Origin of the sequence: Bacillus horti (assembly GCF_030813115.1) — a bacterium.
Lineage (GTDB): Bacteria > Bacillota > Bacilli > Caldalkalibacillales > JCM-10596 > Bacillus_CH > Bacillus_CH horti.
This window is the reverse complement of record NZ_JAUSTY010000024.1, coordinates 1-57,671: the sequence shown is the minus strand read 5'-3', so window position 1 is coordinate 57,671 and position 57,671 is coordinate 1. Positions and strand designations below refer to the sequence as shown.

51 protein-coding genes (1 of these 51 running past the window's edge) are annotated in these 57,671 nt (G+C 39.0%); 12 read left to right on the top strand and 39 right to left on the bottom strand.

Annotation, left to right across the window (positions count from 1 at the left end):
• On the bottom strand, positions 1 to 786 hold the 5' portion of the coding sequence (locus tag J2S11_RS20065) for a sodium/glutamate symporter (protein ID WP_307397664.1). Its footprint begins 618 nt before the window's first position; only the first 786 of its 1,404 coding nucleotides appear in the window; its start codon is at positions 784 to 786; its stop codon lies beyond the left edge, outside the window.
• A gap of 200 nt (positions 787 to 986) precedes the next feature.
• Here J2S11_RS20065 and J2S11_RS20060 point away from each other — a divergent pair, with 200 nt between their 5' ends.
• Positions 987 to 2,540, top strand: a complete 1,554-nt coding sequence (locus tag J2S11_RS20060; protein ID WP_307397662.1) for an alanine/glycine:cation symporter family protein — start codon at positions 987 to 989, stop codon at positions 2,538 to 2,540.
• Positions 2,541 to 2,720: 180 nt separating this feature from the next.
• Positions 2,721 to 6,032, top strand: a complete 3,312-nt coding sequence (locus J2S11_RS20055) for a DEAD/DEAH box helicase (protein ID WP_307397660.1) — start codon at positions 2,721 to 2,723, stop codon at positions 6,030 to 6,032.
• Between the two features lie 116 nt (positions 6,033 to 6,148).
• Here the strand turns inward: J2S11_RS20055 and J2S11_RS20050 are convergent, their stop codons facing one another.
• From J2S11_RS20050 to J2S11_RS20035, 4 genes are read right to left on the bottom strand one after another with little or no spacing between them, the layout of a single operon-like run.
• Positions 6,149 to 7,078, bottom strand: a complete 930-nt coding sequence (locus J2S11_RS20050; protein WP_307397659.1) for an RluA family pseudouridine synthase — start codon at positions 7,076 to 7,078, stop codon at positions 6,149 to 6,151.
• Position 7,079: 1 nt separating this feature from the next.
• Positions 7,080 to 7,910, bottom strand: coding sequence for an NAD kinase (locus tag J2S11_RS20045; protein WP_307397657.1), 831 nt, complete (start codon positions 7,908 to 7,910; stop codon positions 7,080 to 7,082).
• Positions 7,911 to 7,931: 21 nt separating this feature from the next.
• On the bottom strand, positions 7,932 to 8,588 hold the full coding sequence (gene yjbM, locus J2S11_RS20040; RefSeq protein ID WP_307397655.1) for a GTP diphosphokinase: 657 nt from the start codon (positions 8,586 to 8,588) through the stop codon (positions 7,932 to 7,934).
• 14 nt (positions 8,589 to 8,602) lie between these two features.
• The gene (locus J2S11_RS20035; RefSeq protein WP_307397653.1) at positions 8,603 to 9,034 is read right to left on the bottom strand and encodes a UPF0738 family protein; all 432 of its coding nucleotides are present in this window, start codon (positions 9,032 to 9,034) and stop codon (positions 8,603 to 8,605) included.
• Positions 9,035 to 9,106: 72 nt separating this feature from the next.
• On the opposite strand from J2S11_RS20035, the gene J2S11_RS20030 reads away from it, so the two are divergent.
• The 4 genes from J2S11_RS20030 to J2S11_RS20015 all read left to right on the top strand — a co-directional run bounded on the left by J2S11_RS20030 (position 9,107) and on the right by J2S11_RS20015 (position 14,636).
• The gene (locus tag J2S11_RS20030) at positions 9,107 to 9,490 is read left to right on the top strand and encodes a globin domain-containing protein (RefSeq protein WP_307397651.1); all 384 of its coding nucleotides are present in this window, start codon (positions 9,107 to 9,109) and stop codon (positions 9,488 to 9,490) included.
• Positions 9,491 to 9,753: 263 nt separating this feature from the next.
• Positions 9,754 to 11,346: a hypothetical protein gene (locus tag J2S11_RS20025; protein ID WP_307397649.1), complete on the top strand. Its 1,593-nt coding sequence runs from the start codon at positions 9,754 to 9,756 to the stop codon at positions 11,344 to 11,346.
• Positions 11,347 to 11,426: 80 nt separating this feature from the next.
• Positions 11,427 to 13,034, top strand: coding sequence for a hypothetical protein (locus J2S11_RS20020; RefSeq protein WP_307397647.1), 1,608 nt, complete (start codon positions 11,427 to 11,429; stop codon positions 13,032 to 13,034).
• Positions 13,035 to 13,064: 30 nt separating this feature from the next.
• A complete protein-coding gene (locus tag J2S11_RS20015; RefSeq protein WP_307397645.1) occupies positions 13,065 to 14,636 on the top strand; it encodes a hypothetical protein in 1,572 nt (523 codons plus the stop codon).
• Positions 14,637 to 14,700: 64 nt separating this feature from the next.
• Here J2S11_RS20015 and J2S11_RS20010 read toward each other — a convergent pair whose 3' ends face one another.
• Positions 14,701 to 15,618: a carbohydrate kinase family protein gene (locus tag J2S11_RS20010; RefSeq protein WP_307397643.1), complete on the bottom strand. Its 918-nt coding sequence runs from the start codon at positions 15,616 to 15,618 to the stop codon at positions 14,701 to 14,703.
• Between the two features lie 128 nt (positions 15,619 to 15,746).
• On the bottom strand, positions 15,747 to 17,570 hold the full coding sequence (pepF, locus tag J2S11_RS20005) for an oligoendopeptidase F (protein WP_307397641.1): 1,824 nt from the start codon (positions 17,568 to 17,570) through the stop codon (positions 15,747 to 15,749).
• Between the two features lie 123 nt (positions 17,571 to 17,693).
• Here pepF and J2S11_RS20000 point away from each other — a divergent pair, with 123 nt between their 5' ends.
• Positions 17,694 to 18,278 carry a GNAT family N-acetyltransferase gene (locus tag J2S11_RS20000; protein WP_307397640.1) on the top strand — a complete coding sequence of 195 codons (585 nt, stop codon included), beginning with the start codon at positions 17,694 to 17,696 and terminating at the stop codon, positions 18,276 to 18,278.
• A gap of 145 nt (positions 18,279 to 18,423) precedes the next feature.
• Here the strand turns inward: J2S11_RS20000 and J2S11_RS19995 are convergent, their stop codons facing one another.
• Positions 18,424 to 22,164 (bottom strand): dynamin family protein, encoded by a 3,741-nt coding sequence (locus tag J2S11_RS19995; protein WP_307397638.1) that lies wholly within the window; start codon positions 22,162 to 22,164, stop codon positions 18,424 to 18,426.
• Positions 22,165 to 22,692: 528 nt separating this feature from the next.
• Here J2S11_RS19995 and J2S11_RS19990 point away from each other — a divergent pair.
• Positions 22,693 to 23,202 carry a hypothetical protein gene (locus tag J2S11_RS19990; protein WP_307397636.1) on the top strand — a complete coding sequence of 170 codons (510 nt, stop codon included), beginning with the start codon at positions 22,693 to 22,695 and terminating at the stop codon, positions 23,200 to 23,202.
• Positions 23,203 to 23,301: 99 nt separating this feature from the next.
• Here the strand turns inward: J2S11_RS19990 and J2S11_RS19985 are convergent, their stop codons facing one another.
• Complete coding sequence (locus J2S11_RS19985) at positions 23,302 to 24,276, bottom strand: aromatic acid exporter family protein (RefSeq protein ID WP_307397634.1); 975 nt, start codon at positions 24,274 to 24,276, stop codon at positions 23,302 to 23,304.
• 161 nt (positions 24,277 to 24,437) lie between these two features.
• On the opposite strand from J2S11_RS19985, the gene J2S11_RS19980 reads away from it, so the two are divergent.
• The gene (locus J2S11_RS19980; protein WP_307397632.1) at positions 24,438 to 24,617 is read left to right on the top strand and encodes a hypothetical protein; all 180 of its coding nucleotides are present in this window, start codon (positions 24,438 to 24,440) and stop codon (positions 24,615 to 24,617) included.
• A gap of 137 nt (positions 24,618 to 24,754) precedes the next feature.
• On the opposite strand, the gene J2S11_RS19975 is transcribed toward J2S11_RS19980, so the two are convergent.
• The 24 genes from J2S11_RS19975 to J2S11_RS19860 all read right to left on the bottom strand — a co-directional run bounded on the left by J2S11_RS19975 (position 24,755) and on the right by J2S11_RS19860 (position 47,231).
• Positions 24,755 to 25,132 (bottom strand): adaptor protein MecA, encoded by a 378-nt coding sequence (locus J2S11_RS19975; RefSeq protein ID WP_307397630.1) that lies wholly within the window; start codon positions 25,130 to 25,132, stop codon positions 24,755 to 24,757.
• A gap of 252 nt (positions 25,133 to 25,384) precedes the next feature.
• Positions 25,385 to 26,773 carry a putative glycoside hydrolase gene (locus J2S11_RS19970; protein WP_307397628.1) on the bottom strand — a complete coding sequence of 463 codons (1,389 nt, stop codon included), beginning with the start codon at positions 26,771 to 26,773 and terminating at the stop codon, positions 25,385 to 25,387.
• Between the two features lie 75 nt (positions 26,774 to 26,848).
• Positions 26,849 to 27,361 carry a MogA/MoaB family molybdenum cofactor biosynthesis protein gene (locus J2S11_RS19965; protein WP_307397626.1) on the bottom strand — a complete coding sequence of 171 codons (513 nt, stop codon included), beginning with the start codon at positions 27,359 to 27,361 and terminating at the stop codon, positions 26,849 to 26,851.
• Between the two features lie 17 nt (positions 27,362 to 27,378).
• Entirely contained in the window at positions 27,379 to 28,206 is an 828-nt protein-coding gene (locus tag J2S11_RS19960) for an EcsC family protein (protein ID WP_307397625.1), read from the bottom strand.
• Between the two features lie 189 nt (positions 28,207 to 28,395).
• Positions 28,396 to 28,968: a phosphate propanoyltransferase gene (locus J2S11_RS19955; protein WP_307397623.1), complete on the bottom strand. Its 573-nt coding sequence runs from the start codon at positions 28,966 to 28,968 to the stop codon at positions 28,396 to 28,398.
• Positions 28,969 to 28,991: 23 nt separating this feature from the next.
• Positions 28,992 to 30,191 carry an acetate kinase gene (locus tag J2S11_RS19950; RefSeq protein ID WP_307397621.1) on the bottom strand — a complete coding sequence of 400 codons (1,200 nt, stop codon included), beginning with the start codon at positions 30,189 to 30,191 and terminating at the stop codon, positions 28,992 to 28,994.
• 5 nt (positions 30,192 to 30,196) lie between these two features.
• Positions 30,197 to 31,213: a class I SAM-dependent methyltransferase gene (locus J2S11_RS19945; RefSeq protein ID WP_307397618.1), complete on the bottom strand. Its 1,017-nt coding sequence runs from the start codon at positions 31,211 to 31,213 to the stop codon at positions 30,197 to 30,199.
• Positions 31,214 to 31,429: 216 nt separating this feature from the next.
• Positions 31,430 to 31,888, bottom strand: coding sequence for a GerW family sporulation protein (gene ytfJ, locus J2S11_RS19940; protein WP_307397617.1), 459 nt, complete (start codon positions 31,886 to 31,888; stop codon positions 31,430 to 31,432).
• Entirely contained in the window at positions 31,861 to 32,529 is a 669-nt protein-coding gene (locus tag J2S11_RS19935) for a DUF2953 domain-containing protein (RefSeq protein ID WP_307397615.1), read from the bottom strand. Before J2S11_RS19935 ends, ytfJ begins: the two co-directional genes overlap by 28 nt.
• A gap of 102 nt (positions 32,530 to 32,631) precedes the next feature.
• Positions 32,632 to 34,230: an amidohydrolase gene (locus J2S11_RS19930; RefSeq protein ID WP_307397613.1), complete on the bottom strand. Its 1,599-nt coding sequence runs from the start codon at positions 34,228 to 34,230 to the stop codon at positions 32,632 to 32,634.
• A gap of 110 nt (positions 34,231 to 34,340) precedes the next feature.
• On the bottom strand, positions 34,341 to 34,547 hold the full coding sequence (locus tag J2S11_RS19925; RefSeq protein WP_307397611.1) for an alpha/beta-type small acid-soluble spore protein: 207 nt from the start codon (positions 34,545 to 34,547) through the stop codon (positions 34,341 to 34,343).
• An 82-nt stretch (positions 34,548 to 34,629) separates the two neighbouring features.
• Positions 34,630 to 35,745, bottom strand: coding sequence for an aminopeptidase P family protein (locus J2S11_RS19920; RefSeq protein WP_307397609.1), 1,116 nt, complete (start codon positions 35,743 to 35,745; stop codon positions 34,630 to 34,632).
• 87 nt (positions 35,746 to 35,832) lie between these two features.
• A complete protein-coding gene (locus J2S11_RS19915) occupies positions 35,833 to 36,939 on the bottom strand; it encodes an MGDG synthase family glycosyltransferase (RefSeq protein WP_307397607.1) in 1,107 nt (368 codons plus the stop codon).
• Positions 36,936 to 37,523: a YkoP family protein gene (locus J2S11_RS19910; protein WP_307397605.1), complete on the bottom strand. Its 588-nt coding sequence runs from the start codon at positions 37,521 to 37,523 to the stop codon at positions 36,936 to 36,938. The genes J2S11_RS19915 and J2S11_RS19910 overlap by 4 nt, the downstream gene beginning before the upstream one ends.
• Before the next feature lie 257 nt (positions 37,524 to 37,780).
• Positions 37,781 to 39,049, bottom strand: a complete 1,269-nt coding sequence (gene thiI / locus J2S11_RS19905; protein ID WP_307397603.1) for a tRNA uracil 4-sulfurtransferase ThiI — start codon at positions 39,047 to 39,049, stop codon at positions 37,781 to 37,783.
• Between the two features lie 2 nt (positions 39,050 to 39,051).
• Positions 39,052 to 40,209: a cysteine desulfurase family protein gene (locus tag J2S11_RS19900; protein WP_307397601.1), complete on the bottom strand. Its 1,158-nt coding sequence runs from the start codon at positions 40,207 to 40,209 to the stop codon at positions 39,052 to 39,054.
• Positions 40,210 to 40,540: 331 nt separating this feature from the next.
• A complete protein-coding gene (locus J2S11_RS19895; RefSeq protein WP_307397599.1) occupies positions 40,541 to 41,095 on the bottom strand; it encodes a hypothetical protein in 555 nt (184 codons plus the stop codon).
• A gap of 352 nt (positions 41,096 to 41,447) precedes the next feature.
• Entirely contained in the window at positions 41,448 to 41,663 is a 216-nt protein-coding gene (locus J2S11_RS19890; protein ID WP_307397597.1) for a DUF1540 domain-containing protein, read from the bottom strand.
• A gap of 90 nt (positions 41,664 to 41,753) precedes the next feature.
• Entirely contained in the window at positions 41,754 to 42,770 is a 1,017-nt protein-coding gene (locus J2S11_RS19885) for a TIGR03943 family putative permease subunit (RefSeq protein ID WP_307397596.1), read from the bottom strand.
• A 32-nt stretch (positions 42,771 to 42,802) separates the two neighbouring features.
• Positions 42,803 to 43,882 carry a permease gene (locus J2S11_RS19880; protein WP_307397594.1) on the bottom strand — a complete coding sequence of 360 codons (1,080 nt, stop codon included), beginning with the start codon at positions 43,880 to 43,882 and terminating at the stop codon, positions 42,803 to 42,805.
• Positions 43,879 to 44,298, bottom strand: coding sequence for a Fur family transcriptional regulator (locus J2S11_RS19875; protein ID WP_307397592.1), 420 nt, complete (start codon positions 44,296 to 44,298; stop codon positions 43,879 to 43,881). Before J2S11_RS19875 ends, J2S11_RS19880 begins: the two co-directional genes overlap by 4 nt.
• 114 nt (positions 44,299 to 44,412) lie before the next feature.
• The gene (locus tag J2S11_RS19870) at positions 44,413 to 45,261 is read right to left on the bottom strand and encodes a metal ABC transporter permease (protein ID WP_307397590.1); all 849 of its coding nucleotides are present in this window, start codon (positions 45,259 to 45,261) and stop codon (positions 44,413 to 44,415) included.
• Positions 45,262 to 45,278: 17 nt separating this feature from the next.
• A complete protein-coding gene (locus tag J2S11_RS19865) occupies positions 45,279 to 46,049 on the bottom strand; it encodes a metal ABC transporter ATP-binding protein (RefSeq protein WP_307397588.1) in 771 nt (256 codons plus the stop codon).
• A gap of 6 nt (positions 46,050 to 46,055) precedes the next feature.
• Positions 46,056 to 47,231, bottom strand: coding sequence for a metal ABC transporter solute-binding protein, Zn/Mn family (locus J2S11_RS19860; protein ID WP_307397586.1), 1,176 nt, complete (start codon positions 47,229 to 47,231; stop codon positions 46,056 to 46,058).
• 452 nt (positions 47,232 to 47,683) lie between these two features.
• On the opposite strand from J2S11_RS19860, the gene J2S11_RS19855 reads away from it, so the two are divergent.
• Positions 47,684 to 48,475, top strand: coding sequence for an SDR family NAD(P)-dependent oxidoreductase (locus J2S11_RS19855; RefSeq protein WP_307397584.1), 792 nt, complete (start codon positions 47,684 to 47,686; stop codon positions 48,473 to 48,475).
• A gap of 48 nt (positions 48,476 to 48,523) precedes the next feature.
• Here J2S11_RS19855 and J2S11_RS19850 read toward each other — a convergent pair whose 3' ends face one another.
• The 4 genes from J2S11_RS19850 to J2S11_RS19835 form a co-directional block, all read right to left on the bottom strand.
• Positions 48,524 to 49,798 (bottom strand): YheC/YheD family protein, encoded by a 1,275-nt coding sequence (locus J2S11_RS19850; RefSeq protein ID WP_307397582.1) that lies wholly within the window; start codon positions 49,796 to 49,798, stop codon positions 48,524 to 48,526.
• Between the two features lie 97 nt (positions 49,799 to 49,895).
• Positions 49,896 to 50,807: an NAD-dependent epimerase/dehydratase family protein gene (locus tag J2S11_RS19845; RefSeq protein WP_307397581.1), complete on the bottom strand. Its 912-nt coding sequence runs from the start codon at positions 50,805 to 50,807 to the stop codon at positions 49,896 to 49,898.
• Positions 50,807 to 51,775 (bottom strand): NAD-dependent epimerase/dehydratase family protein, encoded by a 969-nt coding sequence (locus J2S11_RS19840; protein WP_307397580.1) that lies wholly within the window; start codon positions 51,773 to 51,775, stop codon positions 50,807 to 50,809. The genes J2S11_RS19845 and J2S11_RS19840 overlap by 1 nt, the downstream gene beginning before the upstream one ends.
• Positions 51,776 to 51,788: 13 nt before the next feature.
• Complete coding sequence (locus J2S11_RS19835; protein ID WP_370875577.1) at positions 51,789 to 53,072, bottom strand: nucleotide sugar dehydrogenase; 1,284 nt, start codon at positions 53,070 to 53,072, stop codon at positions 51,789 to 51,791.
• A 219-nt stretch (positions 53,073 to 53,291) separates the two neighbouring features.
• On the opposite strand from J2S11_RS19835, the gene J2S11_RS19830 reads away from it, so the two are divergent.
• A complete protein-coding gene (locus tag J2S11_RS19830) occupies positions 53,292 to 54,719 on the top strand; it encodes a glycosyltransferase family 4 protein (protein ID WP_307397575.1) in 1,428 nt (475 codons plus the stop codon).
• Here J2S11_RS19830 and J2S11_RS19825 read toward each other — a convergent pair.
• Positions 54,716 to 55,867, bottom strand: coding sequence for a glycosyltransferase family 4 protein (locus tag J2S11_RS19825; protein ID WP_307397573.1), 1,152 nt, complete (start codon positions 55,865 to 55,867; stop codon positions 54,716 to 54,718). The two genes, J2S11_RS19830 and J2S11_RS19825, sit on opposite strands and share 4 nt — an antisense overlap.
• Positions 55,868 to 56,025: 158 nt before the next feature.
• Here J2S11_RS19825 and J2S11_RS19820 point away from each other — a divergent pair, with 158 nt between their 5' ends.
• Positions 56,026 to 57,006, top strand: coding sequence for a DMT family transporter (locus tag J2S11_RS19820; protein WP_307397571.1), 981 nt, complete (start codon positions 56,026 to 56,028; stop codon positions 57,004 to 57,006).
• 69 nt (positions 57,007 to 57,075) lie between these two features.
• On the opposite strand, the gene J2S11_RS19815 is transcribed toward J2S11_RS19820, so the two are convergent.
• Positions 57,076 to 57,671 (bottom strand): WIAG-tail domain (locus J2S11_RS19815; RefSeq protein WP_307397568.1); only part of this gene is annotated, 596 nt, incomplete at its 5' end.

Here is a 57,671-nt window from a genome sequence, read left to right as displayed (position 1 = left end):
TCCACCTAAAATTGACACTCCTATCGCCCCGAAATGGATAGTGAGGGTTTCAATCGCTTCACCCCGAGTGACAATTTTACCTGCTGACTCTCTTTCGTCTTCAGGGATAATCCCTCTTAATTCTGTTTTTGTCAGCTCACTTGGACTACGTAAATGCTCCGCTTTATTCTTTCGCACTCCCCAATTAATAATAGCGATGCAAATAATAACTCCACTAATCATACTTACCGTCGCTAATCCAAGAGCCATATCAGCACCCTCGGCAAAATCTACCTGTTCAAACGTATTTGCCAGACCTGCTGCCGTTCCGTGTCCTCCTTCAAATGAAATCTCAATTAATGCTCCCGCAACAGGGGGCAAGCCAAAAAATGGCCCTAAAACTAGTAACGCTAACAGGATCCCTAACGTATACTGTCCCCACGCCATCATTTGTCCAAATGTAATCTGCGGTCCAGCGATAGACCACATTTTTTTAGGACTAGGTATTTTTTTGCCTAAAAACAAACAAGTAAAAATCACACTGATAAGCAGCTCAGGAAGCAATTCCCACGTATCTAGCATAAATTCAGGAAATAGACCTTCTGCTAAGCGGCTCCCTTCCCCTCCCATAGCTTGTATAATTCTTCCGAATACCTCTGGTCCAAGTAATAGTAGTAATAAGCCAGTAATAATAGAAGTAGGTAGGAATAAACGTTGAAAAAGAGGCGTCACAATACGTATCCACATACCAAGCAGTAAAAAGACTCCTAGGATTAATAAGCTTGCTCCCATAGCTTCAGCGGACATAAATAAAGATCTCCTCCTTTAGGACTGTTTGATAACAAACTTCCCTCCCTCAGGAGGAGATAAACTATCATTTATCCTTTAGGACCTCATACATACAGAATTCAATATATTTTTTCGAATATTTATAATATATGTTTTTCAATACTTCTGTTTGGTATATAATTATGAATATTTAACTAATTTTGAAATGGAGGGCATTTATGACAGGAATATTAGAATGGCTTGAAAGTAGTGTGGCATGGTTGTTCGAATGGCTTGATAGTAGCGTGGCATGGTTAGACGGTATTATTTGGAGTAACGCTTTAATTATTTTATGTCTAGGAGCTGGGCTTTTATTTTCTATTCTAACTCGTTTTTCTCAGGTCAGACATTTAAAGGAAATGGTAAAGCTCATGTTTGCCGGGAAGAGCTCAAAGGAAGGGATCTCTTCCTTTCAGGCTTTATCTCTAGCTCTGTCCGGGAGAGTAGGAACAGGTAATATCGCAGGGGTAGCTACGGCGATTGCTTATGGTGGACCAGGGGCTGTGTTCTGGATGTGGATTATCGCTTTTTTAGGAGCAGGATCTGCTTTTGTCGAATCTACCTTATCTCAAATATATAAGACTAAATTAGATGGGCAGTATCGTGGGGGACCAGCCTTTTACATTGAAAAAGGCTTAAATATAAAATGGTACGCCATTTTATTCGCCATTGTGACAGTTATCGCAACGGGCCTACTCCTTCCTGGTGTACAGGCAAACAGTATTGGCTCAAGCATGGAGGAAGCGTTTAATATCACACCGCTATGGACTGGACTTATCCTTATTTTCATTCTTGGAATCATTATCCTTGGTGGAATAAAACGGATTGCAAACACTGCTATGGTTGTCGTGCCTTTTATGGCCGTTGCTTATATCCTCATTGCTCTTGTTATTGTTGGCATTAATTACGCCCAGATACCGGAGGTTTTTATGCTTATCATTAACAGTGCTTTTGGAGTCGATGCAACCTTTGGGGGAATCCTAGGGTCCGCTATTGCTTGGGGAGTGAGAAGAGGAATCTATTCCAATGAGGCGGGACAAGGAACTGCTCCTCACGCCTCTGCAGCTGCTAGGGTCACACATCCAGTTAAACAAGGACTGGTTCAATCCTTTTCGGTATATATAGATACACTTTTTATCTGTTCCGCTACCGCTTTTATGATTTTAATAACAGGCATGTATAATGTGACACCCGATGGGCAAGAAGCGCTTGTAATGAACGCTGGTGCAGTGGAGGCTGGACCTGCCTACACTCAGCAAGCCGTTGAATCAGCTTTACCTGGATTCGGCGCTCCATTTGTAGCTATAGCTCTACTCTTTTTTGCATTCACTACAATCATGGCCTATTACTATATGGCTGAAACTAATTTAGCCTATATTATGTCAAAGAAACGTAAGAAATGGTTAGAGTTTGTGTTAAAGATAGGAATTTTAGCAGCGGTACTATATGGCTGTATTCGGGAAGCTGACCTAGCTTGGGCTCTTGGTGATATTGGAGTTGGCAGCATGGCTTGGTTAAACCTAATCGCCATCCTCTTGCTGATGAAACCCGCCCTTAAAGCGCTACGTGACTATGAGCAACAGAAGAGAGCAGGTTTAGATCCTATTTTTAACCCAGAAAAGCTTGGAATCAAAAATGCAACCTTTTGGACAACAGACTTTATGGAGGATGAAAAGGAAGCCATTTTGGTAGCTGAGAAGAAAGCTAGTTCAAATGATATTTCTTCATACTGAAATTTCCTTGGCGGCCTTACGGTCGCCTTTACTCATTCCAGCTCCTCCTCATTAAACCGAACAGGTGGTGGCGCTATACTGGGGATGAAAAATACTTAGCAAGGCATTCAGAAAACATTATGATAGAATTAGAATATCGACATTTACTCATTTTCTTTAGATTTACATGGAGGTAATCTTGTGTACTTAACATTAGCAGAAATAAAAGAAATGTTTACTAGTACAATCTACAAACGCGGGCTCGGCTACTACGATGAAGGCCGTGTCAGAGATATAGCTCATGATTCAGTAAGAAATATATGGACTGCGAAAGTAAAAGGATCAAAATCATATACTGTAACGATTGAAGCGGATGACTTTGGCGTATCTTCAGAGTGCAATTGCCCTGCCTATGATCAATACTATAATGATTGTAAACATATTGCCGCTGTCCTGATCCACATTTATCAAAGTACTCAGAAAAAAACTCAGTTATCTCATGCATCTCAAAATAACCAAGACCTATTTAGTTGGAAGCAAAGTAAGCAGGATCTTTGGCTGTTGAGACAGCAGGAGCTAGAAAGACAGAAGGAGGAAAGACAAGCCATCCATGCCAAGCAATTGACTAATCAATTTATTCAAGCCTTTTCTAGTTTTCCGCTACGGGGGGCTAATCAGAAGAATGAGAGCACCAGGACCCCATTAATGGTGGAATGGATCGTCCAGATCAATAAGCCATACTACACTTCAAAGCAAATTATTACTTTGGAAATGAAGGTAGGGGAAAAACGCACCTATGTTGTGAAGAAAATAAAAGAATTCCTTGATGCCATCAGATTACAAGCACAGTACGCTTTTACCAAAAGCTTCACCTATGATCCGACGGAACAGCAGTTTACGGAGGAGGACCAAGAGATTATTAATCTTTTGCTAGATGCGGTTAAATACGAGGAGGTCTACCAGGAACTCCAAGATAGGTTTAATCGAGGCTACGGTTCAACAGCTGAGCGAATTCTTTTTATTCCTCCGATGGTTACCGATACTCTACTTGCAAGGTTTAAGGACAGAACGATTCACTTTGAGATGGATGGACAAGCCTATACACATATTAACATTTATCAAACAGATCTCCCTTTTACACTTCGCTTAGAAAAGGGAAAAGCTGATAATTATCAACTAGATTTAACAGAGCTACATGCTCTTAAATACTTGGATTTATATGGGTATATTATCACAGAGAATCGCTTTTACAAGGTATCTGATGAACAGCATCTGCTCATAAAGGAACTGAAGAAAATAGTCAATCAGTCAAGCAACCCCTTGATGCCCATTGATATGATCCAAATTGAACCGTTTATCTCTCAAGTCGTACCGAGGATTGCAAAGATTGGTAAATTGGAGATTGCTGAAAACGTATCAAACAATGTCGCCAAATTTCCTCTTCAAGCAAGACTTTATATTGATCGTATTGATCATCTTCTCCACGTAACCTTGGCCTTTTATTATGGTGAAAATAAGCTGGATCCATTTGACCCCGTTCTCGGTAAAGACGGTCCGATTTTGATGAGGGACTCAGAGCAGGAACAGGCTGTCATGCATGTGATCGAAGCTACATCATTAAGATATAATGGGAAAGTTTTATACCTGGAAGGAGAAGAAAAGATTTTTGAGTTTTTATATGTTTTCCTTCCACAGCTAGAAGACAAAGTGGAAATACACTTGACGAGTGCCGTAAAACAATTGATTTTACCAAATTGGAGCACACCTACTACAAAAGTTGATATTGACTCAACGGGCAACTGGCTTGAGGTAAGCTTTGAAATGGAAGGGATTGAGCAGGAAGATATCAGACAAATATTGCTATCTATAGTTGAAAAGAAGAAATACTATCGACTTCCAAATGGCGCATTTGTAGCGTTGGGATCTGAAGAGTTTCATACCATTCAAGGCATGTTTCAAGACTTAAAGATCAAACCATCACAGCTGCATCAGGAAACCATTCAGCTTCCAGTACATAGAGGAATGCAGCTTGATGAACTGATTGATAGAGAAAAAAGAAATACAAAATATGGAAAGAAGTTTCGTCAGCTGATAAGTCGTTTGAAAAACCCTGAGGAGTTGGAATTCAACATTCCTGAAATACTTCAGGCGGAGCTTAGAGATTATCAGATCCATGGCTTCCAATGGTTTAAGGTGCTAAAACAGTATCGACTTGGAGGCATCCTGGCAGACGATATGGGGCTAGGGAAAACCTTGCAAAGTATTGCCTTTATATTATCTGAAAAAAGTGAGCACAAGGATACTAAGCCAGCTTTAATTGTTGCTCCTGCATCGCTAGTGTATAACTGGAAAAATGAATTCCAAAAGTTTGCACCATCATTAACGACGCAGGTGATGATTGGCAAGCCGCAGGAACGAGTGGAACGATTGCAAAATAATGTCGTTCCAGATGTTTGGATAACTTCGTATCCAACATTAAGACAGGATATAGATTACTATAAAGAGCAGGGATTCAGCACACTGATCATAGATGAAGCGCAAACAATAAAAAATCATACAACAAAAACAGCCAAGGTAGTCAGAGAGATTACATCAGAGACTCGCTTTGCACTTAGCGGGACACCGATAGAAAATTCAATTGATGAGCTGTGGTCCATTTTTCAAACAATCATGCCGGACTTCTTTCCTAATCAGAAGGATTTTCGTCAACTTGAGTCTGAAAAGGTATCAAGGATGATTCGCCCATTTTTATTACGCAGAGTAAAGAAGGATGTCTTAAAGGAATTGCCTGATAAAATTGAAACAGTTACCTATTCCGAGCTAACGGATCAACAAAAAAAATTGTATATAACTTATTTGGATAGAATCCGCAAGGAATCACAGGAGGCACTTCAAGGGGAAGGCTTTCAGAAAAGCCGCATGAAAATCTTGGCTGGCTTGACGAGACTCCGTCAATTGTGCTGCCATCCTTCACTGTTTATAGAAGATTTTAAGGGTGATTCAGGAAAGCTACAGCAGTTAATGGAGATTGTACAAAATGCAGTAGAAAATGGGAAACGCATGTTAGTTTTTTCACAATTCACGAGTATGCTCACAATTATTAAAGAACAATTAGCACACTCCGGTATGAAATTTTTCTATTTGGATGGTCAAACCGCACCAAAAGAGCGAGTTAAGCTGGTTGACAGCTTTAATCAAGGGGATGCTGATATTTTTCTTATTTCTCTAAAGGCAGGGAATACAGGACTCAACTTGACAGGGGCAGATACCGTGATCCTGTATGACCTGTGGTGGAATCCAGCAGTTGAGGAGCAAGCTGCAGGAAGAGCTCACCGTATGGGTCAAAAAAATGTTGTGCAGGTTATCAGATTGGTTACCCATGGTACCATTGAGGAAAAAATCTATGAGCTACAGCAAAACAAGAAAGAATTGATAGAAACAGTCCTTCAATCAGGGGACCAAGCCATCTCATCAATAACTGAACAGGAGATTAGGGAGATATTAAATATTTAGCACCTGATAAGTTCGTTTTCATTTGGATCAGTCATACTAGCATTTAGCACTTAAGCAACAGGAGCATGAACATTTTGAATCAAAAATAACTCTCAGGTTTCCGGTAGACTAGTCCATTAAGGGCTAGTCTTTTTTTGTAACAACATTTCCATATCCTGTGCCAATGGAGCTTCATAAATCACTGTACTCTTACTTGCTGGATGCAGGAAGCTTGTATAATAGGCATGTAATGCCTGCCGCTGAATCTTGTCTCTTCTTCCCCCATACAAATCATCCCCTAGCAAGGGATGACCTATAGAGCTGAAATGAACTCTGATCTGATGAGTCCGACCTGTTTCAAGCTCGATCTCAACCCAAGTGTAATCTGCAAATCTTCTAAGGACCTTGAAATGAGTTATCGCGTGCTGTCCATCCTCACGAACCTCTCGGGTAATGATAGAGTCGGGGCTTCGACCGATAGGTGTATCAATTGTGCCTTTTTCCTGCTTAATTATTCCGTGGACACATGCGTAGTACTTCCTTTTCAGGGCTCCCTTCTTTTGCTCAATTGATAGCTGCTGATGACTGTATTTATTTTGAGCAATAAGGACAATACCTGATGTATCCTTATCAATCCGATTAACAGGATGAAACGTTTGCTGTAGTCCCTTCTGCTGCCAATAATAAAGCACTCCGTTAGCTAATGTCCCACTTAGATTTGAAAAAGTAGGATGTACACACATTCCGGGAGGCTTATTAATGAGCATGATATATTCGTCCTCAAACAAAATTTCAAGGGGGATAGGCTCTGGATGTAGGTAAGCACTCCCTTGCTCAACAGGATAAATGACCTCCACTTGATCCCCTTCCTTAACAACTGCCCGGACGGTAACACTTTGCCCGTTCAGCTTCAAGTCCCCTTTGTGCTTGATCTGACTCAAGCTCTTTCTAGAAAGCTGCTGATGTTCTAATAAAAACTCTCTCAGCAATCCTTCCTGCCCCTGCTTTACAGTGAAAGTGAGCTTGTGGTTATTTTGATTATTAGATTCCTTTATATTCTTATCCATACTATCCTCTGTTCTCTGATATAAAGGACTCCTTCACCCGTTTCCAAAAAGGAAAACGCTGATAGCGAGCGAAGCATACCTTTTCTGGAGCTACACGAAACACTATTTTATCTACATTTTGCTCCAAAAATGATAGATGATCTAATGTGATTTGATAAGATCGTTCATTAATGGGCTTTAACGTACATCTATGGTGCTCAGGAAAAATTAACGGTGAGCCAATCGTACGATAAACGCGGTTATTAATAGATGCCATTTCAGCCAACTGAATTGCCGGCAGAGCAGGATGTACAATTGCTCCACCTAAACTTTTGTTATACGCAGTACTTCCTGAAGGTGTTGAAATACATAAGCCATCCCCTCGGAAGGTCTCAAAATGCTCATCATTCACTTCAATATCCATTACTAAAGAGCCCTCAGACGTTTTCACTGTACATTCATTCAACGCTAAAAAACGCTCTTCCTTCTCATCCGTGTGGTGGATAATCACCTCTAACAATGGATAATAGACTGACTGGCCAGATAAACAGGACCCATCCTTTTGCTCTCCTGCTGAAGCCCCAATCAAACGAATAAGCATATCGATTTCATGCGGCTGCCAGTCAGCATAAAAGCCCAAGTGCCCAGTATGAATCCCAACAAATGAGGTTTGCTCTAAGCGATGAACATAGCGATGAAACGCCTCAAGTAGCGTTCCATCCCCTCCTACAGTAATGACAATATCCGGATTGTGTTCATCCTGTGTTAAATTTACTTGAGCTAAACGTTGATCCATTTCATTTTTCAATTGGTTTGATAATTCATCTCCACGAGATATTACAGCAAATTTCATAAGCGCCACCTATTTTGTTTCCTATTTTTGTTTCCCGTTATTTTCTCTAGCCTTTTTGGAGAATATCTTTTGAGCTTCCTGTATCTCATCCTTGATTTTAGACATCTCCTCATCAAGCAGGAACGCTGCCTCTGCCGAGCGCTGTAATCGTTTCTGAATCGGCATAGGAATCTCTCCACCATATTTATAATTTAAGGAATGCTCAATCGTAGCCCAAAAATTCATACTTAGCGTTCTGATCTGAATTTCAACAAGCAGATTTCTAGGACCCGAAACACTTTGAATTGGGTATTCAATAACATAATGATAGCTCCGATAACCGCTATGCTTCTGACTATGTACGTAATCCTTTTCGCCTAATACACGCATATCATTACGCTGTTTGATGAGCTGGACAACCGCATATATATCATCCACAAAGGGACAGATAATTCGAATCCCTGCTATATCCTTCATTCGGGTAAAAATCTCAGAGTTATCAATATTCTTCCGTGCCGCCTTCTGCAAAATACTTGGAACAGGCTTTACTCTTCCCATCACAAATTCAATGGGTGAATGGATGCCCATACTCACATATTCCTGCTTAATCCCTTTAAACTTTATTTTCAATTCCTCTACGGCCTGCTTAAAGGGGATAAGCTCTGCATTAAATTCAGCATTAAACTGATTATCATTCATCCCTTACTCCCCCGTTATGTATGATTGTTCAGCACCTGTTCGAAATGCTCCTCTACAAGCTCAGACATGTCCTCGCCGTAGTTTGCATTGTTTCTCATGTTCAAGATAAGATCCACAGCCTCTTTGCGAAAATCCTTAAGGATAAAGGATTTATGGGCTTCTCCGCTTTCGGTCACTGACGTCACGAGAAGAAAATCCTGCTCCTTCACTAGCGCCTGATCAACCGTTTTCCACAGTTCTATAGGAAAGCGAATGTACTCCCATCCCGAAGGTGTATCTATAATATAAACAAGCTGCTTCTTGTCTGAATCCATAAGCAGTCTTTTTTCCGGCTGCCACTCTTCTACCTCTTGGAGGCTATTGTAAACATCTGGCTTGAAATAGCATAAGCACAGCATGTTATTCTTCTCTTCTAGCTTTTCTATGATAAAATGTAAGTTACTCATAATGTATCCCTCCTACCGTTATTTTAGCAAAAAAATGTGGGGATTCATATGTTTAATGAAAGGAGCTTTATGATGAATACACCCGAAAATACATTATATATAAGAATGGGAGGAGAAGCTACTCTTCAGAAGCTTGTCACCCTTTTCTATGATAAAGTAGCCAAGCATCCAGATCTTGCCCCTATTTTTCCTGATGATCTAACGCTGACCGCAGAAAAACAGTATAAATTTCTATCCCAGTTTTTTGGCGGGCCCCCATTGTATAGCCAAGAGTATGGTCATCCTATGTTACGTGCTAGACATCTTCCCTTTGAAATTACACCTACTAGGGCCAAAGCATGGCTAGCCTGCATGCATGAAACCTTAGACCAGATGGAGCTTGATAAACAGGTAAAGGACGAGATGCTTTCTAGATTCACCACTACGGCTTACCATATGATGAATACTCCTGAATAGCTAACCGCTAACCAGCTAAAATATAATGATTGCTCAAACATGCTGAACAGCTGAATAGCGTGGCTAACAATATGAACACCCAGCTTTGATAGATCATACAAGCACCTTGTAGGTGCTTTTTTTGATAGAAGGGTTCGATGAAAACTTTTATTATGATATAATGACAGGTGTTGAATTTTGTCAGAACTACTTATTTCTTCATGCTTTTATATAAAAAATGATAGAGCCATTTAATAGCTCCTATAACTTGGGAAGGTGCTTTTATGAAATCACGAAAAACCACAGTTATTATTGTGCTTAGCTTAATTGGTCTATTGTTACTATTCAATGAAATGACAGGGACTAAAGATAGCAATTCATTTTATCAGCTTCAGATTACTTCAGAGGCTTCTATTGAACATACATATGAAGAAATGCTAAATCAGGCAGATCACTTTAATAGTCTTGCCTTTCCGACTTCTATTTCCGAGCAACAAGCAACGGACTGGATAACCAGTCAAAAGAGGACAAGGGAAAAAGAACTACATTCTAGAAAAGAAGTTCCTAGCCTATTCATTCGTTTAAATGATTCGTTGCAAACAGTAAGTGAAACTGGAAGCTACCATGAGCTTGATTTTGAATTTCAAGTTCCTCTTTTTCAGCTACTTCCCGAACAGCATATTCCTAATAGTATCGTCACGTTCCAGGCTGAGGGAGTGTGGCTAACCGATATAAATGGAGAAAAAGCGCTACATTTACATGGTTCTATCCCTGATACACTTGTCAATGAGCCTGTCAAATTACTATTTCCAGATAAGGAAGTAAACTTTGCTTCAAATTTCTCTCCATTATCTATTGTTTTATCAAGCGATCTTGATACTCCAGAGTTTCAGAGACAACACAATTTTAAAAATACATATTTAGTTAAGGAGAATGAGTCTATTCATTTTTTGTTAGAGACCTTACATTTTCCTTTAAAGGATGAATACCTGTCAGTCATGCTTCCAGCAGGCTCTAACAGCTATTTATCTTTCCGTTCAGATTTTGGATCTCTGGATCTTTCTGATGCCATTTCTGTTCCCTTGGATCAGACCCTTGGTGAAGAGTATCTTCATTCTGGTCGAGCTCTCACTATGAGTCCAAGACATCAGCTTAGCTTGGATCGTATTATTCAATACGATCAGTTTATTCTTTTTGAAGCTACCCCTCAACAAAGTATAGAGCATGAAATCTTAATATCTGCTAGATTTATTTGGTCAGATGGCAAAGAGCAGTATTTAGCGAATTCACTATATCCACTAGATCCAGCAAAACTAATGTTTATAACAGAAGGCGTACACTTGTTGGACTCAGTTGAGGATCTAACAATTCATAGCTTTGATGCGCATTTAATGTATGATTTTGAAATTAAGCTCCCGATAGCACAAATAGAGGAAGGTCATTTAGCGAGCTTTCTTGGGTGGTCATTCCATACTGATGGAATTGAATCTAGTACAAGTACTGCCCCCCCTAAAATTATACTTAGGAGCGAGAAACGAGAATTTGTTGCTCTGACTTCCTCCTTTACGATTCATCACTCTCACACAGATTTCTTTCGTCTAGAGGGAAAGTCGACATACGAAGAAGGTCTCCGGATAGTATACAGTGGAGGCTATGATTACAGGAATACTCCTGAAAAGCGATACACCTTAGATTTTACATATTCACATGCAGAAAAGGATGGAAAACGAATAAACAATTTTGCGGAAGCAAACATTGATTTCACAGAGTATGAGTTCCACCTTGTTTTACCTGAATTTTACACAGAAATCTCTTCAGAGGAAATCGACTATTCCCTTAATTTAAATAAATCGGGGAGATACTTCGAGCCAAGGTAGGCAATCATTATTACTAGGTTACAAAGGGAAAGCAGTACACGTATTACATAGACATATTACAACCAATGGAGGAATCTTAGATGAGATTGTCAAAGAAAACAACACTTATATTAATAGTTATTTTGGTCATAGGCGTACTTGTTATTAGTGAATTAACAACAAATAAAGAGAGTAATTCATACTATCAGCTTACAGCTACTCCAGCTGCTACTATTGAAAGCTCTTATCAAAATATATCCTTTGGCATACCCGAACACCTTAGCTATCCCACTGCTATGTCCCCACAGCAAGTTGCAGAATGGGAGGAAGAACAATTTAACTCACAAAATGATTTACAGAAAGAGCATAAGTCTGTACCGGAGGCTTTCACTCAAATTACTAGCTCCATTAGCAGGATAAATGAAGGAGGGAGGTACTTTCCTCTAGATTTTGAGTTTCCAGTTCCCGTTTACGACCTTATACCAAACTCACGGGGATACAGCATGCAAATAGACGTTATGTTTCATACAGAAGGATTTTGGCTTACAGATATGGATAGTCATTCACCAACCCTTCATTTACACGGGATTATTCCTGAAATAGATACGGAGCTAGCCGATCAAATTTTCGGAGCTGAGAATATTGTACATATTAGTCACTCTGCACTCCTTGACCTTAGCGTTTCCTATGGTAAGAGTAGCCAAGAATATTCTATCGATACTAGCTTTAGTGAATCCTACTTAGTGAAGGATGAAGAAGCGATATATTTTCTACTTGAAGCCAGTTACTTGCCTTTAAGAGGACGCTTTACAGCGGCCCTTCTTCCAACAGATTCGGATATAGCTATAGCCCTGAAAACCTCCTACGGTTCAAATAAGCAATCTGATCCAGTAGCTATTCCATTTGAGCTTACATTAGGAGAGGAATATCGTATGAATGGACGCACTTTGAGTATAAGTCCTTGGCATCGTATTCGTTTTGAAAAAATGATCGTTTATAAAGATTTTATTCTCTTTGAGGCTACCTCACATCAGAGCATCGAGCAAGAAATCTTGAGTTTTGCCGAGTTTAATTGGTCCCTTGAAGACCAAAATTATAGAGCCGATTTAATAACTTCTCAAGGTGAAGATTTAACAAAATTATTTTTTGTTACAGAAGTGAACCAAAGTATGGTATACGAAAATCTAGAAGAATTGATAATTAACAGTTATAGTTCTCACTTGTTACATGATATAGAGGTTAGGGTACCATTAGAAAAGCTTGAAGAAGGAGAGCTTGCCAGCTACCTCCATTGGATTTTTTATGTAGATGAGTTTATTGAAGGAGAACACGGAGATCTCCCTACTATTCGTATTCGATCTGAGAAAAAGGAGCTTGATTCTTTACCTACTTCCTATACTATTGAGCATTCTCATAACGGTTATTTCCTTCTAGAAGGAAAATCAAAGGAAGTTGAGGGCTCTAAAGTGGTGTTTTATGGAGCATTTTCTGATTTCAACATTTCCGAGAGTACTCGTACACTTAATTTCCAATACGCTCACTCCATTCAAGATGATCAATGGCTCCACGATAGCGATGTAGAGAATATTGACATTTCCAACTATGAATTCGATCTTATTCTACCCAGCTTCTTTACGCAAATTTATTCATATGAAGTCAATGAAACATTTAGAGTAGAGCCTACAGGGGTTTACTATGAACCGAGATAATTGAGAATATTCATAGAGGGAGGTGCTATGGTGAGAATCTCCAAAAAAGCTACTCTGTATATACTATTGGGATGTATCGTTGGTGTGTTTCTCGTTATTGAATTAACCAAAACAAATGATAATCACTCATTATTTCAGTTTACTGTTGCTCCTGAAGCTTCTATTCACCATCCATATCAGGACTTGCTGGAAACTTGGAACCCTTATCAAAGTATGTCGTTACCCACTGCTCTCACTCAAAGTGAAGTTCAAAAATGGGAGGCTTTTCATCAAGAGGATGAAAATATTGGGGATACAAAGGCAATTCCTGAAGCTTTAATTCAGATAAACGATTCCTTAAATACAGTTGGAGAAAATCCTAGCTATTTGGCTCTTGATTTTGATTTTAAAGTTCCACTCCGAGACCTCATACCCTATTCAGAAGATAACGTTGAACAAGATACTGTAACCTTTAAAACTGAAGGGGTATGGATAGCAAACCATGGTAGAGAAAAATCCTTATATCTTACGGGGAGCGTTCCTGATTTTGATCAAAAGTTTATAAATCAGCATTTTCATTCTCAAGATACTATTAGTTATATGAACTACTCACCCTTACATATTGTCCTTACACAAGGTCCAGGAGAAAGCTTTATGACAAGCGGATCTTCCTTCCAAACGACCTATTTAATCAGAGACGGAGAAAATATCTATTTTTTTCTTGAAACGAATAATTTTAGAGTAGATGCCCAATTAACTGCACCGCTTCAAGAAGAAATGGATATCTATTTAGAATTTCGATCCACATTTGATTTATCAACATCATCACCACTAGTTGTTCCATTAAAGCGCTCATTAGGTGAGGAATTTCAATTAAGTGGCAGAACCCTCAGTTTAAGCCCTGGATATAGAGTTCGCTTTGAAAAATTGCTTCGCTATGACGACTTTATTCTTTTTGAAGCTGCTTTTCAGCAAACGACGGAGCATGAAATCGTTAGCCATGCATATTTTGATTGGTCTACTGGAGATGAGACGTATAGAGCTGAATCGATCTATTCTCCTGATAAAGGAAAAATGTTATTTGTTACAAATGACAGACTCTCATTTGAGAATACAGATAACATTACAATTAAGACATTCACATCCAATTTCCACTATGATTTCGAAGCAAAAATACCTCTAGCTAAGCTTGAGCCTGGTCCTTTAATTAGCTTTCATGGATGGACTATTGAAGCTAATTACATTGAGAATTCTACTAACAGAGTCCCTAATATTTCTGTTAGTGCCAAACAAGAGGAGGTTCAGAAACCTCCTTCGAACTTTTCCATTAAATCAAGGTTCGGTAACAGTTTTCGCTTAGTAGGGAGTCCAAGCAAAAATGAACTGAACGATATTATTTATACTGCTTCCTATGACTCTTGGGAGGGACCAGAATCTCTCTATTTTAGGTTTTCTCCGGTTATAGATGAACATGGAAACATTGAAATAGAAGAACAAGATATTCAACTCGAAGATTATGAATTTGAGTTAATTCTTCCACCATTTTGGTCTGAATTTTCTTCTGATCAGGTTGATCTCTCATTAGGAGTAAGAAAAACAGGAAATTATTACGAACCAAGATAAATAAGATCCCCAACATTCCTTTAAACTAGGGAACATTGGGGATCTTTTTCCAATATTTAGTAGCTCAATACTCTTGTAATTTCTCCTGCAAATTCTGACAGGTGCTCTCAGTAGAAGAAATGGTCGCAGCAGCCACTCTTGTACCTTGAAGCACAGCATCCTCTAAGGATTGCCCTTTACTAAGGGCGGCTACAGTCCCAGCAAAGAAGGAATCCCCTGCCCCTGTAGTATCAACGACATCCGTTGGAATGGGAGCAACAAAGCCCTGATCCTTCGTTGTAGCATCTGCATAGAAGCAGCCTTTTTCACCCAAAGTGACAACAACCTGTTTCATACCTAGAGCCAGTAAAGCCTCTGCTGCCGCTCTCACCTGTATATCAGAGCCTAGAGATATTCCCGTGATTTTAGTGGCTTCGACATCATTACAGATGAAGCACTGCACATGCTGGAATAAATCCTTCCTTTTAAGGATTACAGCTAGATTTCCTGGAAGAGCATAGATCGGGCGCTCCATTTGCAGCGCCTTTTCAACCACAGCCTCTGCAATCCTTTCGGTTAGATCAATTTCTAACGCAACAGCAGAACTGGCCGCTACAAATTCGTCAACCTTACTTAGAATAGCTTCCTCCATATTGTCATGGGAAGGCATTTGGGAAATAGAACCAGCTAGATCCCCCTGCTCATTTAATATAGCCAGCCACATCCCCATCCCTTGCTCTACCTCTTGAACAAAGGATGTCTCAATGTCTTTTGCTTTCAGCCTTTCCATTACCTCTTGACCTAAAGCACTAGAATCTACTGTAGAAGCAAAGGCTGTTTTAACCTCAAGCTGAGCCATCGTTTCCACTATGTTTCGCCCAACGCCACCATGGTAAAAATGAACATTCCCTATATTGCGTCCACGAGGGTCATAGCTAAGTTGCGGAAAGCCTTTTATATCAACAAAAATGGTACCAATAACAACGACATCATAAGAGCTCATGAATCTCTCCTGTTCTTGATTGCTTTTTCATGGTTAGTGTATGGCTACCCATATAGATCAGTGACACTCAATAGCTGGACTTCGTTCGCCTATTCTACGTGTTACTGACCATTTAAAGGGATACTTTCCTATTTAAGATGCTGCTCAGCAAGCTCCTCAAATTGGTTAAGTGTATCTTCAAATACCTCTAATGCTTGACGGATCGGTTCAGGTGAAGTCATATCTACTCCAGCCTTTTTCAAAACCTCAATTGGATAATCAGAGCTTCCACTCTTCAAGAAGGACAGAAATCTGTCAACAGCAGGCTGCCCTTCCTCAAGGATTTGTTTGCTTAACGCTGTAGCGGCTGCAAAGCCAGTCGCATACTTATACACGTAGAAATTATAATAAAAATGAGGGATTCTAGACCATTCTAGTTCAATATCCTGATCAACGACCATATCTGGTCCAAAATACTTCACATTCAAATCATAGTACAGCTTGGATAAGGTTTCTGCCGTAAGTGCCTGACCCTGCTCCACCAGATTGTGAATAAGCATTTCAAACTCAGCAAACATCGTTTGACGGAATACAGTCGCTCTAAATGAATCAAGTAGGTGGTTCAGGATATACAGCTTTTTCTTTGGATCATCGGATTGTTTTAATAAATGATCGGTTAAAAGGGCTTCATTCAGCGTAGATGCAACCTCAGCCACAAAAATAGAATAGCCTGAGTAAATAAACGGCTGCTCTGCTCTTGAGTAGTAGCTGTGGGCAGAATGACCCATCTCATGTGTTAATGTGTACACATTATCAAGATTCTCCTGATAATTTAAAAGGATGTAAGGAGGAGTTCCAAACGTTCCACTTGAATACGCTCCACTTCTTTTTCCTTCATTTTCATACACATCAATCCAGCGATTTTGATACGCTTCTTCAACCACCTCAAGATAGTTCTCACCTAACGGATGTAGGGATTCTTTCACTACCTTTTTGGCATCCTCATACGAATACTTGATATCCGTATCCTTCACTAAAGGAACGTAGACATCAAATAGGTTTAACTCGTCTAGCTTCAATAGCTTCTTTCGTAAAGAAACATAGCGATGGAAAACTGGAAGATACTCATGCATTGTATCAATTAAGTTGGTATATACAGCCACTGGAACGTTATCCTTATGCACAGCAGCCTCTAAAGCTGATGGATATTTCCTAACCTTGGCATAGAAGATATCTCCCTTTACTTTAGCATTAAGGGTTGCAGCAAGCGTATTTTTCTGTTTTCTATAGGAAGAATACATCGCTTTAAACGCTTCTTCCCTTACCTCACGCTTCTCACTCTCCATAAAAGTGATATATCGACCATGAGTTAGCTCTTTTTCTTCCCCATTTTCATCCTTTACAGACGGAAATTTCATATCTGCGTTGTTGATCATGGAAAAGATCGTTGCTGGTGCTCCAGCTAAATCGCCTACTTGAGCAATAATAGCCTCCTCGGCACTAGATAATACATGATCTCGGTTTCGAGTCATCTCTGACAAATGCTGCTTATAAAGCTTTAAATCCTCATGTGAATCTAGAAATGAGTGTAGAGTGTCCTCACTAATGCTAAGAATTTCAGGCTCTATGAAGGAAAAAGCAGATAAAGTATCTACATTCAGGCTTTTTGCGCGATCCTCAAGCCCTACATAAGTAGAATTTGTGCTGTCTTGATCCTTTTTTAGATGAGCGTATAAATAAACTTTTCTGGCCTTTTGGGCAATCTCATCTCTAAGCGTAAGGGCTTGAAAAAGAGCGTCAGCTGAAGAGCCAAGTGTTCCTTCAAGCTCTTTAAATTTAGGTAGACTCCCACGCACATACTGGAACGTATCCTCCCACTCTTGGTCAGATTTAAAAACAAGAGTGAGATCCCATGTATGAGCTTGATCTACCTCAGATCTTTTAGGTAAACGATTTTGGTTTTGAGTTGTCACAGTTTAACCCCCTCAATTCAGTTCAATTACATACATCCTTTATTTTATAAGAAACAGCAAGGGTTTGAAATAGTTTTATTTAGGTAAACTAGATAAAGTAGCAAAAAGGAGGTTTTTTGACCGATGGGCTGGTATCAGAAGTTAAATCAATACTTTCCTGAGGAGGAAATGAAGAAAAAACAGCAGCTTGAGGATTTAGTGCGCCGTAATACTAATTATAAAAAAGCAGAAACGGAGCAATACATTCTGCTTTACGGTGAATATGAAGAGTTTGTATTTGTGGATTATGTGCTTGTAGATAAAAAAGCACGTGGTTTAGGCATTGGGAGCCATATTTTTGAAGAGCTGAAAGAGAAGGAAAAAGTGATTGTGCTAGAGGTAGAGCCTGTTGTTGAAAATGATCCTGATACGGCAAGACGTGAACAGTTCTATCTAGGAAATGGCTTTAAAAAGGCAGAAGACATTATCTACTACCGAGATGTAGGTGAGACGTCTGAGGAGCTAAATCAAATGGAGGTCTATTACTGGAGCCCACAAGGCTCTGAAAGCATGGAGGATATCCGTAATTACATGATTATAGTCTACGAGGATATCCATCATTTCCAATATGATGACTACTTTGATCGACAGACTCCTGACCCCGAAGAGCTTGTCCAGATTGAACAGTCTGATGATTCTCAAGGTATGGAACAACAACCACGAGCTTAAATGATGATCACAACTCGTTGCGTGTGTTAAACCGACTGCAATAATGCAGCGAGACACCGTACGTAGAGAGCTGTATAGATGAAAAAGGAATCCTCCATTAATAAACGCTTTGCGTTATGGAGGATTCCTTTTTGTATGATTCAAATTAATGGGCCGTCAGTAAAAGCCCACGATTTTCCAAGACCTTATCATATTCGCATATGATTTGCTCAAGCTCCTCAACCTTTACTTCACCTTTTAATACAGAGAGCTTTCCTTCTACAGCCGAATCGATTTCCTTCAGAACTTTTTGTTTGTAGCTCTGTTCCTCCTGCTGCCAAAGCTCATGGTAAAAGGATATAAAAGCTGTTGTTGCCTTATCGAGATATTGTTCAGCAACAGGCTGGACTTTCTGCTCCAGCTCCTCTCGTAGCTTCGTTCTCCCTTCTCCCTCAAAAAACTGCTTTCCTGATTTAAAGTGACGTAAAAGCTCCTTTTTATCCTGCTCAGAAAAAGCAGGTAAAGCTTCTGGAATCATTGGTAAACCTGACTCCTCTACCTTAAAGGTCAAGTTAGATAAAACTATTCCATCTTGAATGACATTCTTCATTCCTTCCTCATAGGAGCGCTGAAGTAGCTTTTGGATAAAGCCCTCCATCCTCAAACTAGTTGCCTTCAGCTCATCCTTTAGCTGAAATAGAATGGAATGCATACACTCTTCAAGAGATGTAAGGAGCAGCTGTTGATTAACATTTTTCCCTGATAAAATACTTGGATGGAACGCCTCCTGCTGATGCTCTGATAGCTTAAAGAGCAGCCTTTGCTTAATATGATGGGCATGCTCCTTCATTTCCTGCTCTAGTTCATTTCTATAGCTATCATAGGATCTTTCGCCGATTTTAAGCTTCCACTCCTTACTTTGTTCAAGGAGCTTTTTCATTTCCTGCTCTTTGTCCGCTTGATTTTTGTTCAGATCACGCTTAAGCTCATGAAGCCACTTACTTCCATAGCTTACATCTCTCTGAGCCGAATCAAGCAGTAATTGAGTTAAATCCTGCTGCACAAAACCATAGAACGAACGAATGAATTCCTCCATTCCTTCATCCCTATGTCCCTGTAACACACGTAGGCTTGAAGCTGGATAAATCTTCGGAAATCGGATGCCCGAACGCAACAAATTATCCTGAACGTGCTCTACAACCGTCGTTAGTTCTTCATCTGAATCTGCCAGATCTGCTGCATTCACGATAAAAAACATTTTATCTAAATCAAACTGGTCCTTCACACGCCCAAGCTGATCAAGAAATTGCCTATCCGCTCGGCTAAACGCATGATTGTAGTAAGTGACATAGATAATTACATCGGCATGCTTAATATAATTAAACGTTACGTTTGTATGTCTTGAATAAATGGAATCTGCTCCAGGAGTATCAATAATTTCAATACCCTGTGCGGTAAAAGCATTAGCGTGATAAAGCTGGATGCTTTCCACAAAACAAGCACGCTCCTCAACCGCCACATACGCTGAATAATCCTCTTGCCCAACCGAAAACTCTGTACCTAGATGTTCTTCAGCCTCCTGCCAGCCCTTGAGTGTAGCAGTTAAAAACGTAAAATACGGCTTTAAGCTCGTTCTAAGAGAATGTGGATCAATCGTTCTAACGCTTTGCAAGCTATTTAGCATATTCTCTTTTACAGGTAGCTGTAGACGCTCAAGAGCCGTCCTAATCTCCTCTTCGATTTGCTCTTTCCGCTTCATTCGTATGACAGCTGTGCCAGAGGGATGATCCTCTGTTGGAGGAAGCACCTGATTAATAGCTGCCGTTGTTGGGTTAGGCGAAACAGGTAGCACATGCTCACCTAATAAAGCGTTAGCAAAGGAGCTTTTCCCCGCACTGAAGGCTCCGAACAAACAAACGGTAAAACGATTCTCTTTCAAACGGACTGCCTTTTCTTCCATGTCTCTAACAAGAGTACTAGCAGATGAAATGCGCTGTAAAATACCTTTTGTATCCGTTAGCAGCATGGCTGCTTGCTCAAGCAGCTTAGCTGAGTTTAAGCTAGACATGTTTTCTACAGCCGTGCCCAGTTTGATAGGAGGGGCATCAGCATCCGCGCCTAAGCTAGAATCAGCTCCAATTTCTTTCGTTTCGTTTAATCCCTCTTTTTGTTCTCCTTCTAGACTCCCAGTCTTGATATTCGGCTGAACATCTCTCTCATTAGCCTTAGATACTGCCATAGACTTTTGTGCAGCCTGTAAGACTGTTTGAAGATCAGGTTCCTTACTCTGAGTAGCCTGAAGCTTCTGTATCCTTTGAACAAGAACTGCAATTTGCTGCTGAACCTGCTCCTCCTGCTTCGATAGCTCATCCTCCAGCTTTTTCATATGATTATATTGCTCTAGCTGATCCTGATAAGGAGCATAAGCTTCGGCATGCTGCTGCATGAGATATTCCTGACCCTTTCCTATCTCCTTTTCGAGCTGAACTAGGGTTAAGCGCTTAATTTCCTGAACGACTTCCTTCGTATACGTATACACATATTCCTGTGATACCACACCCTCTTGGACCTTGGAGGAAAGGACTTGCTCTGTAAAAGGAACCTTCCAATCCATAAATTCAATAAGCAGCTTTTGGTCCTGAATCCCTAAACGCTCTGCTGCTCGCTTAAGCAGCTCCTTGACATGCCATTCAATCTGACTTTCAATTCGGTTTGATACATCAATAAATAGGTCATCTAGACGCTGTTTTCTTTCTTGCTCTGTCTTTTTTCCTGCAAATAAAACGCCGACCTTAAAATTCCTTTGCCTGCTTTCGATATATTTCTGAGCTAGCTGAGTCGTCACATAAGGTGTAATGATCGCATTATCTATGAGCTTTGCTGCTTCTTTACGTACCTCTGTTTTCCAAGCTTCAGCTGCCTCAGAGGAATTCACATAAGCATTGAACCAATTGGACTGCTGCTCCCAGTTTAGATCATGCTTCAGTTGAACAATAAGCTCTACTTTTTCCTGAGCGTCTTCTAAGGTTTGCTCCTGGATTATCTGCTCATGCTCCTTCAATACAGCCTGTATATTAGCCATAGCATGCCACATAATCAGCTCTTTTTTATTCGCCTTCATATAATCGAATAAATGGTTTACTTGTTCGAATTGATTCAGCGGGTGACTTGGATGCTTCATTGAAGCGTAGAGGATTGCATCCACTTGAATCCCCCACTCCTTTAAGCCGCCCTTTAGTTTGCTTTGAAACCCTTCAAAGGAAAGCTCCTCCTCGCGATGTTTATCCACCTGATTAATGATAAACACTAGCGTTTTCCCTTTTTCCTTCAGTGTTCGTATAAATTCAAAATTCATTTCCGATTGGACATGATTATAATCCGTAACAAAGAAAACAATGTCAGCTAAGTGTAAGGCTGCTTCGGTAGCCTCCTGATGAGCGTCATCTGTTGAATCAATACCTGGTGTATCTAGTAATTGCAGGCCTCCCTCAAGCAAAGGCTCCGAGTCAAAAATTTCTACTCGTTCAACCTCCTGCCCATTTTTACAGTAGCTCTTCCACTGCTCAATTTGGTCCACATCAATTTGTAGCTTCTCTCCGTCCGTCATGTGTATGACAGCTCGGGGCTCCCCAAAGCGAATTTGCACTAGGTTTGCACTTGTTGGAATAGGGCTTGCAGGTAAAAGCGGCTTACCTACTAGACGATTAATCATCGTTGATTTACCCGCTGAAAAATGCCCACAGAAGCCGATATTAAGAAATTGATCCCTCAATTTATCCAAGATTTCTTCCAGTTTTATTACCGTTTTCTCATCGCCAGCCGCCTTCATTTGTTCTGTTATGGTCAGTAACGTTTCCTTCAGTTTCCCAGAACTGGTTTCTTCAAAAGCTCCGTTGTTTTCTGTCATGTCTAATCACCTATCTCTTATCTCTTATCTCTTATCTCTTATCTCTTATCTCTTATCTCTTATCTCTTATCTCTTATCTCTTATCTCTTATCTCTTATCTCTTTAAGTTATTATACAGTATTGATACCTTTTTTAAAGAAAGAAAATATCTTTTAATTTATGGAACACGAATGTTCTAAAAAAACAACTACATTTACAAAAGAACCATATCTTTTGAGAAGTAATAAATGGAATAACATTAGAATATTCCAATCCTAGTATTTTCCAAATAAGAACCGTCGACGTTCCAAAATTAAGACTCACAAATTTTAGTGTATAATCTTCCTATAGACGATTATTTTGATTCAAGGAGAGTAAAATTTAATTATTTTAGTAGTGGAAAAAGAATGAATCAACTTGCATCTCAAGTAAACTTACAAATCATTTAGACCAGTTAGTTCATCTTACTTGGAAGAGGAAGTGTTTCAAAAGATCCATGATCAGCTTCATGACGTATAAAATAGATTATTAATGAAAGGAGTTTCCGAAGTGAAGAAAAAATTACTTACTATCCTACTTATCTTTAGTTTACTTGGTAATGCCTACTTCTTGGCAAAAATATATACTGACAGTCAACGAAATGATGTAATGAGCTCTAATATGTTTCAACAATATTTTCATCATTTACTATATTTCAAAAATAGTCTAGATTCCTATATCAATAACACTACTGCAATAAGCGAACTAGATGCTCAACATAAATCCTTACAAAATATTGGCCTTCAATATGCATATTTTAGTGGAAAGAGTAAGGAAAGCTTTGTACAGGAAATCCTTAAACTTACCGATCTACTTGAACAAATTATCATTCCAGGACATAAGTGGGATAAATCAGATCTTCGGCTTGTTCATAACGAACTGCATGATCTTGTTATGGAAAATAATACAATTGTGCGCGATTATATCCAAAATAATGGTCAATTTAGTACGTATCTCAATGAAGTACTTCAGTTATTAACCGAAACTAACCAGAACATCCATGACATTCTTGAATTCTAATAAAACAACATAGAGTACGCTCTCTTAGCCCTATTCTAATGGATTGGAGAAGCGCACTTCTATGTTAATCGGTTCTAACCTAGTACAGTCATTTCTATATTAACCCACCTTAAATTGATTCTTTATTTTTAAATAACGTTCAATCTGATTGAGTAAATAAAACAGATGTGCTCTTGTTTCAAATTCCTTTCTAGTTTCAGGTAGACTCATCTCTCCAATTTCCTCACGTAGCACCGCTAGCCTCTCCAAATAAATGCTAGCTGTATTCCCTCGGTGTACTCCAGCACTAAGCTCTTCTAAAAAGTCAGATAGCTTCAAGCCCTGCTCAAGCGTTTGATCTAAATTTGAGAGAATAGGCATTAAGTCCATTAAAATTTCAAATTGCTTCTCCCTCATCTTCAAATAATGATAGTCCTTATCCTCATTGCGTAGAAAATGATTTTCAATCTTCTTGAACGCCAAGGACTGTGCTTCCTTTAACAAATCAGACGTTTCCGTAATCTCTTTACCATCCCATAGATGATTCCCGTCCCTAAGAAAAAAAGCAAATTCCTCTAAAATTTTCTTGAAATTTGTTTCTATTCTCTTTTGATACTGCTTTAATTGTTTATCTACGCTTGGTATATATACATTCATCAGTAAGGCTACGCCTATTCCTATAGTGATTAAAGCTAATTCATTGAGGACAATATAGCCATCAACAGTCTGATAGGTGTATAAGTGGAAAATAATGACTGTGCTCGTTACTATCCCGTCCTTTAATTGGAGCAGGACACAGAGAGGAATAAATAGCAGCAATAAGAGTCCCACAGATAAAGGAGTATAACCGATCCCTTCAAAGAAAATAATAGATAGCACGATTCCTATAAGACACGCCGCAAACCTTGATAAGGAGCTACGCACAGAGCTACGTTTTGTGGCTTGAATACACAGGATCGTTATAATACCCGCCGAAACGTAAAATTCAAGCTGAAAATACTGAGCTAAGCTGATAGCAAGGGCAACACCTACAGCTGTTTTAATCGTACGAAAACCAATTCGGAAAGGGTTACCCCTATGACTTAGCTTTAACATGGCTATCCTCCTCTAAGAAGCATCTTTACAAAAGTATAAAAGAGCTTAAATAGAAAAGCAAAAAAATGTACCCATATTGACCTATTTTGAGATATTCTTAGCCTTTTCAAGCTAGGTAAACTAGGATAGAATAGATATATAGTATAGAAGGAGTGAGCAGCATGGAATTTGTCGTTGACTTTGTTCTAATAGGTTTACTAATTATTGCCTTCACTGCTTTTTCGGGAATCATTAGTACGACAATAGCGTCTTGGTTTGGTGGGAAAAAGAAGGATGACGCTTATGATTTTACTGTTCGTACAAAAGATAATTGGAAGCCTGTTGAAAGAAAACGTAGCTAGACAGCTACTACATAAACCTGCAAGATAAAAGATCCCGTCTCCTTATATCAAGGATGACGGGATCTTATTATGCGACTCAAAGTAAATAATTTGTTTTTTTACAGTACACAAACCATTTAAATTAAGTTTTTTCAATATTAGACAAGCTGTTTAAAAAAGTGCTTGATCGTTGCCAAGGCGTTATCTGAAATAATCATCTTGCCATATTCCTCTAAGCGATGAACCGAAATTGGTGTTCTTTCACCGTACTCTAAAACCAAGCTTTCAACCCAATCCCTATTCCGAATGAAGCGATGCTCAGGATAATAAACCACTAGGTAGTAAAGCTTATTAAATTGAACCATCTTACTGTTGAAAAAAGGCTGTGGTAGTCGATGAGATAGTTGAATGACATTTTCAATATCCTTAAATTTATAAACCGATGAATGATATACCGTTTTGTGCTGTGACAGTTTATGCTCTGGAGTAAAAGAACGATTTTCCAGTTGCGAAGAATACATGTCATGATTCATCATGCAATTTCCCCCCTTAGCAAGGTTTTTTATATAGTAACGTATGAATCTTACGGACAATGTGCCACTTAATCAACTCTTCAAATATTTAATATCGCTTATGCTACCTGTATACCCCAAAATCCACCAGCTCAATCAAGGAAACAAAAAATAATCCTAAAAATCCACTAACTCACTAGAAGAGATAAGGGATTTTTAGGATGCATGCATACTTATTTATTCAATTTATGACTTATTGTTTATTTCATTTCTCTGTCATTCGGAGCTAGAAAACCTGCGCTCATCTACTTTAGCCCTACGTTCCGTACCTTGCTCAACAAAGTCTGCCGGAACAGGACCAATAGGTAGATAATTCACATCGGGCGTGTAATTATTATTGGCATTCCACAATAGAAATTCCCAGATTCCTGCTTCATTCAGTGCTTTAATTTGGGCCTCTACCTCATCCACGCCATACTTGACGTAATTACCCTTTCCTAGCCATGAAGCTGTAAAGTCTTGAAGCCAAGGTCTTGATACTGGAGGATTGTCTAGCTCATCTAGCTTGCTATTTTCAACCTTAGCATACTCCTCCACTAAACGATAAGGCTCTAAATCTGGCTTAGCAATACCAAAGTATGAGGTCCAATGACTCGGATAGATCATGGAGGAAATGACATCCACATGGCTGCTTATTTTCAAGAAGTTTTGTCCAATTCCCGGAGCCTCTGGCAGCGTTGCCGCATATCCAAAAATATCAACAGATACATCAACAGGATAGCCAGCAAGCTCCTGCTTGGCATAAGCCACGAAATCAGTTACAGCATTTACTCTAGGCTGTACGTAATCCTCACCAATCGTCTCACCGTCTTCATCTAGGATGGGAATAGGTGAATATTCTCCCATGCTGTACGTAAGCTGCTGATCTCTTTTTTCAAAGCCTTCTGGAAATCTCACATAATCAAACTGAATCTCTTTGAAGCCTAGCTCTGCGGCTAGTTTAGCAAACTCAATATTATAGTCCCAAACCTCTTTCAAAAACGGATTAATAAAGGATTCTTGACGATTGTTCTTCCACACTGAGTTATTTTCTAAAAATGACCACTCAGGCTTTTCGTTCGCAATCACACTATCTTTAAAGACAACGATCCTTGCAATAGGATAGATATTATGTACTTCTAGCGTTTCAAGTACTTCTTTAATATCTCTAATGTATCTTTGACTAACACCGTACAATTCAGAGTCCTCTTCCGGTCTAAACGTTAAGTATCCATGATCATCTTTAATATCAATAACCATCGCATTTAAGTCCGTGCTATTAATCAAATCTATCAATCTTGTAAATCTTTCTCCGCCAGCCGAATGTCCCGTCACATAGATTCCTCGAACCGCATCCGGATAATCAAACTCGTAGGGACTAACAAATCCCTCTGGCTCCTCTTCTATAACTTCTTCCTCTACCTCCTCGTCCGCTTCTCCTACATTTCGACCATTTTCTTCTTCCGAACCTTCCTGCTCCTGAGTACCTTCCTCAGCTTCCTGTTCAGACAAAATCTGCTCATCCTTGATCCCCTGATCAGCATCAATCGTTCCACCCGCACATCCGCTTAACAATAAGAAGGCGCCTAGAAAAACACTGATCGCTGTATACCTAGTTCTCTTCATTCCAGCTGCTCCTCTTGTTCGTTTTTCTCTTACTCTTCAATTATAAGGGGTATGACCACTGGAATGAAAGGGGTTTTATTTATCTTTTTCAAGTTCTCGCACAACATGCCCTAACTCTGGCAAAATAATTCTGTTCATGGCTAAGCGAACAGCTCCAGATGATCCTGGAGTAGAAAAAACAGCCTTTCCTTGAACCGTACCAGCAATCGCTCTACTCAAGATGGCTGCCGATCCGATATCCTCCACATAGCTTAAATAGCGGAAAATCTCCCCATACCCAGGCATTTCTTTCTCTAATAGCTTCTGTAGCGTTTCAACCGTTGTATCTCTTTTGGCTATTCCTGTCCCACCGTTAAGTAAAATGACCTGCACCTCTTCATCCTCTAGTCCTGTATAGACAGCTTGACGTATAAGTGTTGGCTCATCAGGTACAATTTCGTATTGCGAAACAACATGCCCTTTCTCAGATAAAAGCTCCTTCATCAGCTTTCCGCTTTTATCCGTCTCTTCCGTTCGTGTGTCAGAGACAGTAATGACCATACACTTCACCTGTGATGGGGCTTCTTTTTTATGTTTAGAAACACTCATAGCTTCTTATCTCTCCTTTATTTAATCGGCCCAGTTTGGGCTTCTTCCTTACTAGCCTGAAAACGATATTGATAAAATCGAGAAGCAACCTGACCAATATGTGTAGTAAATTGATAATTTGCTCCTGCAGCTAGTACAGCTCCTACAATGGAATACTTCTGTTTAGTAGCCTTCTTTAAGCCGTACAATCCAATAGATTTTATCCATTGCTTCGCTAAGGTCTGTAACCACTCACGCTGAATAATGGTTCCCTGATCCTCTTGATAGAAAGGAAAATCCTCATCTAGTTGATCATAAAGCTCTGCTATAAGCCAGCTCCATGCCTCCTCCTCGTACATCTTTGGTAAAGAGGCTGCATGAAGAACCTTCAAAGCAAGGGCTTGCTCTGGTGGATATCGGAGGGAATACCCGTATGTACTTGCTATGGATTGGACCATTTTTAGATTAATTGTTAATAGTGCAGGAAAATCAAGCAATAAACCCAATGGATGGCCTAGACCGGCAATTCCTCCTTCCGCTAAAGCATATTTGCTAAAACGGCTTCTAATCTTACTCTCCATAAACTCCAATTGCTGTATGGATAATTTCTGCATATCCTCGATGGCTTCAATCTGCTCATGAAATAACCTAGCTTCAACCATAATTTTATGCTCAGTCTCTATTACTGCGGCCTTTTGCTGACAGAAATTGGCCAAAGCAAACATCACCTGATCGATAGCTTCAACTGCTATTTTTTGATATTCCGATGGGAGTAAGTCCATCCACTCTGAAAACTTCTTATCCAGTTCTTCGAGTCGTTTGCTCATATTCCCCTGCCCAATAAATTCTACAATTTGATTCTTCATTAGCACTCACGACCTCCTAATTTCAATGAATAGCCTTGACTGTTTAGTATGATCTATTTTCTTGCATTATATCATACCTCAGCTAGCCCTTAATAAGGATCAAACTAAAAAAGCCCCCATTCTGTTTCACTTCAAATCCATAGGCTTGAAGTAACGAAAAGAGACTTTTTAACTATTAGTGCTTATTCATTATTTGATCAATTCAATGAATTCTCCTGTCTTTAGCCCAGCTGCGTTACCCTCATCTGTATCCAAATGGCAATCTAAAGCATACTGTTCATGGACACGGCAAAGCACATTCTCAAAAACGACAGATCTTTCTCCCTGCGTGCGGATACTTACTTTGTCACCATCAGCAACTCCAAAGCTTTTGGCATCAGAAGGATGGAAATGAATGTGTCTGGCTGCAATAATAACGCCTTCCTCTAGCTCTACTTCTCCTTTTGGACCGACAACCTTAAGTCCTGGTGATCCAGCTGTATCACCTGAATCACGTACAGGTGGAGCCACCCCTAGCTTAAAGGAATCTGTCTTAGAAATTTCAATTTGAGTTTTCGGCCTGATAGGTCCTAGAATACGAACATTCCCTATTTCTCCTTTAGCTCCCACTATAGTCACCGTTTCCTGTGCAGCATATTGCCCTGGCTGCGATAACGGCTTAAGCTCCTGTAGCTCATAGCCCTCTCCAAATAAAGAAGCTAGATGAGCAGAGGATAGATGAATATGACGATTAGATATCCCCACTGGAATTTTATTGTTCATAATATAATCACTCCCTCATATTTTTAATGATTAGCAAGAACTCTGATAGCATCTCGAGCAATCATTACTTCTTCATTTGTCGGGATTACAATAACTTTAACTGGTGAATGTGGATAGTTAACAAAGGCTTCTTTACCTCTTACCTTATTTAAAGCAGGATCCCAATATACACCCATGAACTCTAAGCCTTTTAACACTTTTTCTCGAATCACTGAGCTGTTTTCTCCAACCCCAGCTGTAAAGATAATGGCATCTACTCCGTACATTCTGGCTGTATAGCTTCCTAAATACTTATGAATACGAGATGCAAAAATTTCTAAAGCTGTTTCAGCACGACCTATTTTTTCTTGAGCGGCATCCTCAATATCTCTTAAATCACTTGAAATTCCTGAGACACCTAGCATTCCACTTTTACGATTCAAAATATCAAAAACAACTTCATTCGCCGTTTTACCCGTCTTATCCATAATAAAAGGAATTAAGGCAGGGTCGATGTTTCCTGAACGAGTTCCCATAGCCACCCCAGCAAGAGGTGTGAAGCCCATAGACGTATCAATGGACTTCCCTCCTTCAACGGCTGCTATACTTACTCCATTTCCGATATGACAGCTGATTAAACGAAGCTGTTCAATTGGACGCTGTAAAAGCTCTGCCGCACGCTGTGTGACATATTTATGTGAGCTTCCATGGAACCCGTATTTTCTAATTCCGTACTTTTCATAGTATTCATATGGCAAGCTGTATAGGTAAGATGACTCAGGCATTGTTTGATGAAAGGCTGTATCGAAAACGGCCACTGCTGGCGTATTAGGTAACAGCTTCTGACATTCAAAAATTCCAGTTAGATTAGCAGGATTGTGCAGAGGAGCTAGATCAGTACAGGCTTCAATATCAGCAATCACTTTATCGGTAATGACCACTGCATCATGAAACTTTTCTCCACCATGCACAACACGATGTCCTACAGCTTGAATTTCGCTATAGCTTTCAATAATTTTTAGTTCAAGAAGCTTTTTCCCTAAAAGCTGTATAGCCTCTTCGTGATTGGAAAAATTCTTATCTTCTTTGAGCTTCTCCGTTTCATTAAATTGAATACTATAATGTCCTTGATCTAAACCAATCCGTTCAAACACACCTTTGGCCAAAACGTTCTCTTCAGGCATTTGGAGAACTTGAAATTTTACTGAAGAGCTCCCACAATTCATGACTAAGATTTTACTCATTTACTTCATCCACCTTTTTCTTTTTGTATCCACTCATTAATCTGTTGAAGCTTGTCAATGATTCTGTTCTGATTGGAGAAGGGTGGTAATTGAGCTAATAACGTTTGGTCGGGCCTCTTTACCTGTTCACCTTTTTTCTGTAGGATAAAAATGCTTTTTTGAATACTTCCTTTTTGAAATAAATCACTCGGTAATTGAAGCAAAGCTTGAATATGAGCCTGATTCGTAATGTACGCTCTTAGCTTGTCTGCTCCCGGTTCCGAAAAAAGTGTATTAGGAATAACAAAAAACATATATCCTCCAGCTTTAACGTGACGGATGGCCTGTTCGATAAATAGGTGATGAGTGTAAACCTCATCTTCTTTATATAACTCGTATGTTTGAGCAACTTTGTCGTTTGGGTAGATTCCTATGGGTAAGTCACACACAATCATGTCGCATTGATCTGTAAATAATGGCTTTAATCCGTCTTGATGAAAAAGCTCCGTTTCATGCTGCTGTAGGTTAGTATTCACATAAGCAAGCCTAACCATTGTAGGGTCAACCTCTGCTCCTATGCCTATTGTCGGAATCCCAAGAGCATTACATACTCCCGTTAATAAATTGGCTGCTCCAACAGCTGGATCACAAATAACTAAAGGCTTATCTTGTTCTGATGATGATCCCCTTGCAGCTGACAAAAATTTCTGTGCTAAGTAGCCTACAAACATCACAACAGAGTCAGCGGTTACTCCGGCACCAGGCAATGTATACATTTCCTTCATTCCCTTAAGTACGGCTAACTGAAACCCTCTGCGCATTTCTTCCTTCGAATAAGCTTCTTCATTGAAGCTATCATATATCTCTTGAAGCTTTGCAGCCTGCTCCGCATTCATGTCTATAAGCATTTCCTGCTGAAACAGCTGTTCAGCACTGTCAATTAGGGCATCTAAATAAGATTTATCAAACTGCTTCGACATATAGCTGCTTGATTGATCTAGCATGCTATAGATTAGTTCAATGCTTTGATTCATCTGATTCATATGGTCCCATCTCCCTCTCCAATAAGGATCTTTTCGAACTGAATTATACCAATCAATGTTTGGTATTGCAAAGTAAAAACGCACAAAGAATACGCTTACCTAAATCTTTCTACAAATCGTCTTGATTTAGACAAAATTAATTCATGTATGTACAACGCGAAACATAAAATGTTTTAAAAAAAATAAATGTGTTGAGTAAACACCCAACACATTTATTTAGATACCTAGATCATCATCGTGGGATTTACGCCCAAGCGGCTCGTTCCCTCTTTTGTCTTTCTTTAGCATTCCTTGAATCTTTTCGAACAAATGGGGAGCAGAATCTAATACTCGTTCATATAAGTGAGTTTGACCATCAATATGCACCATTTTGATTCCGGTTGAGTTAACGATTAGAAAGGCAACGGGTGTAATGGATACCCCTCCTCCACTACCTCCACCGAAAGGAAGATCTTGGTTTGAAGATCCGTTTTGGTTAAGTGTAGAAGATGAATCCCCTTCAATTACGAACTCTGAACCCCCTGCTGCAAAGCCAAAGCCAACTTTTGAAACGGGTAGGATGACACTACCGTCCGGTGTTTCAACTGGATCGCCAACGATCGTATTCACGTCGACCATTTCTTTAAGGTTTTCCATAGCTGTTTTCATTAAGCCCTGAATTGGGTGCTCTGCCATTTCACATCACGCCTTTTTCTAGAATGTAATGCAATTCGAATTCCTGCTAAAATAGCATGCCCTATCCTTAGGCGAAACATACATACGAAATTGGAGTCCATCTTTTTTTGTTGAAAAGATGAAATGACTTGTACATTAGGAAGACATTGCAGCGTTGTATACGATGCGAAAAAACCAACAAAGCTTGCTTTTATTCCCCATGCTAACCCACTTAACATCCCAGTTTCAGCTGCATCACCAGTACCAATTGTTGATTTCCACTCTAGTTGCTTAAGGCGCACGTTTTTTAGTAAATGCTTGACAATGATATGTAGACCATACACCTTTTGAATAAAATCATGTAGCTTTTGAAAAGAAGTCACAACGTCTGATAAAGTAATGGAGATTTTTTTTTCGTCTAGTTTCTTTGTTGGACTTTCTGCTTTAACATCATATTCCACTCCAGGTTTATCCTCAGAAAGCTTAATGATGGGAATCTCAGTATCGTATTCAATAAGACGAAACCATGCTCTGATGCGAACATGAAAATAATTGTCCTTCCCTTTACGTTTGGACTGAATGAAGATCTCCAGTGTTGTCCAATAAAATATAAAGCACAAGATGGCAAAGGCTAGAAGTAAAGAAACCAATACAAGCATCATGATGATCACCTCTAGCCCAAGTATCGACTAGTCTTTTATAAAACATTCACTCGAATGAAATAAAAACGCTTCATTGCTTGCTTTAGAATGCATTATTAGGCTTTAGGCTTCATAGACTACCTTTCCATGCACAACTGTTTTTATCACCTTTGTTTTTAACCATTGTGTGCTTGGAAGAGTAAACAAGTCTTGATCTAATATAGTAAAGTCAGCAAGCTTCCCAGGCGTAATGGTTCCCTTTAAATGAAGCTTCTGCTCAGCCTTAGCGCTCCCTGTAGTGAAGAGATGTAGTGCCTCTAGAGGCGTTAGCTTTTGTTCAGGGATATACCCCTCGTGAAACGATTCCTCTGGTTTTGTACGAGTAACGGCTGCGTGTAATCCAAGTAACGGATCAATTGGTTCAATTGGAGCATCAGATCCACCCGCACAAATCAACCCTGATTCTAAAAGTGTCTTCCAAGCGTAGCTCCAAGGTAAACGCTCCTCACCTAGTCTTTCCATAACCCACGGGAAATCTCCAACTACGAATCGGGGCTGAATGTCAACAATAAGAGCAAGCCTCTGCATTCTTTCAATAAGCTGAGGATTGAGAACCTGAGCATGGATAATGCGATCCAGTTGCCCTGAAAGTACAGGGTGCTTTTCAATGGCTTGGAGGGTCATATCCAAAGCCTTATCACCTATTGTATGAACAGCAATTGGTAGATGAGCTGTTCTTGCTTTTTGCACTAATTGTTCAAGCTCTTGTTGTGTATGGATGGCTACCCCATGCTTGCTTGGGTCATCCGAATAAGGCTGGCTAAGTAAAGCACTTCTTCCTCCCATTGCTCCGTCAGCAAATATTTTCATTGCTCCAATATCAAAGAAAGCTGTCCCATCCCCATACTTCTTTCCAGCTTGAAGCATTTCATCAATATGCTCAAAATAAACAAGCTGATTCACTCGAAAAAGCTGTTGATCCTGATGTAATACTTCATCATATAGCTTAACAGTTTGTAGGAATCCTCCTGAATATCGCACATCCTCTGAGTGACAGCCTACTAACCCTGTTCTCCAGCAATCCGAAATAGCTGCTTCCAAAGAAGCCTTTAATTCTTCATACATTTCCGCAGGAATATGCTGTTGAATCATTGGTCCCGCATTCTCCAAAAGTAGACCAGTCAGATGACCTGCTGCATCTCTCTCAAGCTTTCCTCCTACTGGATCAGGCGAGTGCTGATCAAGGCCTGCTGCAGCTAGAGCCATACTATTAACTAAAAACGCGTGTCCGCATATTCGAGTCAGAAAAATAGGATGCCTAGAGGTCATCTCATCTAATTCAGTTTTACTGAATATTTTCCTGTCAGCAAAATTATTTTCATTCCAGCCCCTACCGATAATCCATTCTCCTTCAGCAGTCATGGCGATCTTTTCCTCAAGCATTCGTTTCATTTCTAAAGCGTCTGTACAGCTGGAAAAATCGACTGATCGAAGCTTCATCCCATGGGCAATCAAATGCATATGGGAATCAACAAGACCAGGAATCATCATTCCTCCTTGGACATCTATTAAATCAGTTTCAAAACCAGCATACTTTGCTTTCAGCTGTTCTCCATCTCCGACCTCTAGAATTTGGCCGTTTTTCGTATACACTCCCGTTGCTCGTTCCTTCTGCTGATCCAGCGTATACACATTCGCATTAAAAAATATCTGTTCTGACATAGCTCTGACCTCTTCCCCTTTTTCTTCATTATTTCATGAGCAGAACAGATGTCAAGTAGAATGTACATAAAAAGAAACCAGCCCTAAGGCTGGTTCCTTCTATCCATTCATTATTGTTTTGAATAACCACCAAGTTGACCTTCAGCCATTTGAACTAGACGCTTAGTGATCTCTCCTCCAACAGAACCGTTAGAACGAGAAGTTGCATCTGGTCCAAGTTGAACACCAAATTCTTGAGCGATCTCATATTTCATTTGGTCTAAAGCTTGTTGTACTCCAGGTACTAATAATTGATTAGAAGAATTGTTGTTTGCCATGTTGTTCACCTCCTCCGGTACTACTATCATGTGGATTTTCGGTGAAAACCATGCATCAAATTTTTGGGCAATTCATGGAAACCTAAAGTAAAACGTCCTTGCTTTCTTTCGGGAAGGATGTAAGCGCAACTGCCCCCTCACTAGTCATATAAACGGCATCTTCTATGCGAACTCCGCCAAACTCAGGAACGTATATCCCTGGCTCAATGGTGAAAACCATTCCTTCCTGAATCTTATCTGTATTCCCTTTGCTGATAGAAGGATACTCATGAACATCTGTACCTAAGCCATGTCCTAAGCGATGAACAAAATACTCCCCAAAATCAGCTTCAGAAATGATTGTTCGTGCAATGGAATCTAGCTCCTCAAATGTCATGCCTACTTTAGCTTGTGCAATAGCAGCCTTCTCCGCTCTTAATACTGTTTCATAGATATTCAATGCTTCCTCTTGCCATGGTCCAATATGGAAGGTTCTAGTCATATCAGACGTATAGCCCGCCAGTGCAATACCAAAATCAATGAGCATAAAGCCTTGGGTTAATTTTTCGGCACCAGCCTTACCATGTGGTAAAGCAGATTTGTATCCCCCTAAAACTGAGGTTCCGAAGGACATCTGCTCTGCTCCATGCTTCTTCGCTTGAAATTCAATTTCTGCTACTACATCACTTTCCGTCATTCCTAACTTGAATTGCTGTAAAGCCTGCTTAAGAACACTATCTGTTTTGTTCGCAGCTTCCTGTAATAATTCAATCTCAGCACTTGTCTTGATCGCCTTAATAGCATTTACAAACGATGCTAAGCTTTTACAGCTAGCTTCTGGTCTGGCCTCCTGTAGCCATAGAACCCGATCAAAGGTTAAAAAATTGTCCTCAAACCAATAATTATCAATTTGTAATTTTTGAAGCCACTCATGGACCTTTGCCTTTGGATCCTGCTCGTCGGAGTAGGAAATCAGTGAGACATGCTCGTCCACCTTGCTACTAGCCGCTTGAGCGTCTAGCTTAGGAAGGATTAAGGTCCACCCTTGCTCTTTATGCCAAAATAACCCCATAAATCGCTCATGTGGATTCGTATAAAATCCAGTAAAATAATAAACATGCTTAGGATGGGTAATTAGGAGTACATCGTTCGTTAATTCTGTGTCAAATGCTTTCATGTGCTGTATTAGCTTATCTCTGTTTGATTGATTAACATTCATGTGAGCACCTCCATGACAAAGATATTCGACATGGGACTGAGTTTTCCTTTCATAATAGAGGAGAAACTGATTATTGAAGTATGAGAATTAAGGGCTGGATAGAGAAATGGTTTCGATAATGCGCAAAGCAGCATGTTCAGTGTGCTGCTCCTTCAGCCATTTTTTCCAATTTTCCCATTGCTCTTTCTGACCATACATTTGGCTGATAACATCTGGAATTTGTTCTAAATCATTCACACAGAGGGCTAACTCAAGCTCCTGAAGAAAGCGATAATTTGTCTCTTCGTGACCAGGAATCGGGTTAATTAGAAGCATAGGTGTGCCACAAGCGATGGCTTCAGCTGCTGTTAATCCTCCGGGCTTGGTGATGACTATATCAGCCTGAGAAAGCAAAATCTCCATGTTTTTAACATATTCGAATACATGTAAATGTGGATAGTAAATTTGATTTAGTCTCTTGTATAGCCTTCGATTATTACCGGTAACTACTGTAATTCTCAATGGCTGTCTTAATAATAATGGGTGAAATAAATGAATGATTCTTTCAATAGGTCCATGTCCAGTAGCTCCTCCAAGAATCAGAAGGTGAAATTTCTTCTTATCCTTCATAAGAATTACATTTTCATGGATAGAAGCAATTGGTCTATCAAATTCTGGACGAAGCGGGATACCAAAATCGAAAATTTGGTTTGAATTTACCTGATATTCCTTCACCAATGTGTTTTTTACTTTTTGATGAGCTACGAAATAATAATCAATATTTTCTTGAATGAATGACGGATGAAAGCCATAATCAGTAAAGACAACAATCAGCTTAAAGAAGAGCTTCCCTTTTTTCTTAATTTCATTCAAAGCAGGTACACAGGCTACGTGTGTACAAACAATATAATCTGGCTGCTCCTCCTCCATTAATTTGTTCAGTTTAAGGGCAAATACATACTTCTGAAAAAAAGAGCTCTTTTTATTCTTCCCATACATCCATTTCCAAAGCCAGGGACAATAATGAATCATAAAAAAGTATAGGGGCACAACACAGGCTTCAATTAACTTATGCACACTAGACATACCCGAGAATATTTTAGTTGTAAATTGATTAGAGAACTTTTCTTTTATAACCGCTTCAATTGCTTTTGCCGCCTGATAATGTCCTTCTCCTACCTTTTCTTCAGTAAAAATGATCAGCTTTTTTTTCATTTAAGATCACCTTCAAGTATAAAATCTCCTTCAAGCATATACCGTTCCGTTAGCTCATCTAGAGACATGATCATATGTTTGGATTTTAATCTTTTTCCGTGTCGCTTTAAAAACAATGTACCGTCAGGATGAACAAGCAAACAGATGACTTTATATAAATAGTGCTTTATAGAAAAATAAAAACTTTTTTCTACGTCATACGTGCGAAACCCAAAGCGTTCTGCCCCGCGATTTAATAAAGAAGTACCTATAATACCTTTGATTTGATCTTTTTCCGGAAGCTGCTGAGTGAACACACTTAGACCAAATAAAGAATGTTCTATATTTCTTTTTAAGTAGATAGCTAAAGAACGATTCGGATTTTGATGGAGCTCCTTTGCCAGACGGTAATTGTACAGATGTAGCTTCAATATCTGATCTCCCTTAGTAATCCACTTTCCTGTTTGGGTTTGCAGGTCTGGTCCTTTATAGGTTTTCCTAACAATTCGAAAAAGGTTGTCGGCCTTGCTGACATATTCCATCCGGTTTAATTGAAAATAAATCCAATCCCAAATTCCCCAAAAGGTTAGGATAATTGCTTTCATTGGTATCCTCCACATATGTTTTTACTTATTATTTGATTCTTTGCTTGAAATTATAAGGAAAGGTTCTATCGTAGCCCTCTCGAAGAAATAGTCTAATCCTTCATTAGAGGAAGCTATCCTTGCTGTCAGAAAGCATATGTGAAAAAAACATGATATCAAATCCCACGAAGATTGCCTATTTCACCATTAGATTATAAAAAGACCATCTCAAACCAAAATTTGGATTGAGATGGTCTTTTTTTTAGAAAACCATTTGATTAGAATAATTCATCTATGTCTTTTTTCTCTACCTGATTGGTCTGCGCATGCTGTTTTGTCTGCTTATTCATGATTTTTTCTTCCTTCTCAGACATAATCATGACCTCTGTGTTAGCAACGGCGTCTGCAATCAATTGCTCGACATTTAGTTTATTCTCTAGATAGGTTGATTGTTTTATAGTTGGTCTTGTCTTTGGTGATTTTGGCTGAAAAATCGTACAGCAATCCTCATAAGGAAGGATAGACAATTCATACGTATCAATATCTTGGGCAATTTTTATAATCTCTAATTTATCCATTGTGACCAGTGGTCTTATTATCGGATAGTTAGTCACTTCATTAATGGTTCTCATGCTATGCATCGTTTGGCTAGCGACCTGACCTACATTTTCCCCACTAGCTAATCCCAACGCTTTCTGCTGCTCGGCTAGTTGCTCAGTAATTCGTAGCATAAACCTTCTCATGATGGTAATGCTGTAATCATCCGGGATATGCTGCTTAATTTGTGTCTGTATTTCTGTAAACGGAACAATATGGAGCTTGATATGACCTACAAAATAAGCTAGCTTTTTGGTCAAATCCACGACTTTTTGCTTCGCTCTTTCACTTGTAAAGGGGTAGCTATGAAAATGCACAGCTTCTATTCTAATCCCTCTCTTCATGCACAAATATCCAGCTACTGGACTGTCAATTCCACCGGAAAGCATTAGCATAGCTTTACCACTTGTACCTACGGGTAGCCCTCCAGCTCCCTCAATTTTTTCACACATAATATAAGCTGCGTCCTCGCGTATTTCAATAAATACTTCTACCTCTGGTTGATGAACATTAACCTTGATATCTTCTGTATGGATGAGAAGATGTGCTCCAACAAGATGATTCATTTCGCTCGAATTATGAGGGAAAAATTTATTCGGACGTCGTACATTCACCTTAAATGTATTCGGCTTTTGTGGTAGAGACTGGAGCATTTCTAACGCTACTCTCCGTATATCCTCAAGCTCAAGCTCGGCTTTTCTTGCAGGACTGAAGGATTTAATACCAAAAACCGTTTTTAACCTTTGTTGGACTTTTTCATAATCAGCATCATTTTCTAAATACACATACATTCTGCCAAACGTACGCTTGATTTTAATTTTAAAATCCTTAAGCTGATTTTTAATGTTATCCTGTAGCTGACTTTCAAATTTGTTTCTGTTTTTACCCTTTAAAGCAAGCTCTCCAAAACGGATTAAAATAAATTCGATTTTACTGTTGTTTGTAATCATCTTTACACCTTCAATATTTTATGATAGTATGGAATAATTTCTTTAATTTTCTGGTTAAAATAGGTCACTTCTTCAAGTGTGTTGTCTTTAGAAAAGCTAATACGCAAAGCATACTTAGTTACTTCTTCCTTGAGCCCTGTAGCTAAAAGAATTCGACTTGGTAAATCTGATTTTGATGAGCAGGCTGACTTTGTAGAGACATATATCCCTTGCTCTTCTAATGTATGGACGAGCACCTCTGGTTTAATTCCCAAGAAGGCTACATTAATAATATGTGGAGCAAAACACTCATTAATTTGTGTCAGACTAACAACTCCCTCTAATTCCTGCAAGCCTTTCAAGCATTCTTGTTTTAAAAAAGATAGGTGTTTGACCACTTCCCCTTCTTCCTCCAAAGCAAGCCTTAATGCTTTAGCAAATGCCACGGCTCCAGCCACGTTTTCCGTTCCTGCTCGCTTGTTGCTTTGCTGTGATCCACCGTGGAAAAGAGAATAGAACTGCTTTATCCTTTCATTCACATAAAGAAGTCCGATTCCCTTTGGAGCGTGAAGCTTATGACCGGACAAAGTAAGGAGATCTATGCTTGCTCTTTTTATTGAAAGAGGTACTTTTCCGATTCCCTGCACCTGATCCACGTGGAAGAAAATAGAAGGATACTCCTTTAGAATATCTCCTATCTGCTGAATTGGCTGGATACTACCCAATTCATTATTAACATGCATGATGCTGACTAAAATGGTATCCTGACGAATCGATTTCTCCAGTTCGTCAACACTGACAACCCCATATTGATCAACAGGTAAATACGTGACTTCAAAACCAAAGGTTGCCTCTAGATCCTTACAAGCATCATAAACAGACGGATGTTCAACTTGTGTTGTAATAATATGTTTGCCTCTATGTTTGTATCCTAGCGCAATGCCCTTAAGAGCTAAATTATTGCTTTCAGTGCCGCCTGACGTAAATATAAGCTCAGACCCTTTGACTCCTAATTGCTCTGCACATACAGCCCGTGATTTCTCCATAAGCTTTTCTGCTTCAACACCTAAATGATGTAAGGAGGAAGGATTGCCATAGAATTGTTCCTGTACATGAAAAAAAGAGGAAAGAACCTCCCTAGACGGTTTGGTTGTAGCACTATTGTCAAAATATACGTTCATCCTTCTACTCCTTTAGGTGTCGTGTTTGCAAGTAATGAATTCGTTACTCATCTTACCATATAATTTTTTACACTAAAAGAGCTAAAGATTCATGTCATAAGAAAAGCTTCTATCGAAGCCCTCTCGAAGAAGTCGTCTAGTCCATCATTAGAGGAAGCTTTTACATGCAGCCAGAATTTATAAAACTTGAAGAAATCATTGTATCAAATTTTATAAATTCTTAGACTGTAAGAAAAACTTGGCTTGTCGCCAAGTCATGACGAAAGTCTTAGTTTTTCTTAGTATAAAAAAGTACTACCTTAAAACAATCTAAGGTAGCACTCTTTTTACTCTATCTCACAAATGGTGAGATGAACAAGCTCATAATGATGGAAAATACACCTATGGCTATCGCCCAGCCTCCTAAGGTTCTAGCTCCATTTCTTAAAGCAAAGAAGCCTGTAACAGCTCCTACCGTACCGGCAAGTATGGGTAAAATGAAGAGGGAAACGATTGAAACAACTAACGCTGTCCAGCCTAGCGCCGTATTTCCAGCTTCTTTTTCCTCCATATACTCAATGTTTCTAACCTGCTCCTCATTCACCAATTCATCTGAGTCATTTTCATCCACTGACGAACGATTTAAAGGTGGAGCAATTTCAGCAGCTGATTCCTCATTATAATCCTCGGGAGAGAAATACGTTTTTCCGGTTAAAAAATCATTTTCGTAGTATCCTGATTCATCAGAATCTCTGTCTACCTCAGCAGCGTATGGAGAATCATCTAAGCTCGTCTCTCTTTTCTCATCAAACTCTGAAGAGCTATAATCCCCTTCGGAAGAAGTAAACCCATCATTATCCTGTGCAACCTGGTCATGAGGCAAATCCGTCCTTTTTCTGTCATCCATTTGTTGTCCCTCACTTCCTCTATCTAAATTTTTGTTGCTTCCTTAGTATGACCTCGTGTACGAAAATTCACCTTTGAAAGATATGCCATAACTTCATTTGGACTTTTAGTTTGTATGCCACTATTTTTTACACTTTAGCCTTCCATTACCTCATGAAATCCTTGTTATTTTCTAATTACCCCATATCCCCAGTGATTTACACATTACATTTTGAAGAATGTGTGTCAAAGTGCATGCTTTCCCATATAACGAACGTCTTTTCAGATATAATCAGTGTCGCTAAAGCATATGAAAAAGACACCTACTCCTCTATGTTGGAGTAGGCGTCTTCTGTTCTGCTTTCCGAAAGAGCTTAGCTTCTAGGCTTAAACGTATGACAGCAAGTGTTAGCAACAGAATTTGCTTCTATTTCATAATCATCTTCCCCGATAATCTTACCAGCTTCAACTTCATAATCCTCATTGGCATGCTGATCAATATGAATAAGAATTGAATCTGCTCCACACTTATTACCTTCATCCCAATACGTGCAATTGGACACGGTACAATTTACAGCCGGTCTTTCCATTTGACTTCCCCCCTTGATTCCTTATTCTTCTCGGCTAAGGGGGAAGCTAATCGGTTAAATTCTTACCAATTAATCTTGGTAAGACTGGCCTTAATAGTAATTTGGATAGACATACGGCGTATCAGGCTCATCGATTTCTTGAACGGAGTTAAGCCTAACCATTGGAATTGGCCAATCGTTATATAATGTCTCTTCAATGGTCCCTGTTACTATAATCCAAGTGTCATTGTCAAACTGCCTTGTTTGCTCTCCTTTGACAAGTAGACCATAAACGGTTGAATCGGCCGTACAGCAAGTCATTGAAAAGCGAGCAGCAACCAGTTCATCCTGTGCCATCTCAGGCTCTCTGTATGTAAAACCTTTTATCTCAATGGTTTTACCTATAAATTCATCAAGATATAAATCAAGAACTGTCATCATATCTAAATAATTTTCATCTGTCACAATAATGGTGTCATTTGTTAATATCTCAGCTACTAGCTCATCATAATAGTCAAAGAATCCTTCGCTGGAGTATTGATCTTCGATTGTAAAATGTTCAATATCATCATCTTCATTCTTTTGATCCATTAATTCCTCTATACGCTCCATATAATCAATATCCTCTTCCTCTTGAGCTACTGCATTCTGATTTTGATTAACCTCATCTGACACTTTAATTGCTGCTGTTGAAGCTCCTAAGCTACTCGTTTCTGCAGCTGGATTAGCATTCGAATTTGAATAGACCCCTGCACCTAGCTGTACCCCACGGTTAGCCGCAACTGAGCTATCTAGAACCTTGTCAGGTAGAACAAAGCCCATGATAAGGGGTAAAACAAAGATAGAATATATCCCTACCTTCTTCCAGTTAGCTGTAGGAAGTTGATGATCACCCTCGCAATCACATTCATCCTCCTGCCCTTTTGAAGTACTCCTCCAGATTTGAGCAATACTTAAAAGGAAAAATGAAATAACAGCAAAATAGATGAAAGGCATCATCTTAGGAGCAATATAATACGTGATATTTCCTGAAATAATAAAGCCTAATAGTAGCATTGTAAAACCGAAAAGAATAATTCCTCTTAGGAAAGCATGAAAACCCGCTTTTTCCCTTTGATGGTTATGCATGTATAATCAAACCCTTTCCCAATGTATAACGCCTAAATAAAGAACCATTGTAGCACCATGACGGCTAAAAACACAGTAATTGTTACCGTAATGATAAAGGAAATAACAAAGCCCTTTTTGAAATAAGCGAAATACATAATCGTATTCTTCAGATCAATCATTGGACCATACACTAAAAATGCCACGATCGAACCTGTTGAAAATGTGGAACCAAAGGATGCAGCAACAAAGGCGTCAGCCTCCGAGCATAGGGATAGAACATAAGCAAATAACATCATAACTAAAGGGGCAGAAACATCATCCGAACCGATGGATAATAAAATTTGCCTATCTAGATATGTCTGGAATAATGCTGCTATAAAAGCTCCAACAATTAAATATTTCCCCATATCAAAAAATTCATCTGTAGCGTGATACATAGTTTGTTTAAGCTTTTGAATGGATTTCTGGGTGAAGCTTTTCTCAGATACTTGCTGCGAATCATGCCCACTATGTACATGTATATGTGTGTGGGGAGTAGCTTTAGACTCTCTAATCTGATTGGAATTTTTGTAAAGAATATAAAGAATGCCACCAATAATTATGGCTAAAATAAATGCTACAATCATACGACTATAAACTACTGTCATATCGGTTCTAAAAGCAAAGAAAGTAGATGCAAAAACGACAGGATTAAGGATAGGAGCAGCTACTAAGAATACTACACCCACATGTAAGGGCATCCCTTTTTTGATTAATCGCCTGACAACAGGGATAATGGCACATTCACAAACAGGAAAAATAGCTCCCAAAAGGGTGGCTGGTAACAAAGCAACAAAAGCATTTTTGGGTAGAAATCTTTTGATCATATCTTCATGGACAAAAATTTGGATAAGTGCTGAGAAAAACACACCTAATAATATAAAGGGAATCGCTTCAATAACTATACTTAGAAAAATCGTATTAACGCTTAAAAAAGAGTCAGATACGAAAAAGAATAGATCTCCCCCTTTAAGCGCATCACGATTAAAGAAAAGGAGTAGGAATAGAGCAAGTAGGCTTATTCCAATAAAATCAGGTCCGATTCCTTTTAAGAAGGAGCTCTTACCTTCCTTCTCATATAGAGGCTTCATGCTTGAACCTCACAGGTTTCACAATAGCCATAAATTTCAAATTTATGACCGGTAATTGTAAATCCTGTTGGTTCTCCAATGACAGCATTCATCGGACACATGTCTAGCTTCTTCGTTCTGCCACAAAGAGTGCAAATTAAATGATGATGGTGCTGCTCCGTTTCACAAGCTAAACGATAAATACGCTCACCATTTAACTCTGTGGATTCAATGATCTCTAGATCACTAAATAAAGAAAGGTTGCGGTAGATCGTATCAAAGCTAATATTCGGATAATCAAACTTCATAAATTCAAGCATATCCTTAGCCGATACGTAACGCTTCTCCCGAGCAAACACTCTGACCATTTCTTCTCTTTTTCCTGTATATTTGTAACCATTCTTTTTTAGAGTGCTTAACGCTTGTTCAACATTCATTCTTATTCACCTGCCCTAGAACAAAAGATTCCTATTTTCTATAGATTCGTCCCATAAAACGTACTGTATTATCTACTGTAGTTGATGTCATTTTATCCTTAAAAACTAGTAAAATCAATCATCCACCCTAAGAATCCAACGCTTGAAAGCCATTATCACTAGTAAAATAAGCAAAGATGTGACAACAATCGTTCCCCCTGAGGCCCAGTCAAATTGATAGGAGATGAACAAACCTAGTAAAACAGATATTTCACCGAACAAAATAGAGTAAAAGATCGTTTGCTTAAAGCTTTTAGCAATTTTGATGCTGGCGGCTACCGGCAACACCATTAGAGAGGATACTAGCAATATCCCTACAATCTTCATGGCTGAGGCAATCACTACAGCCACCATCACAATAAATAAGAAATTAATCATTTTACGAGGGATGCCTGAAATTCGTGCATGCTCATCGTCAAATGAAATTGAGAATAGCTCCTTATAAATTAGAAGAATAATCGCAACAACGACGATGGCAATGATAAGAATAGTTAGTAGATCTGATTTTCTAATGGCTAGAATATTCCCGAATAAATACGTGAATAAATCCGTATTAAACCCATTGGCCACAGAGATAAAGATCGCGCTAAGGCCAATTCCTGCTGATAAAATAATGGGTATGGAAAGCTCCTGAAAGTGCTTATAGCTTGTTCTTAGCTTTTCTATGCTAAGCGCACCAGCCACGGAAAACGCCATCCCCATAAAAATAGGATTTAATGTAGCAGCCGAAAAGAAAGCAAAGTACTTTCCTAAAAGCATACTAAAGGCAATTCCTGACAGCGTAACATGAGAAAGAGCATCAGCAATCATAGAAAGCCTTCGAACTACGATAAAAACCCCTATTAAGGGGGCCAAAAAACCTATAATCATGCCTGATAGTAAGGCATTGCGTAAGAATTCATATTGTATAACTGCTTCAATCATATCTCTCTATCCTCTTTCTAGTGCGAATGTTCGAGAAGGCGAACATCATGTCCATAAGCTGTAGATAGAATAGCCTCCTGATTATGAGTAAAATCCTTTGGATCTCCATGAAAATGAATCTTTTTATTTAAGCAGGCTACTTGGCTTACTTTATTTGTTATAACACCAATATCATGACTGATCAATAAGATAGATATTCCTAGATGACCATGCAAGTGCTCCAATAGTTCATAAAACCGATCTACAGACTCTGAATCAATACCTACAGTAGGCTCATCCAAAATGAGAATATCAGGATTGCTTACCAAAGCACGAGCAATAAATGTTCGTTGCTGCTGCCCTCCTGATAGCTTACCAATATTCCGGCTAGCAAGATCCTTTATACCAACCATATCTAAAGTACGTAAAATCTTGGCATGATCCTTTTTGTTCAACCATTTGAATAATCCAGCTTTACCAAAAAGACCAGACGCTACGACTTCAAAAACAGTAGCAGGGAATCCACTATTGAAGCTATTCGCTTTTTGAGAAACATAGCCAATTCTATTCCATTGTTTAAAGGCTGTTACTGGTTGACCAAAGAGTTTGACCTCTCCAGCGGTTGGAGAAAGAAGCCCCAGAATTAGTTTGACTAATGTGGACTTTCCAGAACCGTTAGGTCCAACAATGCCCAGGAAATCTCCCTGAGGCATTGTTAAGTCGATTTGATCCAAAACCTTTGTTTTTGAATCATAATCAAAGCTAACGTTTTTCAATTCAATAGTGGGTACAGCTACTTGTTTATTCATGATTTATTAGTAATCTAGAGCGATTTTCAATACCTCGACATTTCTATGCATCAAAGTAAAGTAATTCTCACCCTGAGATTGTTCCTCCTCCGTTATAGCTTCTAAATTATAGATGACTAATGACTCGGCTCCAATGGCCTCTTGTACAACCTCAGCGACTTTCGTCGAAACAAAATTCTCGAATAAGATATATTGTACTTCATTCTCTTCTGCAAATTCAATAATTTGCTGTAATTGTCTTGGGCTCGGCTCCTGTGATGGATCTAAACCTGAAATAGCAATCTGATTTAAACCATAGCGGTTTGATAAGTATCCATACGCTGCGTGAGCTACGATGAAATCAGTCCGATTAACACTTTCTACTAATTCCTTGAAGGCAGCATCTAAAGCATCAAATTCACTAACCATTTGCTCAAAGTTGGCTTCGTATTCCTCAGCATGTTCAGGATCAAGCTCAACTAAAGCATTTTTAATAGCTTCTGCTTGTTGCTTCGCTAAAGTTGGATCAAGCCAAACATGTGGATCAAATTCACCATGATGGTGATGGTCGTGATCATGATCGTCTTCTTCTGTTCCATGAGCATCCTCGTGATGGTCGTGATCATGGTCTTCTTCTGTTCCATGAGTATCTCCGTGATGGTCATGATCATGATCGTCTTCTTCTGTTCCATGAGCATCCCCATGATGGCCGTGATCATGGTCATCATGAATATGACCTGTTTCCTCATTCGTTAATAATGTTAGTGTTTCTGTTGAGTCGACCCATACCAGAGAATCATTATTCACAGATTCTACGATCCTTTCAATCCAGCCCTCAAAGCCTCCCCCATTATAAATAAACATATCAGCATCACTTAAGGCCATAATATCCCTTGCTGTAGGCTCAAAATCATGTGGGTCAACTCCTACCGGAATCAAACTCCTTACCTCCGCACGGCTTCCTGCGATTTGCTCAGCAAAATAATGCACAGGATAAACAGTAGTGAAAATTTTAATCGTTTCCTCAATTTCTCCCACATTTGAGCTTTCAGGCTCTGACGTTTGCTCTTGTGTAGAGCACCCCACTACAATGAGAGCAAAAATCAGTAACATGCTACCTAAAACAAACGATAGACGCCTAGATGATCCTCTTTCCTTCCTATGCAACATTACTTTTCTTCTTTCTTTTCTTAGAGATTCCATTCTCTCTTCCCTCCACTTATTTCACGTATACCGTAGCTATGTAAATTACGTATACTATGTTATTCTACTCAAATAATAATCATAACGATTTATGTTCGTTGACTATTATAACTTGCCTATTTAGTTTTGTAAATCATTATTATTCTGATTTACATTTTTTTATACTATCAGCATTTGTAAATTCCGAGGTAGATCGTATAAGGAAAGCTTGTATAGAAGCCTTTTCTCAGAGGTTGCCTAGCCCTCATTAGAGGAAGCTTTCCTTGCAGCCAGAACGTATGAAATTTAAAGAAGTTGTATCAAATTTTATACGTCCTTAGGCTGTAAGAAAAATGAAGGATTTCGCTATGACTAGCAGATAAGTCTTCGTTTTTAATGATTACAGAATTGAAAAGAACGTGATAAACTAGTAATCAATAGTGTGAATACCTTATATAAGAAAAGGAGAAGCCATGAAAAAGTGTGAGAATAAGGTGATTATTATCACTGGAGCTTCGAGTGGGTTAGGCGAAGAAATGGCTAAGCAAATCGCTTTGCATGGGGGGACACCTATTCTTGTAGCACGCTCTGAGGAAAAGCTAAAAAGGGTTCAGGAGAATATCCAATCTCGGACAAAGCAACACGCCCCGTATTATACAGCGGATGTAGTTGATTATGTAAGCCTTCAGCAAGTCTTTCAATCTATTTCAGAAAGCCATCCGCAGATTGATGTATTGATAAATAATGCTGGTTTTGGTATTTTCAGAAGCTTTATTGATGCACCAATTTCTGAGTTTGAACAAATGATGGATGTAAATTATTTAGGTGTAGTACGTTGTACTAAGCTTATCCTACCTATGATGCTCAAACAAAAACATGGTCATATTATTAATATCGCTTCGCAGGCTGGAAAAATCGGAACTCCAAAGTCAACTGCTTACTCGGCAAGTAAACATGCCTTATTAGGCTTTACAAATAGCTTGAGGCATGAGCTCAAAGAACAAGGTATCCACGTGACAGCCGTAAATCCTGGTCCTATCCAAACTCCATTCTTTGATCAGGCTGATATCAGTGGAGAATACACGAGGAACATAGAGAGATTTATGCTTAAACCTGAAAAAGTTGCTCAAAAAGTGATTCACACTATACATAAACCTGTACGAGAAGTGAACCTCCCATCATGGATGGAAATGGGCAGTAAATTGTATAGTCTTTTCCCAGGTATCATGGAAAAAGTCTTAAGCAGTAGCTTCAACAAGAAATAATAAGAATCCCTCATTTATTTCGTAATAGATGGGGATTCTCCGTGTTTTCTATTCTTCTTCATTTTTAAGCTCATTCCAATTTATTAGTGTACTTCTTTTAAACCGTTCTTCCTCCTGCCCTATTTCTTGATTTTCATCTTTATTTTTACCATCATTCTCTAAGTTTTCATGATGTTCCTTAAGCACTTCTGCACATTCATGAGCAATTTCTTTGCCACCAGATTTTTGTTTTTGAGATTCCATCACTTCATAAAAACGTTTTGCCTTATTATTCAGTTTCTTATAGATATAAAGTGCATATTCAAAAGGATACCTATAAGAACGTTCCCACATCGCAAAATTCATAGATTCCTTGTACGCGTACCTCTGATCACAATAGTTAGCTTCAATAAACCATAGCTGCTCTTGTTCATCTATTCCAATATCTAAGCCTAAATCCATAGTGGAAGGGTTTAATGTCTCTATATGCTGAGCAATTTGTAAGCTTAAGGCATATATTTTATTTTTAATTTCAGGAGATAAAGTGCTTTCAACTTTTTTATAAGCTACAACCTTTCCCCCTTGGGCAACATTAGTTACAAACTTCTTTCCACCCGCTACTCTTGTCACAATACCAGTAACAGACCATTGACCATTGTGACCTTTCTGTACAGAGGTGCGCACGTCAAATTTTTTCCCTTCATACAGCTTAAAATGGAGATATGGCTGAATGAGATACATTTTGCCCGAGCTGAAACAGCTCTTGTAAAAGTCATTAAGTTTATACAATGGTAATTTTGTTTTCTTTTGTTTTCCGTTAGAAATAAACGATACCAGATAGTGATAATTAAAACGCTCAATGGTATAGATTCCTCTTCCTAAAGACCCTGAGCTAGGCTTTAGAACTACCTTCTTACTTTCCTTCAAACCGAACAATAACTTTCTGTACGATAACCTTGCCGTTTCAGGAATATTGTCCTTAATATCCTGCATTTTCTTTAAGTAGGTATAGACCTTGTATTTGTCTCTTCCTTTCACCAAATTTAAAAATATAACTGAATACTTTGCTGCTACTTTCTTGAGTAAAAAATATTGGCTTGTACTAAGAATCGTTCGGACCAAGTTCACCTTGGGAATGTCTACGTGGCTCCGGTGAAAGGATTGTGTTTTATAAGAATATTTATAGCCTCTTACCTTTTTTTGACCTATCCTGCCGGTACAATAGAACAAAACATCAACTTGATGTTCAACCGCTAATTTCTTATAATACTCAATATTTTCATTTCTCTCTGTTCCCATAATAACACGCTGTAGCATGGCAAATCTAAGCAGAATTCCTATCATCTATTTTCTCAAATCCTTTATTTTGATCAGATGGCTGTATAGGCTTCTGATCAAATCAAATTTATGAACACTGCTCTAACATCAACATTTCTATATTTTATTGTCTATAAAACATAATGGTTTCATTAATTCCCTGGTCAAACGTGTATTTTGGCGTCCATTTTAAATAATTATAGGCTTGAGTTGGATCAAGGCAGCTATTCAGAATATCTCCTTGTCTAATCTCTCTGTACTGAGCTGGTTCAACAAAACCAGTGTGTACTCGAAGTTTTTCATAGAGCTGTAGGATGGAAGTAGCGATCCCTGTGCTAATATTCATCGTCTTTCCCGCACCGTTGGAAATAGCTGCTACATTTGCTCTAGCTACATCCTTCACGTACACAAAGTCTCTGGTTTGCTTACCATCTCCAAAGATAACAGGTGCCTTATTATCTAACATGTTCTTTAGAAAGATTGAAACAACTCCACCTTCACCCTTGCTCCCCTGTCTTGGACCATACACATTGGCATATCGCAGAATGGAGTATTCCATCTGATATAAACGGTGAAAGGTCTCTACATACTTTTCACCTAGATATTTAGAATTTCCATACAATGAGATGGGAATGGTGGGGTGATCCTCTGTAATCAGTGAGCTATTAGGCTCGCCATAGGAGGCACAGGTGGAGGCATAGATAAATTTGTGTACATGATGCTTTGTAGCAGTTTGAAGTAAGTTAATGGTTCCCAAAATATTAATTTTAGCATCTAATACAGGCTTTTTAATCGACTTTGAAATATCAATCTGAGCCGCTTGATGCATGACAATCTGAGGTTTTTCTGCTGCAAACACACGATCAATTCGTTCATCACATATATCGATAGGATAGATAGGCACATTAGATGGCAAGAAACCTAGATTTCCAGTAGACAAATTATCTACTACTATGACCTTAAATCCTTCCTCTAGAAGCAAATCTACAATATGAGATCCAATAAATCCGGAACCACCAGTTACAAGCACCTTCATTATTCTGCACCTCGTAATTTGTACCAATCGATTGTCCTTTTTAACCCTTCAAGCAACCCTATTTTTGGTGCATAGCCTAGTATCTCTCTCATTCTAGTATTATCAGGCTGACGCTTGAGCATGTCTTCATATCCTATCCCGTAGGCTTTTTCATAAGATAGCTGAACAATTCTTGATGTTGAATGAGTCATCGACTTAATGATATGGGCAAGCTCATAAATAGATATTTGTTGATGATTACCGATGTTAATAATACAGCCATTCGCCTTAGCATTCATGGCTAGATAGGTTGCCGCAACTGTATCCTCGATGTATGTGAAGCATCTTGTCTGCTCACCAGTTCCGTAAACCTGTATGTCCTTCCCCAATAGAGCGGCCATAATAAATCTAGGGATGACTCCACCGTAAGCTGAAGAAGTTGCTCTGGGTCCATACGTATTAAAGTATCTTAGAATCGTAACTGGCAAGCCTTTTTTAGCATAGGCTAGGCAAAGATGTTCATCCAATGATTTTGCAACTGCATAAGACCAACGATGCCTAGCAGCTGAACCGTACACTCGATCATCATCCTCATGAAATGGAAGATGATTGTTTTTTCCATACACCTCAGATGTTGAAGAAAAAATCACCTTTTTTCCGTAGGAAAATGCTGCCTCTAACACATTTTTTGTTCCATCAATATTCCCTTTAATCACTTTAAGCGGGTCATCTACACAATTCTTCACACCTAAAACTGCAGCAAGATGGTAAACGCTATCCACCTCGTTAATCAAGCTTTGTAGAAGCTCTTTATTAAGAGTACTTCCTTCTACAAAATGATAGCTTGAATGTCCTGATAAATGGCTCGTGAAAGAGCTTTTTCCAGTTGATAAGTCATCTAAAGACCATACCTCGTTACCTTCTCCAAGTAATTTGTCCACTAAATGAGAACCGATAAAGCCTGCTCCACCTGTCACAAGGATTTTCATCTTTTCTCACTCCTCATAATCTCACTACAGACGGATGACTTTGCTTAAACGTATACCGAGTATCAAAAATGATCGAGGCATACCTTAAGATACTGTCATAATGGACAGTGGAATGATTCGTTAAAATAACAACACAATCTGCCTGCTTGATCACCTTCACTGTCAGCTCTTCGCTTCGATAGATAGACCCTTTCAGCTTGATTTGTGGAACCAGAGGGTCATGAAAGCTAACAGCAATGTTCTTCTGCTGGAGTAATTGTTCCATCACCATAATAGAAGTAGATTCACGGGTATCATTGACATCTTTTTTATATGAGACACCTATCACTAGTACCTTATAGTTATCCTTTTGCTGCTTAGAGAACAGCAATTGCAAGATTCGTTCAACAATATAGACCGGCATTTGATCATTTAAGCTTTTGGATAAATGAATGAAGGACGTAGTGAACCCCTTCTCTTTCGCTTTCCATTGTAAATATAAGGGATCAACAGGAATGCAATGTCCCCCAATACCTGGTCCTGGATAATAAGTCATAAAGCCATATGGCTTTGTGCTTGCAGCTTCAATGGCTTCCCAAATATTAAGATCTAATCCATGACAAATGACAGCCATTTCATTCATAAACGCTAAATTTATGAATCTCTGAGAGTTTTCTAAAAGCTTAGTTAGCTCAGCTACCTTAGGTGTAGATACCTCTACTAGATTTCGAAATAAAAGGCTATATAATTCATAGATTTTCTTTTGGCAATGTGCAGTCTGTCCACTTATGACCTTAGGAATATCCTGAAGCTCCAAGGAAGTGTTACCTGGGTCAATACGTTCTGGAGAATATCCCAAGTAAAAATCCTCACCTAATTTAGCACCATTTCTCGAAAGAATAGGAAGCACAATATCCTCTGTTGTTCCTGGAAATGTAGAGCTTTCCAAGACAATTAATTGTCCTCTCTTCATTAGTGGTGAAACGCTCTCTACGGCTGACTGCAAGTAGCTTAAATCCGGGTAGGCATGTTCAGTTAGTGGGGTAGGAACACATAAAATACAGGCATCACAATTCCGTAGGTCATCATATTGATCAGTCCAGTTAAAGAATTGTCCTTCGGTCAGCTGTTTGATTTGCCGATCAGTCATATCTGTTAGATAGCTTTTCCCTTCACTTAAGTGGGCTAATTTACTAGAATCAATGTCGATTCCTGTTACACGTAACCCTTTCTCTACGCAAAGTCTAGCTAAAGGTAGTCCCACGTATCCAAGCCCAACTATAGCAACATGTATGGATGTCTGCTGATCATAGCGCACGATGACCATTCCTTTCTAAAGTCTGTCTACTCTATTTCTATGAAAACAAGAAGAGATGGACATGGTTATTCATATTATTTTTTTAAAAATAGTTATCTATCATTACTAAAAAAATAGAGACATGCCTACACTTGCCCTGTGATTTTTGCATATAAATGAAGGAAAGCTCGTTTGTCCTGTTATTAAGCTTTAGAAGAACGTATTTAAGGAGAGATGACAGTGAAAATCCTTCTAGTTACGTACTGGTTTCTACCTCATGTTGGAGGAGTAAATACGTATATTAATGTCCTGCGAGATGAACTGATTCGAAATGGTCATGAGGTGGACGTGCTTGCCCATTACACGAAAAAAAACGATAAGATTTATATGCTTACCAATGGTCAATTTGTTGATAAATCTAAGATTAAAAAGGCTGTTTATGAAATCGTCTTTCAATACTATGAACAAAATCAGCCTTATGTAGAAAGCTGGATTCGTTGGAGAGAAATTGAAAGGTACTCATTTGAACTGGCTCTTTCCCTTTTTAATCTTGAGCAGTACGATATTATTCATGCACAAGATATTATTTCTTCTAGAGCTCTGGCACGTGTAAAGCCTGATCATGTACCACTTGTTTCTACCATACATGGTTTTTTGGCCTCAGAGCATAGAATTGCAGGTAACATTAAATCTACGAAATCTATCGCTTGGAAATACGTTCATTCCGAGGAGCTGTATGGGGCTACAGCAGCTCAAAGGACAATCGTTCCAACTTATTGGCTAACAAGACTTTTCACAGATAAAAAGGTTAATGTTCCACCCTCTCAGCTCAGTACTATCCCCTACGGGATAGACATCAAGAAATTTATGCAGCAGTACCGATCTCCGATTTCTAACCATTTTCCAAGCATTTCAAAACGCAAAACAATCTTACTCTGCGTCGCTAGAATGGTTCACGTTAAAGGACATCATATATTACTAGAAGCCTTAGCTCTCCTTAAGAAAAAAAGATCAGATTTTGTATGCCTGCTCGTAGGTGATGGACATCTTATGCACAGCCTTCGAAGCCTTAGCAGGCGATTAAATCTTGAGCGTCATATCTATTTTCTAGGAGATAGGGATGATGTTCCTCAATTAATTCGCAGAAGCGATATTCTAGTTTTACCATCGATCCAAGATAATCATCCATTTACTGTGATGGAAGGGCAAATTGCGGGTAAGCTTGTTATTGCTTCAAATGCTGGTGGTATACCGGAGATGATTTACAGTGGAAAAACAGGCTTGCTTTTCCCGAACAGAAATAGCCGAAAGCTAGCAAAACGTATAGATTATGCCCTAACCTATCCCAAACGCAGAAAGAAAATAGCTCGTCAAGGGAAACAATGGGGATTGAAGCAATGGGCTCCGAGTACACTAGCCCAAAAAACATTAGACATCTATGAACGTGCGGTAAAACATACAGCTCTAGAATTGATAGATTCTAATGATCACGAGCTAGATTTTAATGAAGAAGTAAGCTCTAGAATAAAGCTCCCTATTTCTGATATTCATACACCTGTACCGCCTACACATGAAATTACTGTACCCAAAAACAATTCATGGTTTTCAGATTCAGAAATTCCAGACCCTGCGTTCATCGCAGCATTAAAGAAAGCCCACAGAAATTAAGTTTGTACTAATTCTGACTTATAAAGGGAGTAAAGCCTATCTGCGGTGCTTTTCCAAGTGAAGCGCTCCACAATTTGCTTTCTCCCCCACCCTCCAAGTTCTTCAGCTAGTGGGGCATTAGACAATAGCTCTTTTAACGCTTTAACAAGGTTTGTAACATGATTGTTTAGGGGAACCAATAATCCATTTTTCTTGTGCACAATAATTTCTGGAATACCTCCCGTATCAGAAGCAATGACAGGGACACCAGAAGAGAGTGCCTCTAAGTTCACTAATCCGAACGCCTCTTGACCAACAGAGGGAACGACAGCTACATCTGCTAATTGGTACCATTTTGCAATTTCATTATATGAGGTAAAAGGCACGAATCGAATGTGATTTCTGCTCTTCCTAGCCATACGCCTCAGCTTTACAATATAAGGGCTGCTTTGATTTGTTTGTAAAATCTGTCCCCCAACGAGAAATAGGACAAAATGAGGATATGTTTTCTTTAACTGATGTACAGCTTCTATCAAACGATGAGGACCTTTAATAGGGGATAGCCTTCCTACATACAAAATCATTTTTTTCCCTTTTAGACCTAGCTTTTGAATTGATTTTGCCCTTTTTTTAGAATGCAATGATTGAGGAGTAAATCTCTGCTCATCTACACCAAGGTAATTAACACATACTTTTTCCTCTAGGTCTGGAAAAAGAGAAAGCACATACGTTTTTAGAAATTGGCTATTTACAATAATTTTATCTGCTAGGCGAAGAGCATTTCCTAGTTCCTTTGCTTTAATTTTATGAGGCTGTAAAAAAGTGATGGAATGAAGAGAAAGCCAAACATTTGCTTCAGGGAGCTTTTTTTTAACGTGCAGAACGTACTTGGGTCTGTTTTCAATTTGAATCATAGATGCTGGATATTTCATACAATGTTCTGTGGCTTTTTGAATAAAATCTCTCTGCCTACAGCTTATATTTTTATACATAACCCCACCAATTGTTTTAGAAGCGGGATTCACTTCAAACTTCCTACCAAGTACATTGACCTTCATTTTACTTGCTAAGTAAGGGGCGACATGCATGATTGAGTTTTCAACAGAGCTTGTTTTTGCTGCTGGGATTGGAAAAGTCCCTGGCGTAATAATGGTAATAGATAGAGCCATTCTTTAACCCTCAACCCTTTCTTTTATATAGACATTTATCTTGACTTATGGTATAAATTTCGAAGATCGAAAGAATGAAAACATATGAATTAAATGTAAATGTTGAACATCTATAAATAGCACATTTATATTGAGCACATCTATAAGGAGAAAACACCATGCTTAAGAACAGATCAGAACTATATATTTTTATCCTACTAGGCTCGGTTACGGTCATTTGGGGCTTAAATGTTATTATGATTAAATATCTCTCTACAATCTTTCCTACAATTCAGCTTGCTGCTTGGAGAATCGTCATCGCCGCTATCTTTTTATTATTTTTCACCTCGCGTTACTGGAAGCCAGCACTACGCTCGATGAGTAAGAAATCTTGGATCTATATTAGCTTAATTGCTCTAACTTCTATTTTCGCTCACCAAATTTGGATGGCTCAGGGTCTTCAATTAACAACTGGATCAGTGGCATCCTTAATTCTAGCTTTAAACCCTTTGACAACAATTCTTTTAGCTATGGTCTTTATGGGAGAAAAATTTGAATGGAAAAAATTCATTGGAGTAGGCTTGGGGTTTTTTGGTGTTATTATTGTTGTCGGACAGCCAGCAGCAGAAGGCTCCTCCGTATTTCTTGGAGATTCTATCATCTTCCTTGCTATGCTTTCTTATGTGGCAGGAGGACTTCTAATTAAAAAAGCAGCAGAAGATGTAGATATTCTCACTATTACTACGTTCAGTCATGTGCTTGGTGCTCTTATGCTACTCATAGCATGGGCCTTTGCACCACTAGCTGGTCAACCCATTGTTTATGAAGTATCGGGCTTTACTTACTTTGTCTTATTTTTTTCAGGTAGTGCTGCTACAGCCCTTTGTACAACGCTATGGAACATAGGAATTAAAGAAATTGGGCCAAGTCGAACAACTATGTTTTTGAATCTAATGCCTCTAAGTAGCTTGGTTTTTGCTGCTATTTTCTTAAATGAACAGCTAAAGTGGATTTATGCTATTGCTTTAATTCTAATTATTACGGGAATCTATATAGGCTCAGTTTATAAACGACTCAGAAAAAGCCCTCCTATTGCTGTTCCTAGTTCAATGCCGACTCTTCCTGCAAAAGATGATCTCCCAACCAATGAGATACGTTAGTTACTAGACCAAGAAGCTCCTACATGCTGAGGAGCTTCTTTATTTGTATATCCTGCTTACGAGCAGGAACTACATGTTTACATATGTCCCCATAGCGATCCAATTTACTAGACCATTCATTGTATTGCTTGCTTTTAATCGAACTACTTTGATTAGAGCACTCAAATTTGTTTGCTCTACAATTACAGCATAGAAATCCTGATGGTTGGTATTCGCTACAATGACATAATGCTCATCGGCAAATGGCTGGTTTAATTGAACAAGAATTTCTATAGCATCCTCAGAATGATCGGTGAATTCAAAAGGAACTACTCCGTATTGCTGAATGGATGGTCCAGATTTATCCTGACTGATAACAGGTTGGAAGGCCAGTTTTGGAAATGTAATACTTCCGTCCATTAGATGCTGATTAGCTATGATTTGTCCTTGTAGATGATGTGCATGAATAGACGCAGGCCTTATTTTAGAGCTAGTCACTGCTAGATCACCTAGCTTCTGTTCAGTCACCGATTGATCTGCCAGCTTCTGCTCAGTCACTGCTTGATTGCCAAGCTTCTGCTCGGTCACTACTTGGTCTGCCAGCTTCTGTTCAGTCACTGATTGGTCTGCCAGCTTCTGTTCAGTCACTGATTGGTCTGCCAGCTTCTGTTCAGTCACTGATTGGT

Excerpts from the sequence above, each read along its gene's own strand:
- J2S11_RS20060 (WP_307397662.1), top strand. The coding sequence starts at position 987 with ATGACAGGAATATTAGAATGGCTTGAAAGTAGTGTGGCATGGTTGTTC.
- J2S11_RS20050 (WP_307397659.1), bottom strand. The coding sequence starts at position 7,078 with ATGGATAAGAATATAAAGGAATCTAATAATCAAAATAACCACAAGCTC.
- J2S11_RS20045 (WP_307397657.1), bottom strand. The coding sequence starts at position 7,910 with ATGAAATTTGCTGTAATATCTCGTGGAGATGAATTATCAAACCAATTG.
- yjbM (WP_307397655.1), bottom strand. The coding sequence starts at position 8,588 with ATGAATGATAATCAGTTTAATGCTGAATTTAATGCAGAGCTTATCCCC.
- J2S11_RS20035 (WP_307397653.1), bottom strand. The coding sequence starts at position 9,034 with ATGAGTAACTTACATTTTATCATAGAAAAGCTAGAAGAGAAGAATAAC.
- J2S11_RS20030 (WP_307397651.1), top strand. The coding sequence starts at position 9,107 with ATGAATACACCCGAAAATACATTATATATAAGAATGGGAGGAGAAGCT.
- J2S11_RS20025 (WP_307397649.1), top strand. The coding sequence starts at position 9,754 with ATGAAATCACGAAAAACCACAGTTATTATTGTGCTTAGCTTAATTGGT.
- J2S11_RS20020 (WP_307397647.1), top strand. The coding sequence starts at position 11,427 with ATGAGATTGTCAAAGAAAACAACACTTATATTAATAGTTATTTTGGTC.
- J2S11_RS20010 (WP_307397643.1), bottom strand. The coding sequence starts at position 15,618 with ATGAGCTCTTATGATGTCGTTGTTATTGGTACCATTTTTGTTGATATA.
- J2S11_RS20000 (WP_307397640.1), top strand. The coding sequence starts at position 17,694 with ATGGGCTGGTATCAGAAGTTAAATCAATACTTTCCTGAGGAGGAAATG.
- J2S11_RS19995 (WP_307397638.1), bottom strand. The coding sequence starts at position 22,164 with ATGACAGAAAACAACGGAGCTTTTGAAGAAACCAGTTCTGGGAAACTG.
- J2S11_RS19985 (WP_307397634.1), bottom strand. The coding sequence starts at position 24,276 with ATGTTAAAGCTAAGTCATAGGGGTAACCCTTTCCGAATTGGTTTTCGT.
- J2S11_RS19980 (WP_307397632.1), top strand. The coding sequence starts at position 24,438 with ATGGAATTTGTCGTTGACTTTGTTCTAATAGGTTTACTAATTATTGCC.
- J2S11_RS19975 (WP_307397630.1), bottom strand. The coding sequence starts at position 25,132 with ATGATGAATCATGACATGTATTCTTCGCAACTGGAAAATCGTTCTTTT.
- J2S11_RS19970 (WP_307397628.1), bottom strand. The coding sequence starts at position 26,773 with ATGAAGAGAACTAGGTATACAGCGATCAGTGTTTTTCTAGGCGCCTTC.
- J2S11_RS19965 (WP_307397626.1), bottom strand. The coding sequence starts at position 27,361 with ATGAGTGTTTCTAAACATAAAAAAGAAGCCCCATCACAGGTGAAGTGT.
- J2S11_RS19960 (WP_307397625.1), bottom strand. The coding sequence starts at position 28,206 with ATGAAGAATCAAATTGTAGAATTTATTGGGCAGGGGAATATGAGCAAA.
- J2S11_RS19955 (WP_307397623.1), bottom strand. The coding sequence starts at position 28,968 with ATGAACAATAAAATTCCAGTGGGGATATCTAATCGTCATATTCATCTA.
- J2S11_RS19950 (WP_307397621.1), bottom strand. The coding sequence starts at position 30,191 with ATGAGTAAAATCTTAGTCATGAATTGTGGGAGCTCTTCAGTAAAATTT.
- J2S11_RS19945 (WP_307397618.1), bottom strand. The coding sequence starts at position 31,213 with ATGAATCAGATGAATCAAAGCATTGAACTAATCTATAGCATGCTAGAT.
- ytfJ (WP_307397617.1), bottom strand. The coding sequence starts at position 31,888 with ATGGCAGAGCACCCAATTCAGGGCTTAATGAAAACAGCTATGGAAAAC.
- J2S11_RS19935 (WP_307397615.1), bottom strand. The coding sequence starts at position 32,529 with ATGATGCTTGTATTGGTTTCTTTACTTCTAGCCTTTGCCATCTTGTGC.
- J2S11_RS19930 (WP_307397613.1), bottom strand. The coding sequence starts at position 34,230 with ATGTCAGAACAGATATTTTTTAATGCGAATGTGTATACGCTGGATCAG.
- J2S11_RS19925 (WP_307397611.1), bottom strand. The coding sequence starts at position 34,547 with ATGGCAAACAACAATTCTTCTAATCAATTATTAGTACCTGGAGTACAA.
- J2S11_RS19920 (WP_307397609.1), bottom strand. The coding sequence starts at position 35,745 with ATGAATGTTAATCAATCAAACAGAGATAAGCTAATACAGCACATGAAA.
- J2S11_RS19915 (WP_307397607.1), bottom strand. The coding sequence starts at position 36,939 with ATGAAAAAAAAGCTGATCATTTTTACTGAAGAAAAGGTAGGAGAAGGA.
- J2S11_RS19910 (WP_307397605.1), bottom strand. The coding sequence starts at position 37,523 with ATGAAAGCAATTATCCTAACCTTTTGGGGAATTTGGGATTGGATTTAT.
- thiI (WP_307397603.1), bottom strand. The coding sequence starts at position 39,049 with ATGATTACAAACAACAGTAAAATCGAATTTATTTTAATCCGTTTTGGA.
- J2S11_RS19900 (WP_307397601.1), bottom strand. The coding sequence starts at position 40,209 with ATGAACGTATATTTTGACAATAGTGCTACAACCAAACCGTCTAGGGAG.
- J2S11_RS19895 (WP_307397599.1), bottom strand. The coding sequence starts at position 41,095 with ATGGATGACAGAAAAAGGACGGATTTGCCTCATGACCAGGTTGCACAG.
- J2S11_RS19890 (WP_307397597.1), bottom strand. The coding sequence starts at position 41,663 with ATGGAAAGACCGGCTGTAAATTGTACCGTGTCCAATTGCACGTATTGG.
- J2S11_RS19885 (WP_307397596.1), bottom strand. The coding sequence starts at position 42,770 with ATGCATAACCATCAAAGGGAAAAAGCGGGTTTTCATGCTTTCCTAAGA.
- J2S11_RS19880 (WP_307397594.1), bottom strand. The coding sequence starts at position 43,882 with ATGAAGCCTCTATATGAGAAGGAAGGTAAGAGCTCCTTCTTAAAAGGA.
- J2S11_RS19875 (WP_307397592.1), bottom strand. The coding sequence starts at position 44,298 with ATGAATGTTGAACAAGCGTTAAGCACTCTAAAAAAGAATGGTTACAAA.
- J2S11_RS19870 (WP_307397590.1), bottom strand. The coding sequence starts at position 45,261 with ATGATTGAAGCAGTTATACAATATGAATTCTTACGCAATGCCTTACTA.
- J2S11_RS19865 (WP_307397588.1), bottom strand. The coding sequence starts at position 46,049 with ATGAATAAACAAGTAGCTGTACCCACTATTGAATTGAAAAACGTTAGC.
- J2S11_RS19860 (WP_307397586.1), bottom strand. The coding sequence starts at position 47,231 with ATGGAATCTCTAAGAAAAGAAAGAAGAAAAGTAATGTTGCATAGGAAG.
- J2S11_RS19855 (WP_307397584.1), top strand. The coding sequence starts at position 47,684 with ATGAAAAAGTGTGAGAATAAGGTGATTATTATCACTGGAGCTTCGAGT.
- J2S11_RS19850 (WP_307397582.1), bottom strand. The coding sequence starts at position 49,798 with ATGATAGGAATTCTGCTTAGATTTGCCATGCTACAGCGTGTTATTATG.
- J2S11_RS19845 (WP_307397581.1), bottom strand. The coding sequence starts at position 50,807 with ATGAAGGTGCTTGTAACTGGTGGTTCCGGATTTATTGGATCTCATATT.
- J2S11_RS19840 (WP_307397580.1), bottom strand. The coding sequence starts at position 51,775 with ATGAAAATCCTTGTGACAGGTGGAGCAGGCTTTATCGGTTCTCATTTA.
- J2S11_RS19825 (WP_307397573.1), bottom strand. The coding sequence starts at position 55,867 with ATGGCTCTATCTATTACCATTATTACGCCAGGGACTTTTCCAATCCCA.
- J2S11_RS19820 (WP_307397571.1), top strand. The coding sequence starts at position 56,026 with ATGCTTAAGAACAGATCAGAACTATATATTTTTATCCTACTAGGCTCG.